The organism is Pseudomonas sp. ADAK21, from assembly GCF_012935735.1.
GTDB classification, from domain to species: Bacteria; Pseudomonadota; Gammaproteobacteria; order Pseudomonadales; family Pseudomonadaceae; genus Aquipseudomonas; species Aquipseudomonas proteolytica.
In genome coordinates this window covers 632135-687741 of record NZ_CP052857.1, presented here as the reverse complement: position 1 = coordinate 687741, position 55607 = coordinate 632135, and the positions used below count along the sequence as shown (strand labels likewise).

Genomic DNA, 55607 nt, shown 5'->3' with positions numbered 1-55607 from the left:
GCCGGCATGTAGCTGCGGTTGAACAGGTTGTCGACGGTGAAGTTGACTTCGGTCCCCTTGAGGTACGGCTGTTGCGGTGTCCATTTGGCGAACAGGCCCTGGGTGTCGTAGCTGGCGTTGGGGTACTGGTCGTAGAAGCTGTCGCCGAAGCCGCTGTTCAGGCCGCTTGAATATTTGTCGCTGGGCAGGCGGTCGGTCTTGCGCACGAACTGACCTTGCCAACCCACTTGTGCGTCCCAGGCAGGAATCTTGGTGCCCAGCATCGCGACCCATTTGGCCGGTGGAATGTCACGGGCCCACACGTGGATGTCGGTCGCCCACGGGTTGGTGTAGGGGTTTTCGCGTTTGCCGGTGGTCCACGAGTAGCTCAGGGAGCCGAACAGGTAGGTCGAGTCGTAGTAGCCTTCGAGCTCGAAACCTTTGATGGTCATGCTGCCAACGTTGCGGTAATTGGTCTTCGACGCTGCGTCGGTGCAGACCTTGGCGATGGAGCCTTCCATGTAGTTCTGTTGCTGGCAGCCGAGGCCGGTGGCCTTGAAAATTTCGTCTTCGATCTTGTTGTGGAACAGCGTGCTGCGCAGTTGCAGGCTGTCGCCGCTGGCAATCACGTTGGCGAAGTTGGTGATGTTGCCCAAGGTGATGGCGGTGATGCGTTCCGGGTCGAGGTTGCGGCTGGTGGAGGTGCGGCTGCCCAGGCCCTGGACTTCGTATTGTTCGTCGATCACCGGCGCGCGCCAGGTCTTGCTCCAGTTGGCGAACATCACCACGTCCGGGGTGACCTTCCAGAACGCTGCCAGGCGCGGCGACCAGCCGGCATAGGTGCGGTCGCTGTAGTCGTGGCCGAAGGCCGGGTCGGGGTTGCTGTAGTACGGCGCGTCGTTGGCTTTGCCACGGTTGACCACGTGGTCATACCGCAGGGATGGGGTGATGGTCACGTCGCCCAGGGTTACGGCGTCCTGGATATAGAACGCATGGGTGTCGACCTTGCCGTGGGGCATGAACGCCGGTTGGAAATGCCCGTAGTTGTACTCAGGCGTGTCGTACTTTTCACCGGGCATCCAGCTTTCGGTATCGCGGATGTGCTTGCGGATCTGCACGCCGGTGGTCAAGGCATGGTCCAGCGGGCCCGTGTTGAAGAGGCTGATGTTGCGCAGTTCGAGAATCTTGTCGGTGTAGGCGGTGTCCATCTTGCGCCCGCCCGTGGATAAGCTCGTCACGGCCGTGGCATCGCGTGTGTCGGTCTGGTCGGTGTTGGACTCCGAATAGCTGAGCTTCATGTCGATCAGCGGGTTACCCAGGGGCTGGTATTCGTACTTGCCCGACCAAGTAGTATCGACGGTGTGGCGGTTGGCCAGGAACCGTCTGACGGCAGCGTCATAGCCATAGCGGTCGATATCGGCCTTGCGCGGTGGCGATGGGTAACTCCTGGCCGAAAACGGCGTCCAGCGTTCGCTGTTGGCCCGGGAGTAGGAGAAACCGAGACTGTGCTCATCGGTGAGGTACATGTTCAGTTTGAACAGTCGACCGTCCACATCTTGTGCGCTGTTGGGCAAGCGCTGCGGGTTGATCGGGTAGTCCTTGCTGTCGTAGTCGCGCTTGTCGGCCAGCTTCATGTCGCCGCCGTCGCGCTTGGTCAGGTAGGCCAGGGCGTCGATGCGACCGTCGTCGGTGCGGCCATACACGGCACCGCTGTAGACCTGTTCGTGGTCGTTGCTGGCATACCCATACTTGAGCATCGCACCGCTGTTGCGTCCGTCCTTGAGCAGGTCCGGCGCATCCTTGGTGACCATGTTGACCGTACCACCGAAGCCACCGTTGCCGGTGAAGGCCGAGTGCGGGCCTTTTTCCACCTCGACGCTCTTGATCATCTCGGGCTCGATAAACACGGTGCCTTGCTGATAGCGCTCGAAACCGCTTTTGGCCGCGCCATCGACGGTCATCGGCACGTCTTCGGCCTCGCCCATCCCGCGAATGTTGATGATCTGTCCGCCAGGCTTCATCGAGCCGCCCATGGTCACGCCCGGCAGCGTCTGTACCAGGCTGGCGATGTTGTTGGGCTGCAGGCGGTCGATATCGGCCTGGGACAGGGTCGAGCGGCCGACGGTGCTGGCATCGACTTGGTTGCCGGTGCCGATCACGCTCAAGGCGTCCAACTGCACGCTGGTGCTGTTGGTGGTGCGGCTTTCTTCGGGGCGCACGACATAGGTGCTGCCGACTTTGATCAGGGTGAATTCGCCGGTCTTGAGCAGGGTGCGGATCGCTACTTCGGGGGTGTAATCACCGTTGATCGCGGGCGCCTGGACATTTTTCAGCAGGTCCTCATCGAACAGCAGCTGGATTTTCGCCTGTTGCGCCACCTGGCTCAGGGATGTGGCCAGCGGTTGGGCCGGCAGTTGCAGTTTGAGCGACTCGGCCTGGGCCGTGAGGCTGACGGCCAGGCAGGCGGCGATGAGTGTCGGTCGAAGAGACAGGTGCAGGGCAAGGCAAGGCGCGCGAAACATGAAATCCCCCAAGGCGGCTAAATAGCCAAAAAAGGCATGCGTATCAAACGCAGACCGGAGGAAGACGCGGCAGGAAAAAAAATCCTCACATGCGAATGCAAAATATTCTCAAATGGAGCTACTTACGTGCTTCGATACGAACCCTGCCGTCGGCCAGGGGCACGGTTTTCACCGGCAGCAAGGCAGGCAGTGCATTGAGCAGCGCGTCCGGGTCGTTGACATCGAGATTGCCGGAAACCTTCAGTTGCGCCACTGGGCCATCGGCCAACACCACGGCCTTGGGCCGATACAGGCTCAGCTCATCCAGCAGGCTGGCCAGCTCGCGGTTGCGAAAGGACAAGTGGCCGCTGCGCCAGTCGGCGACTTCGCCAGCGGCCAGGGTTTGCTGCTGCATGGAGCCCTTGGCGTAGCTGTAGGTCGCCCGTTGTTGAGCGCTAAGCAGCACGGCGCTGGCGTTCTGGTCGGGGGCGAAGGCGACGGTCCCGTGGGCCACGCTGACCACCAGTTGCTGCTGGCTGCGACGCACGTCAAACGCGGTGCCCACCACCCGCACGTCGGCCTCGCCCGCGCGCACGAACAGAGGCCGCTCCTTGTCGGGCGCCACCTCCACGTACAACTGGCCTTGGTCCAGGTGAATCACGCGGCGATGGGCATCGAAGTCCACCCGTAAGCGGGTGCTGGCGTTGACGTACAAGGTGCTGCCATCCGGCAGGTCCAGGGTGCGCATGCCTTTGGCCTGCGCCGCGACCTCGGTGTGATAGAGCCCACGCGGGGCCCCCAGGTTGCTGGCGAGTAAAGCGCAGATCAGCGCGGCAGCCACCGCCAGCGCCGGGCGCCAAGGCGCGGGTTTGCGCGTGGGCAGGGGCAGGGGTTTGTTCAGTTGCTGCAGTTCGCCAAGGTCGGCCCACAGCTGTTCGAATTCGGCGTAGGCGCGCGCATGGGCCGGCACGGCGTGCCAGGCGGCGAAGGCCTTGCGGTCCTGCGTGCCAACTTCGTTGCGATTGCGTGCAAACCAACTGGCTGCCTGGGCATCGATGGTGTCGTGCTCATCAATTCCGTGGCCGTCGCGGGTGCTCAAGCGGGTCATTCTGGCTGCTCCTTGCCCGGGTCTTTTTGAAGTCGCTGCTTGCAGTGCAGCAGGGCAAAGGCGATGTGCTTTTCCACCATGCTGATCGAAACGCCCATGCGCTCGGCGATCTGCGCCTGGCTCAGGCCTTCGAAGCGGTGCAGCATAAGGGCTTCTCGCCTGCGGGGCGAGAGTTCGGCGAGGACTTCTTTCAACTGTTCCAGGCGTTGGATGCGTTGAGCGGCGGCCATGGGATCGTTTTGCTCGTCGGTGACAGGCTCGGCGTCCCATTCGGCCTGTTGATGGTGGACGCTGTGCCGCACCTTCTGTTTGCGCCAATGGTCACGCAACAGGTTGCGTGCCATCTGAAACAGAAAGGCCCGTGGCTGCTCGACCTTGGTCCGGTCGTTGTAGTCCAGCCATTGGGTAAAGACATCCTGGGTCATGTCCGCCGCGTCGCTGGCGTTGTCCGTGCGTTTGCGCAGGTAATGCAGGATGTCTGCATAAAACCCGCGACAGGCGTCGGCCGACAACGGGTCGGGCTTGAAACGAGACATGGATATCCTTCTTGACGCAGCACGCTGCAGAAAAGTCGCGAATGATATCGAGAACTATTGCTATTTGTCTCCGTAAATTTAAAGACCCATGCGATCCAATGTGGGAGCGGGCTTGCTCGCGAAAGCGGTGTATCAGTCGATAAATGTATTGGCTGATCGACCGCATTCGCGGGCAAGCCCGCTCCCACAGGGTTGTGGTTTAGCTCAACGAGGTCAGCAGTTTCTGCAACTGCGCCTGGCCCGCCATGTCCAGCGGGAACACCGGCAGTCGCGGATCACCCACCTCCAGCCCGGTCATGCGCAAACCTGCCTTGATTGTCGCCGGCAAGCCACCCTTGAGGATAAAGTCCAGCACCGGCAACTGACGATAGAACAGCTCCCGCGCCCGGTTGAGGTCATTGGCCAGTACCGCCTGGTACAGGTCCAGGTTGAGCTGTGGGATCAGGTTCGGCGCAGCGGTGCACCAACCCTTGGCCCCGGCGGCGAAGGCTTCCAGGGCCAGGGGGTTGCAGCCGTTGTAGAACGGCACCTGGCCTTCGCCCTGGCGGTACAGCTGGTGCATGCGCTGGATATCGCCGGTGCTCTCCTTGACCATCGTCACGTTATCAACGCTGTTGACGATCCGCAGGATCAGCTCCACGGACATATCCGTGCCGCTGGTGGCCGGGTTGTTGTAGAGCATGATCGGCACGCCGACGCTATCGCCAATGGCCGCGTAGTGCGCAAGGATCTGCGCTTCACTGAGCTTCCAGTAGGACGTCGGCAGCACCATCACCACATCAGCGCCCTCGGCTTCGGCAAAGCGTGCGCGGCGCACGGCCTTGGCGGTGGTCAGGTCGGACACGCTGACAATGGTCGGCACGCGCTTGGCGACCTTGCGGATACTGTAGGCGCTGACTTCATCCCACTCGGCATCGCTCAGGTAGGCGCCTTCACCGGTGCTGCCCAGCGGGGCGATGGCGTGCACGCCGCTGTCGATCAGACGGTCGATGGAGCGGCCCAGGGCGTCGAGGTCAAGGGTGCTGCCGTCGGCGCTGAACGGGGTGATGGTGTAGCCGATAATGCCGTGAATAGTTGGGGTGGACATGGAATGTCTCCGGTCGAAAAAGGCTTCAGTTCAGGCAATCGGCGTGTTGGCGCAGGTTCTGCCGAGCGTAGTAGTTGAACGCGGCGCCGTGGCGCTTGGGCTTGGAGATCCAGTCATGGGCCTCGCGTCCCAACTGCGGCAGGATCGGCTTGACGGTACCGGCGGCCATGGCCAGCAATTGCAGTTTGGCCGCCCGTTCGATCAATTGCGCGATCACACAGGCTTCTTCGATGGTGCTTCCAGTGGACAACTGGCCGTGGTGAGACAGCAGGATGGCGCGCTTGTCGCCCAGGGCCTCGGTGATGATTTCGCCTTCTTCATTACCCACCGGCACACCCGGCCAGGCTTCGAGGAATGCGCAGTCTTCATACAGCGGGCACAGGTCCATGTGCGACACCTGCAGCGGCACTTCGAGCATCGACAGTGCGGCGATGTGGGTCGGATGGGTGTGGATGATGCAGTTCACATCCGGCCGGCCACGATAGACCCAGCTGTGAAAACGGTTGGCCGGGTTGGGCATGCCGTGGCCTTCCAACACCTCCAGGTCTTCGTTGACCAGCAGCAGGTTGCTGGCAGTGATTTCATCGAAACCCAGGCCCAGTTGCTGGGTGTAGTAGGTGCCAGGCTGCGGGCCACGGGCGGTAATCTGCCCGGCCAGGCCCGAGTCGTGGCCGTTTTCGAACAGAATACGGCAGGTCAGGGCCAGCTTTTGCCGGTCGGTCCACGTATTATCCGCCAGGGTACTTTGCATCTGGGTCAGCGCTTGCTTGACCAGTTGGTCTTTGGGGAGTGCTAATGTCTTGGCCATATCGGTGTCCTTTGGGTGGTTCAATGGACGTCGATTTGCGGGTTCCCGCTGCTCGCAAGGTCGTTGGGTTCTGCAAATGACACTAAAGAGGCTATATGACACTTTGTGTCATTGGCAAGAAATAATCATCGCATCCTGCTTGGATTAAACGCTGCGCATGTCTATCCGTTTGAAATTATTGAGAAAAAAACTCGGGGTCACCTTGGAGGCATTGGCCGAAAAATCCGGGATGACCAAGAGTTACCTGTCCAAAGTCGAACGCGGCCTGAACACCCCGTCGATTGCCGCCGCGCTGAAACTGGCCAAGGCGTTGAACGTCAAGGTCGAAGAATTGTTCAGCGAAGACAGCGTCAGCCTCGACAGCTACAGCCTGGTGCGCAGCCATGAGCGGCCTGATACCTCGCCGGGTTATGCGGTACTGGCCCATCAGGTCAGCGAGCGCAGCCTGCTGCCGTTCATCATCTACCCGCCGTCGGAGTTCAGCGACAAGACCTTCAAGGAGCATGTGGGGGAGGAGTTTTTGTTTGTGCATGAAGGCCGGGTGGAAGTGGACTTCATGAGCGAGCGGGTGCTGCTGGAGCGCGGCGATGCGCTGCACTTCAATGCGCAAAAGCCCCACCGGATCCGTTCAGTGGGTGAGGTGCAGGCGCAGTTGCTGGTGGTGGTACACAGCGCCGAAGAATAGGCCTGGAACGCGGTCAATGTAGGAGCTGGCTTGCCTGCGATAGCTGAGTGTCAGTCAACACATTCGGTGCTGACACACCGCGATCGCAGGCAAGCCAGCTCCCACATTTGATCGCTTTTGGTAATGGGATCAGTGCTCGACCGGCACCGACAATGCCGGCTTGCCCAACGCATGGCTGCGCGCCGCAAAGAACCTGAGCTCCACCTCCATCCCTTCGAACAGCGCGGCATACCGCCGCTTCTGCTGTTGGATAAACCCGTCGCTGCGGCCAAACACCGAGATCGCCAGGGTCTTGATCCGCGACCGACGAATGGCCTCCACCAAGTGCCCGTCCTGTTCGCTCAGGTGATGGCCAAAGATGCACAGCGCGCCTGCCTGCCCCAGCAACTGTTCATAGCAGAACGACAGGTAATCCGAACTGCGAATGCTCTTGAGCTTCTCGCTGCTGGGGCCTTCGTTGATAAACAGCGGCACATCGTCGAGGGTCTTGATGGTGTTGTTGATGGCAAAACTGCTGAGCAACGTGCTGTCGGTGGACGGCAGTTTACGCGCCGAGCCATCCAGGTTACGCACCAGATGCAGGCCACCGTGCAGGTACAGAATGCGCGTCGCGGCGGTGGCGGTGTCGCGCAGGTCAAAGCGTGAATCGGCGCCGCGAAACAGGTCGTCGATGCCCGGTGTGTGCAGGATCGACCAGTAGTTGAGCAGGTCGTAATTGCTGGTGAATACCGTCTTGTAGCTCGCCAGTTCCTGATTGATCGTGGCCAGGGTCGAGGGCTGCACCAGGCGCCAGGGGATATGCACGGCGTGGATGCTATTGATCAGCGCTTCCTTGATCGCGTAGTAGCGATTACGTGGCGCGGCGGAGCTGACGGCCAGGGCCTTGTTGACGCGGCTGGTGGTTTTCAGGGCGCCCAGCACCTGCTCGAAGCTACGGGTCTGCATCGCGTCAAACACGCTCAATTCGGAAGCGCTCAAGGGCTTCTCTTCGACGGTGCGCGCGTTTTCAAACAGCGAGTCGTAGGCAAAATCTTCCCATACCGCACGACTGGCACCGTTGCCGATCAGGATCGCGGAAAAGGCGGTGCTGCTGCGCAGTGCGGTCCAGTCTTCAAGGGCGGCGTCGATATCCTGGAAATCCTTCATTGCGGCGGGTCTACTCAAAAACGGCTGGGCGGTGACTTTATCACGGGCGGGCGTTGATCTTGGTCAAGATGCCGCAGGCGGGTGGGGTTGATGCTGTAGGCATCAACGTATCCCCGAGGGTTCACCATGAGCAGCACGTTCTTCATTCCCGCCGTCAACATCATGGGCATCGATTGCCTCGACGAAGCCATGAGCGCGATCCGCAACTACGGTTTTCGCAAGGCGCTGATCGTCACCGACGCCGGCCTGGCCAAGGCGGGCGTGGCCCGCATGATTGCCGAGAAACTGGCGATGCAGGACATCGATTCGGTGCTCTACGACGGCGCCAAACCCAACCCCAACGTGGAGAACGTCGAGAACGGTCTGGCGTTGTTGCAGGCCAGTGGCTGCGATTTCGTGGTGTCGTTGGGCGGCGGTTCGCCCCATGACTGCGCCAAGGGTATCGCCCTGTGTGCCACCAATGGCGGGCATATCGGCGACTACGAAGGTGTCGACCAATCGAGCAAGCCGCAACTGCCGCTGGTGGCCATCAACACCACCGCCGGTACTGCCAGCGAAATGACCCGTTTTTGCATCATCACCGACGAAACCCGCCACGTGAAAATGGCCATCGTCGACCGTAACGTCACGCCATTGCTGTCGGTCAACGACCCGGCGCTGATGGTCGCCATGCCCAAGGGCCTGACCGCCGCCACCGGTATGGACGCGCTGACCCACGCCATCGAAGCCTATGTATCTACTGCCGCCAACCCGATCACCGATGCGTGCGCGATCAAGGCGATCGAACTGATCAGCGCCAACCTGCGCCTGGCGGTGCGTGACGGCAGCGACATGGCGGCCCGGGAAAACATGGCCTACGCGCAATTTCTGGCGGGCATGGCCTTCAACAACGCCTCCCTGGGTTTTGTCCACGCTATGGCCCACCAGTTGGGCGGCCTTTACGACTTGCCCCATGGCGTGTGCAACGCGGTGTTGCTGCCCCACGTGCAAAGCTTCAATGCCAGCGTCAGCGCGGCGCGCCTGAGCGACGTCGGCCGCGCCCTGGGTGTGACCGACAAACACGCCAGCCCCGAAGAAGGCGCGCAGGCGGCCATCGCAGCGATCCGCTGCCTGTCCCAGGACGTTGAAATCCCGGCCGGCCTGCGTGAGCTGGGCGCCAAGCTGCAAGACATTCCGTTGCTGGCGACCAACGCCCTCAAGGACGCCTGCGGCCTGACCAACCCACGGCGCGCTGACCAGCGGCAGATCGAGGAGATTTTCCGCAGCGCGTTTTGAGTCGAGCAGTGGCAAGCTTCAAGCGACAAGCTGTTAATCTGAGCAGCTTGTACTGCTCTTAACTTGAAGCTTGCCACCGAGGCCCACCCTTATGAGAGTTTTGCTATTCGGCGCCACCGGCATGGTCGGCCAGGGCGTGTTGCGTGAGTGTCTGCTGGCCGCTGATGTGCAGGAAGTGGTGGCGGTGGGGCGCACGGCGTTGACCCAGGAGCATGGCAAGCTGCATCAGGTGCTACACGCCGATATGTTCGACTTCCAACCCTTGGAGCATTTGCTGCAAGGCTTTGATGCCTGCCTGTTTTGCCTGGGGGTGTCGTCGGTGGGCATGGATGAAGCCACCTACACCCGCCAGACCTACGACCTGACCCTGGTCGCCGCCAGCACCCTGGCGCGGCTTAATCCGCAGATGACTTTTGTGTATGTGTCCGGTACGGGCACCGACAGCTCCGAGCAGGGCAAGGTGATGTGGGCGCGGGTCAAGGGTAAGACCGAGAATGCCTTGCTGCGCCTGCCGTTCAAGGCGGTTTACCTGTTCCGTCCGGGGATCATCCAGCCGTTGCATGGCGTGCGTTCTAAAACCCCGCTTTACCAGACAATCTACAACCTGATCGGGCCGCTGCTGTCGTTGGTGCGTCGTGTGCGGCCGGCGTGGGTCGTGAGTACTGAGACCGTCGGACGGGCGATGCTGGCGGTGGTCCGGCATGGCGCGCCGCAAGCGGTGATCGAGCCCGCCGAGATCCACCGTCTGGCCGCTGAGCGTGTGTGATGTTGTCCAAAAGCCTGATCCGTCGCCTGGATCTGATCACCTTGCAGCTGTTCGTCGCCGTGTACGAGGAGGGCACGCTGACCCGCGCTGCAGCGCGTGAATCCATTGCCGTATCGGCCGCCAGCAAGCGTCTGGTGGATCTGGAAAAAATGCTAGGCCTGACACTGTTTGTGCGCCAGGCCAAGGGCATGAGCCTCACTGCGGCGGGTGAAACCTTGTTGCATCACGGCCGGCAGATGCTGTTCAACGTGCAGAAGATGGGCCTGGAATTGGGCGAACACAGCCATGGCGTGCGCGGGTATGTGCGGATGCTGGCCAACCTGTCGGCGATCATCCAGTTCCTGCCGGAAGATTTGCGCGACTTCACCGCGCTGCATCCGCAGCTCAAGACCGACCTTGAAGAACGCCCCAGCACGGGTGTGGTTCAGGGTGTGCTCGACGGTGTGGCGGACTTGGGGATCTGCTCCAGCGATACCGATACCAAGGGCTTGTTCAGCGTGACGTATCGCCGCGACAACCTGATGGTGCTGATGCCGATGGATCACCCGTTGGCCGACCGCGAGGGGTTGTCGTTCAGCGAAACCCTGGGCTGCGATTATGTCGGCCTGCATGTCGCCAGTTCGATCAATATGCGTACCCACGCAGCGGCGCGGGAGGCCGGCAAAATGCTGCACCTGCGCATCCATGTGCCGGGCTTCGATGCGATGTGCCGCATGGTCCAGGCCCATATGGGCATCGGCATCCTGCCGCAGAAAGCCTATGAATTGTTCGGGCGCTCGCTGGGCCTGCAGGCGGTCCCGCTGACGGATGAATGGGCGGTACGCCGTTTGGTCCTGGTGGTGCGCGATGAAGCCGCGCTGTCGCCGGTCAGCCGTTTATTGTTTGAATATCTACACGCCTCTGAGGGTGCGGTCTGACGGAATAGTCTGTCGGCTCGTTCCCTGGTCGTTCGCGTTTTGCGAACGCTCGTTGCCAATTGAAGGTTGGATTTACCCCTTCACCGTCCTCTAGCCTGGGTTCACATTCCAAGCACAAGAGGTACGCCCTATGACGGCTCCCCTGAGCGGTATCAAGGTAATCGAGATCGGCACGTTGATTGCTGCGCCATTCGCCGCCCGGTTGATGGCCGAGTTTGGTGCCGAGGTGATCAAGATCGAATCCATGGGCCAAGGCGACCCGCTTCGCAAATGGCGAAAGCTGCATCAGGGCACCTCGCTGTGGTGGTATCTGCAATCGCGCAACAAGAAATCCCTGGCCCTGGACCTCAAGTCAGCCGAAGGCCTGGCGCTGGTCAAGCAGTTGCTTGGCGATACCGATGTGCTGATCGAGAACCTGCGCCCTGGCGGCCTGGAGAAACTCGGCCTGGGCTGGGACGTGTTGCATGCCCTCAACCCCAGGCTGACCCTGGTACGCATCTCCGGCTACGGCCAGACCGGGCCTTATCGCGACCGCCCGGGTTTTGGTGCAATAGGCGAAGCCATGGGCGGGATTCGCTATACCACTGGCAACCCCGATTCACCGCCGGCCCGGGTCGGGGTCAGCCTCGGCGACTCCCTGGCTTCGTTGCACGGGGTGATCGGCGCCTTGATGTCGCTGCTGCGGGTCAAGACCGGGCAGGGCGATGGGCAGGTGGTGGACGTGTCTTTGGCTGAGAGTGTGTTCAACCTGATGGAAAGCCTGGTGCCGGAATACGACATGCTCGGCCATGTTCGTGAACGCAGCGGTGGCGCCTTGCCGGGTATTGCACCGTCCAATACTTACCTGACTGCCGACGGCGCCTACGTGGTGATCGCCGGTAACAGTGACCCCATCTACAAACGGCTGATGACTGCCATTGGCCGCATCGATCTGGCCGAGGACGGGGCGTTCGCCCATAACGACGGCCGTGCGGCGCAAAGCGGCCTTCTGGATGCGGCCATCACCCATTGGACCAGCAGCCTGCCCATCGAACAGGTGCTCGATGCCTTGTAGGCGGCCGAGGTGCCCGCCGGACGTATTTATTCGGTGGCTGATATCGTCGCCGATCCGCACTATCAGGCCCGGGGCATGCTGCTCAACGCCGAATTGCCTGGCGGGTTGACGGTGAAGATGCCGGGCATTGTGCCCAAACTCTCGCAAACCCCCGGCGCCGTGAACTGGCAAGGCCCCAGTCTGGGCCAGCACACCGATGAAATTCTCGGCGGCATGGGCCTGGCCGAGGCTGATATTCAGCGCCTGAAAAACGCGGGAGTAGTGCAATGATCGTTGATTATTCCGACCCACTGATTGTGCAGGAAGTCTCGCCCAGGGACGGCTTGCAAATCGAGCCGGGCTGGGTCGAGACCGCCGATAAAATCAGCCTGATCGACCAATTGTCCCAGGCCGGTTTTTCGCGCATCGAGGCCGGCTCCTTTGTCTCGCCCAAGGCTATTCCCGCACTGCGGGATGGCGAACAGGTATTCCAGGGGATTCGCCGTCGCACCGGGGTGATCTATGTGGCACTGATCCCCAACCTCAAGGGCGCCCAGCGTGCAGTTACCTCTGGCGCGGATGAGTTGAACCTGGTGCTGTCCGCCAGCCAGACCCACAACCTGGCCAACATGCGCATGCGCTGCGAAGCCTCGCTGGCGGCCTTCGGCGAGGTGGTGAGTTTTGCCAGCGATTACCCGGTAAGCCTCAATGGCAGTATCGCCACCACCTTCGGTTGCCCGTTCGAAGGCAAGATCGACGAGGACCGTGTGCTGCACCTGGTGGACGCCTATCTCGAACTGGGCGTCCAGGGCATCACCCTGGCCGATACCACCGGCATGGCCAACCCGCGTCAGGTCCGGGGCCTGGTCAATCGGGTGTTGCAGCGTGTGCGCGCCAGCGATTTGACCCTGCATTTTCACAACACCCGTGGCCTGGGGTTGTGCAATGTACTGGCGGCCTACGAAGCCGGAGCCCGGCGTTTTGATGCGGCCCTCGGCGGGCTCGGCGGTTGCCCGTTTGCACCGGGGGCGTCGGGCAATATCTGCACCGAAGATTTGGTCAACCTGTGTGAAGAAGTTGGCATCCCCACCGGTATCGACTTGCCACATCTGTTGCAGATGTCCAGGCAATTACCGGCGCTGCTCGGCCATGAACTGCCTGGCCAGGTGGTCAAGGCCGGCCGCAACAGTGACCTGCATCCGCCCCCGGCGTATATCGCCACCCTGTGAGCCTCACCCAGACAACAAAAACAATTCGGACGCCTGTGGGCAGTCCCCCTGGAGAAACACATGAAGCCAAAGACTATGGAGGCCGGCGTACGCCCGGCCGTTGAGCCCGATGAAATGAAAGCCCTGGTCAATAAGGTCGCTTGGCGCCTGATGCCATTGATCATGGTGTGTTATCTGTTCGCGTTTTTTGACCGTATCAATATCAGCTTCGCCAAGTTCCAGTTGCAGGCCGATCTGGGGTTGAGCAACACCGCCTACGGCTTGGGCGCGGGGTTGTTTGTGATGGGCTATGTGATCTTCGAAGTGCCGAGCAACATGATGTTGTACCGGGTCGGTGCCCGACGTTGGATCGCCCGGATCATGGTGTCATGGGGCCTTGCCACGGCGGCCATGGTATTTGTGACGGCCGAGTGGCAGTTCTACACATTGCGCTTTCTGATCGGCGCCATGGAAGCCGGTTTTGCGCCGGGGGTGCTGTATTACCTGACCTTGTGGTTCCCCCAGGATTTCCGCGGGCGGATTACCTCAATGCTGTTCCTCGCCTCGGCGTTTGCCGGGTTGGTGGGCGCGCCGTTTTCTGGCCTGGTGCTGGAACACATGGATGGCGTGCTGCAACTGCGCGGCTGGCACTGGTTGTTCCTGCTCGGTGGCTTGCCTTGCGTGGTGCTGGCATGGATGGTTTTGACCCAGCTCAAGGACCGCATTGAAGATGCGCCATGGCTGAGCGCTGAAGAGAAAGCCCTGTTGTCGAGTCGCATCGCGGTGCATGAAGTTCACAAGAAAGGCTCATTGCTCCAGGCCCTGAAAATTCCCGGGTTCCTCACCCTGGGGTTGATCTACTTCCTGATCCAGGTGGCATCCTATGGCCTGAACTTCTGGGCGCCGCAACTGATCCGCAGCACTGGCGTCCAGAGTTCGGTCACCATCGGTTTTCTGACGGCGATTCCGTACGTCTGCGGGGCGATCAGCATGGTGGTGATCGGACGTTGGTCGGATGCAACCGGTGAGCGGCGCAAGTTTGTCAGCGGCCTGGTGGCGCTGGGTGCCGTGGGCTTCTTCTGCGCCGGGATCTTTGATGACCACACGACATTCCTGATCATCGCCCTGGGCCTGTTGGGCGCCGGTATTATCGCCTCGATCCCGACCTTCTGGACCTTGCCTCCCAAGCTACTGGCCGGTGCCGGCGCAGGTGCAGCGGGCGGGATTGCCTTGATCAATACCCTGGGCCAACTGGGCGGCATTGTCAGCCCGGTAATGGTCGGGCGCATCAAGGACATCACAGGCAGCACCACCCCGGCGCTGTATGTGATTGGTGTGTGCGCGTTGATTGCGGCGGCGCTGTTGCTCTGGGGCCTGCCACACCTATTGCGCACCTCCGACAAGCGCTGAACCCTCATCCCACGGCGGTCAACGCCCTGGTCGGTGCGGCACTGAACTGAATCAACGCTACCCCCCCGATCAACATCAGCACCCCGAGCAAACGGGGTGCTGTCAGTTGCCGCTCCACCAAGCCAAACAAGCCAAAGTGATCAAGTAACAACGAGGCGAGGACCTGCCCGCTCAGGGCCAGGGCGATAAATCCGGAGGCGCCGAGCTTGGGCAGCAGGACCAGGGCCAGGGAGATAAAACACACGCCGAATGCGCCGCCGGTCCACATCCACAGCGGGGCCTTGCTGATAAAACCCAGGCTTGGCAGCGGCAACCTTAACGCCAGAATTACCGGCAGCAACACCAGGATACTCACCAGCAGCGAGGCCAGGGTCGCCCACAGCGGATGCCCAAGGCCGCGCCCGAGGTTAGCGTTGATCGCGCTTTGAAACGGCACCACCGCCCCGGCAATCACCGCCAACAGTAACAAGCCCAGCCAATGCAACGTGGTCATGATCAATCTCCCAAAGGTTTTACTGGACTCTACGGTATTCGTCGCGCAGATTTAAATTCCAAGTTCTTATGCTGAATATGCACCATATGAATGATCTGCGCCGTATCGACCTCAACCTGCTGGTGATCCTCGACGCGTTGCTCAGCGAGCAGCACGTCACCCGCGCCGCCGAGCGCCTGCACCTGAGCCAGCCGGCGGTGAGCCATGCACTGGCGCGCTTGCGGGACCTGCTGGGCGACCCGTTGCTGGTGCGCCAGGGCAGTGGCCTGGTCGCCACCGCTCGTGCGCTGGAACTGGCGGCGCCCTTGGCCGATGCGCTGGCCCAGGTGCAGTCGCTGCTGGCGCCGAACCGTTTCGAACCGGCGTCGGCCAGGCGCACTTTTCGTTTGGCCATGTCCGATTATGGCGCGGCGCTATTGTTGCCTGGGCTGGCAAGGGCGCTGCGCGAGCAGGCGCCGGGGATTGACCTGGCCATCACCCACGCCAGTCGTGAGGGCATGCAAGAAGGGGTGCTCAGTGGCGAAATCGACCTGGCCGCCGGGGTCTTTCCCGACCTGCCAGCCGAGTTGCGCAGCACGCCATTGTTCCAAGAGCATTACGCCTGCCTGGTGGACCGCGATAGTTTGCCCGCCGATGGTGTGCTCGACTTACCCACCTACCTGGCGCGGCCCCATGTGTTGCTGGAAATGCGTGGCAGTGGCACCCCGGAAATCGAACGGGCGCTGACCGCGATCCGTGAGCGGCGGCATGTGGCGATCAGCCTGCCGCATTGGAGCGTCGCGCCGCAGTTGATCCAGGGCACCGACCTGATCCTTACCGTGTCCTCACAGGGGCTGCTGAATATCGATCCGCGGCATCTGCTGGTGGTACCGCCACCGTTTCATATTCCGTCCTTCGGTTTTGTACTGGCCTGGCATAAACGCCGCGGCGGGGACGGCGCGTTACAGTGGTTGATCGCGCAAGTGCAGGACGTGCTGGCCAGGCGTGGAACCTAGCATTGCAGTGTGGGGTGGATTGTGCACAATCGACGCGCCCCTACTATTTTCTGAGCGTGTTACCCATGACCTCATCATTGTTGTTTGCCGTCATTGCCTCGGGCTTTATCTACGGCATCACGCCGGGTCCAGGGGTGCTGGCGGTATTTGGCATTGGCGCCGCGCGCGGCCGGCGGGCCGGGGCCGGTTTTCTGTGCGGGCACCTGTTGGGCGATGTGGTGTGGTGCAGCACCGCGCTGGTGGCGATTGTCGGCGCGCGGGAAATCGGCAGCAGCGCGTTTGATGTGCTGGGTGTGCTCAGCGCCCTGTATCTGTTTTGGCTGGGCATTCGTGCGATTCGCACCCGCAACCGCAGCGACGAGTCGCCCCAGGGTGCAGCGCGCCAACCGTTCTGGCACGGCATCCTGTTTGGCCTGACCAACCCCAAGGCATATCCCGTGGCCGTGGCTACATTCACTGCGTTGCTGTCGAGCCGGGCCGAGTTGCTGACCTGGGGCATGTTGCCGTGGTTGATCGTCCTGAGCTTTTTTGGCGGCCTGCTGGCCTATGGGATCCTGATCGCAGTTGTCGGCGCGCGGCAGGTGCGTGCGGTGTATCAGCGCCATGAAGTGTTGATCACCAAGCTGTGTGGCGTGATGTTTATCGGCTTTGCGCTCAATGCCCTGGCCCATGCGTTGCCGGGCTTGCTGGGTAGTAAAACTGCCTGACGCCACACGACCGTTCGTCGCACCAACAAGTTTTTTCTAAACCTTTGCCGCCCTGAAAATTCAGATTCAGGGCGGGGCTCGTTCCCCGGCATGTATTTATTACCTGGAGGAACCCATCATGAGCCGCACGGCTATCCGGTTACGCACCGCCACTTTCGCGATGCTGCTGGGCCTCGGCGCCAGCAATGCGCTCGCCCAAGGGCCTGCCGAATTCATCGAACAAGCCTCGGCCAAAGGCATGGCTGATATCGAAACCAGCCGCATGGCCCACGCCAAGACCTCGTCCCAGGAAATCAAGGACTACACCATCGAGGTCATCAACGAACGCACCCTGGCCAACCAACATTTGGCGGCCATTGCGAAAAAACTCGACTTGCCGGTGGCGCCTCGCGACCAGATCGCCGACAAGGCCGAAACCCTGATGCCTGAACTGACCGATGGCGATTCGTTTGACGCCGCCTACACGGCCCAGCAGGTCAAGGCCAACGAAGATGCAATCGCCTTGTTCAAGCAGGAAGGCGCTGCGTCGGAGATCCCCGAAATCAAGGCATTGGTCGATGAGACCTTGCCCAAGCTGGAAACCCGCCTGGAAAAAGCCCGGGCGCTGGCATCGTCCTACGGCAAGAGTCGTCGCGGCGACGGTTGAGGGAGGTTGCGCTCCCGAGAACGGTGGTTGGATTGAACTCCAACCGCCGTTTTTTTATGCCGCTTGACCGTTCGGCGGGCCAACCGTGGGGGTATCGAACCCAGGCCCGGGCCGATGGGTCACTGTCTTATCACCCCGTTGAATGGACGCACGACCATGAACCTTACCCGTACCCTTTGCCTGGCCTGCTGCCTGGTACTCCTGCAGGGCTGCTTCGACAGCTCGAACAACGAAACCCAGGACAATACCGATGGCAGCAAATCATCGGTGCAAATGAAGGATTCCAAGGCCGACCAGCCATAGCGTCATCAAAACAGCGACCGGGTCGGCTCGCCGTCCTCCAGCGTGAGCAGGTACTGCTTGGCCTCCAGGCCACCGGCAAACCCGGTGAGCCGGCCCGACGCACCAATCACCCGATGGCAGGGCGCGACGATTGAAATCGGATTGCGCCCATTGGCGGCCCCCACCGCACGCACCGCTTTCGGGCTGCCAATCTGCGTGGCTATCTGGCTGTAGCTGCGGGTTTCGCCGAAGGGAATGGTCAACAGCGCGGCCCAGACTTTTTTCTGGAATTCGGTGCCTTCGAAGTCCAGTTCCAGATCGAAGCGGTCGCGGGTGCCGGCAAAATATTCATTCAACTGGCGTTCCGCTTGCAGCAGCGCTGGGCTGTCATCGACCTCCACCAACTCGCCCAGGCGCACCCGGTTGGCGCGCTCGGTTTCCCACAAGATGGCGGCGAGCTTGCCGTTGCGTGCGACCAGGGTCAATTGGCCGACGGGGGAGGGCATGAGTTTGTATTCACACGGCATGAGCGGGCTCCTTGTTGGGCGGACCATTTAGTGGACAGGTTGGCACTTTAGCGCTCATCGCAGCTGCGTGAACTACGTTTCTTGCGGTCAAATTCGGTAGTGTCACCGCTCTTGTTGCAGCACTTTCAGCGCTGCCGAAGCCAGGAACCCGGAGCGGCTTTTTTCTTCCGGGTGATGCAGCACGTATTCATCAATGCGGTTGAGCAGATAACCCGGCAAGGTGATGTTGAGTTTTTGCGCCTTGCCCAGGTACTTGGTCACATCAATGTCCACTACCGCCCAGATGCAGCCGGCGTACAGAGGGTTGGCCGCGTGGTGGGTGACTTTTTGCGCGCTGGGAATGGGCGCGCCATCCTCCGCCAGCAGCTCGAAGTGACCCTCTATGGCCTCCCGTGCCATGGCCATGGCGTCATCCAGGTCATCTCCGGCAGAGAAACACCCAGGGATGTCGGGGACTTCCACTCCCCAGGCGTGGTCGTCGTCACCCGTTGAAATTGCAATCGGATACAGCATGTTCGTGGTTCTCCCTGGAACGCTCAACCGAGCAGAGCTTGTTTCAAAATGCTCTTGGCGGTCTTGTCCAACAGCTCTTTCCTGGGATGGGGAATGGTCACCAGCCCAGGCTTGGTTGGATGTTTGAAATGATGATGGCTGCCCCTGACGCGTGCCAGATACCAGCCGTCTGCAACGATATGGCCTATCAAATATCGGCTATCCACATCACCTCCTTGTGGTGTGTTGGTAGTGACTATAACCACTGAGAAAAAATTATCAACACTCTACCTACCAAACGGCAGCGGCAGGTCGTTCAAGAAGTGTATGGGGGAACGCCAGGGCTGCCGGCTGGAGGTATTACACGGTTTTGCGGGTGGGGGCGGCTGAGCAGGCGGGGATTGATGGGTAAAATCCGGGCGTAAAAAAACCGGCTCCATGAGCCGGTTTTTTTATCATTCCCCGCTAAAAATAATTTGGCGTGGGAACACAATGATGTGGAGCGGGTAGAGGGAATCGAACCCTCAACTAAAGCTTGGGAAGCTTTCGTTTTGCCACTAAACTATACCCGCTCAAAGCGGCTGACTTTGTACCAGATGTGCGCGGCGATTTGAAGTTTTTCTTTGAAAAATGTGCAAGTTGCGAGCGTCCGTCCAAACTTTCAGCCAACCCTGGGCAGCGACACAGCGTCATACCCGCCCAGGGTCCAGCCTTTAAATCGCCAGTGCATGCACAGCCTGCCCCTGGTGATACCGCAGTCGACTCACCGACTGTTGCGGTTTCAAAAAGCCCATCAATGCCTTCCGGCTGTCGTTGCACGCGGCCTTGTGCTCCATGTCCAGGAAGTGCCCGGTGGCCTGGATGGTGCCAAAGCTGCTGTTGGCCACATGTTGGCCAAACAGTCGGGCATCCTCGGCGCTGGTGTATTCGTCCCATTCGCCATTCAAGAACAACACCGGAATGTCGATCTGCCCCGCAGCCTTGAGGTAGCACTGGCGGTCGCTGTTGAGGACCTGGCTGATGTGGAAGTGCATCTGCCCATACTCGTGCTCGGCCAGGGTGCTGACGTGCCGATAGTTGAAGCGCTTGAACAGCGGCGGCAGGTGTTTGCCGATGGTGCTGTTGACCAGGTGCCCGACGCTGTGGCGGTCGAGGCGGCCGAGGTAGTCGACGCCGCGCTCCAGGTAGTCGCGCATCGGCGCGTTGATCACCGGAGAGAACGAGCTGATGACGGCCTTTTCCACTCGCCGAGGCCGCTGGGCAAGGGCGACGAGGGTGGCGACACCGCCCCAGGAGAAGGACAGCACATGTTCGGCGGCGAAGTGCTCGATGAGTTCCAGGAGGATCTGCCCTTCACTGTCCTTCGTCAGCATTTGCTCATGACGGTTGTGGGCTTTGGAGCGACCGGCGTAGGGCTGATCGTACAAAACCACGTTGAACTGCGGATACAGGCTTTTCACGGTCTGGGCAAAAGACGCGGTGGTGGCCATGGAGCCGTTGACCAGGATGATGGTCTTTTGAGCAGCCTCCGCGCGATAGAACTCCGTGTAAACCCGATACTGACCCTGTATATCCAGCACAGCGATTTCTGGCCTCATGTCGTAAGACTCCTGGCAAGCGGGTGGTGCGCGCAGATCACTCTGCACGAGCTTTGTGACAGGTAGGCATACGCCTGGAAGGGAGGCCCATGTCGGTCCGATGAAACTGGCCGACGGGTGTTGTTATGGCGGGCAGCTTGCCTGCAACGCCGGCAATCAAGGGAGTGCGGGCAGGCAATGTGTTTCTTGGAAGAGGCTGTGACTAGCCAGTCAGATTGCGGCTGGCGATTTGATTCAAGCAGGAGGCGGGCCAGGTCGCCAGTTTCCCCCTGGGATTTTGGCGATCACCGGTCCAACGGTCATATCTGGCGGATTTCAGCCTCGGTCAGCGGCCGATACTGGCCGGGGGCGAGCTGTTCATCCAGCGCCAGCGGCCCCATGCACTCGCGATGCAGGCGCGTGACCTTGTTGTTGAAGTGCCCGAACATGCGCTTGACCTGGTGATAACGCCCTTCAATGATGCTCAGGCGCGCACTTTTGGGGCCCAGCACCTGCAGATCGGCCGGTTGGGTGGTCAGGTCCTCGAAGGCGAAGTACAGGCCGGCGCTGAACGTTGCCGCATAGTCCGGGCCAATCTCCTGTTCGGTCTCGACGTAGTAGACCTTGGGCAGCTTGGTCTGGGGCTGGGTCAGGCGTCGCGACCATTGGCCGTCATTGGTGAGCAGCAGCAGGCCAGTGGTGTTGAAGTCCAGGCGGCCGGCGATATGCAGGTCGCCCTTGTCGGGTTCATCCAGCAGGTCGAGGACGGTGGCGTGTTGCGGGTCGACGGTGGCACTCACGCAGCCAGGCGGCTTGTGCAGCATGAAGTACCGTGCGGGTTTGCCGGCTTGCAGGAGTTGGCCATCACATTCCACCCGGCTGAACTCGCGAACGTCATGCCGTGGATCGTTTACCGGCTGTCCATCCACCTGGATCCGCCGCTCCGCCAGCAGCAGGCGCACCTGCTGGCGATTGAAGCGCGGCAGGTTGCTGAGAAATCGGTCGATACGCATTACTGGGGCTCGACCCCGCGCAATTGGGCATCGACCTGGGCACAGCGCGGGCACAGGCAAGCCTTGTTGCGAAGCGCCATCGGTAGGGCTTCGAGCACCTTGGGGTCGATGGTGACGCTGTAGCACCAGCAGGCGCGGTCAGCGGTGCGTGGGTCGGCCAGGGTGCAGTCGTTGCGGGCGCCGCAGGCCGGGCAAAGTGTGGGAGTGGTCATCGGTCGGTTCAGGCGTGATTCAGTCGAGATTGCGGTGAAACCCGGTATACCTGGCACGATACAGCCCTGGGCGGTTTATTGCGCCACAGATGTTTCAATCTATGTCCAGGTCGCACCAGATTCCGTTTTTGATGTCAGATATTTCGTCATTCAGCGAAGGCTGTGTGTCGCCCTCCAGCGTCGCTGGTGTGGGCTCTTCCGCGGTCCAGGAGGCCGCCATGTATCGTCGATTGCTCCTCACCGCTGTGCTCGGCTTGACCCTTTCTGCCTGTGTGCCCTATTACGATGGAGGCTCCAGCTACTACCGATCCGAAGTCTACACCGCGCCGGCGCCGGTCTATTACTACGGCGGCGGGCCGTCTTACCAGTATCGGCGTGGGTATTACGCACCGCCCCCGCGCTACTATTCCGCGCCTCGTTATTACCAGCCGGCACCCCGTTACTACCCAGCGGGGCCAAGAGCGGGCTACCGGCCCTACCCGAGCCAGGGTTGGGGCGATCACCGAGGCTACAGTGGTCATGGGCGAGGAGACGGCCGTGGCGGCGATCATGGCCGGGGCCGCGGCGGGCACCGGTAATCATCTATTCCTTAAACGGCGCGCAATGCGCCGTTTTTTGTGGGCGACCGTTTGTCTCCACTGTCATATTTCACAGCTATCTTGCGCGCCCTTCTCGGACTTAACTAAGTGGCAATACCTCAGCAGCGCACTGGGATGACACATGATCAGCCGGGTAGTCATTCTATGTTTACTAGGCGTTTTTCCGATCGCTGATGCCAGCGCAGAGTTCGGCTGCCCCTATCCCTCGTCGATCAAGCGCACGGGTGGTTATTTGCAAAGTGACAACGGCGTCTGGAAAAGCCCCAAGGTTGAGTTTCCGGGCTTTGTGGACACGTTTGTCGGCGCCGTTTTTACGCCGACCGAGGCCGGGGAGCGCAGGCGAGGGCATCTGGAATACTGCACCTACAAGGCGGCCAACAACCAGTGGGTCAACCTCAGGTTCCAGGCGCCCGAGCCACGCCCCAGTATGTCACTGAGTGATTCCACCCACTGGGTGCCGGCCCGTGGGCCGTTTGACCAGCAAATCTACATATGTACGGACAGCCAGCCCGACAACTGTTCGTTCACCCTCGATAACCCCCAAAACTAGCCAATTGCCTGACGCCGCTCTGTCATAAGTCAGACAGGTCCGCCAGCGGATGGCGTCCTTCCCAGGCCTTGTGAAAGTGCGCCTCGACCACCGCCTCGGGAACGCGCTTTATATCCGGCCAATGCCAATGGGGCTGCTGATCCTTGTCGATCAGACGTGCCCGTACCCCTTCACTGAACTCCGGGTGCCGACAGCAATTGAGGCTCAAGGTGTACTCCATCTGGAAAACCTCTGACAGGGACAGGTGGCGCGCCCGTCGGATCTGCTCCCACACCAGATGGGCGGTCAGTGGGCAGCCCTCGCTCAATGTCTTGCCGGCCCGGCTGAACAGCGGGTCGGCATGCTCGCGCAACTGGCTCAACGCGCGCCAGGCGCCGCACACGTCGCCCACATCCAGCCATTCGTCGATTTGCTGGCGTCGTGGCAACCACTGCGGCGCGGGCTGCTGGCTGACGGCTTCCTGGGCCAGGGCCTTGAACAGGCTGTTGAGTTGCATCGCCGTCTGCTCCTGCCAATTCAACTGCAGCAGGCCTTCGAGCATCTCGTCCTGTTGTTCATCCAGCAGGAAACGGTCGGCCAGGCCCAGGTCCAGGGCGTCGCGACCATTCATATGGGCCCCAGTGAGACCGAGAAACAGACCGAGCTTGCCCGGCAGGCGTGAGAGGAACCAACTGGCGCCCACGTCCGGGTACAGGCCGATGCTGATTTCCGGCATGGCCAGGCGGCTGCTCGGTGTGACCACGCGGATGGCTGCGCTTTGCAGCAAGCCCATGCCGCCGCCCAGCACATAGCCATGGCCCCAGCAGATCAGTGGCTTGGGGTAGGTATGCAAGCGATAGTCGAGACGATATTCCGCAGCAAAAAACTGTGCAGCCAACGCCGGCACTTCACCCGGCTGCTCACGACAGGCCTGGGCCAGGCTGCGCACTTCACCGCCGGCGCAGAACGCCTTGGCCCCATTGCCGCGCAGCAGCACGCAGACGATTTGCGGATCCCTGGCCCACTGGTCCAGGCGTTCGCCCAGGGCCAGGATCATCGGGAGGGAGAGGGCATTGAGGGATTTTTCCGCGTCCAGGCTGGCGATGCCGATACGGGCCCCATCGGTGCCAGTGAGCTCTTCGAAGTGCAGATTCATCATGACCTCAATCGGTAAATTGAACGTTGAGTATGATCCCTTCGTGGGAATGTGCCGGTTATGCGTCAGATCAATTGACAAGTGGGGTGGGCTTTCCTAGGGTTCGCCCACTCTTTTTACATGATGTGTTTCTGATGACTTCCGACGACCGTATCAAACTCGAACCGAGCTGGAAACACGCCCTGCGCGAGGAGTTCGAGCAGCCGTACATGAACGAGTTGCGCGAGTTCCTGCGCCAGGAGCATGCGGCAGGCAAAGAGATCTACCCGCCGGGCCCGTTGATTTTCAATGCGCTCAACTCCACGCCGCTGGACAAGGTCAAGGTGGTGATCCTCGGCCAGGACCCCTACCACGGCCCGGGCCAGGCCCATGGCCTGTGCTTCTCGGTGCAGCCGGGCGTGCCGACGCCGCCGTCGCTGCTCAACATCTATAAAGAGCTCAAGCGCGACCTCAATATCGACATTCCCAACCATGGTTGCCTGCAAAGCTGGGCCGACCAGGGCGTGTTGCTGCTCAACACCACCATGACCGTGGAGCGTGCGACAGCCAACGCCCATGCGGGCAAGGGCTGGCAGTTCTTCACTGACCGGGTGATTGAAGTGGTCAGCGAGCATCAGCCGCACCTGGTATTCCTGCTGTGGGGGGCGCATGCCCAGGGCAAGCAGAAGCTGATTGATGCCACCAAGCATTTGGTGCTGACTTCGGTGCATCCGTCGCCATTGTCGGCGTATCGCGGGTTTTTGGGCTGCGGGCATTTCAGCCGGACGAACAAGTTTCTTGAGCAGAATGGCGAGACGCCGATCGAGTGGCGGTTGCCGCCCATCTAAGGCCCAACACCAAAGGATGTGAGGCGCAAGTGTGTGGGAGCGAGCAAGCCCGTTCCCACATTAGGGTTATGCCAGGTTTTAGACGGTGTCCGGCTGGCGATTCCAGTGGCGGAATAATGGTTCCGCGAGGAACAGCACAAACAACAACCGCATCACCTGCATCGCCGTCACCAACGGCACCGACAGTTGTAAGGTCTCCGCCGTCAAACTCATTTCGGCAATCCCACCGGGCATCATGCCCAGCGTCAGCGAGCGCAGATCCAACTGCGTCAGCGCACTCAAACCTACCGCCGCCAGGGTGGCGATCAACATGGTCAGCACTGTGCCGATCAAGGTGCGGCCCATGAAGGCGGGCGCCCGACGAAAGAACTGCCGGTTGAAGTGGCAACCCAGGCCGCTGCCGATCAACCATTGGCCGACCTGACTGCCGCCATCGGGCAGGCCAATGTGCAGATCCCAGGTGATGCTGGCAATGGCGCTGACCAGCAACGGCCCGAACAACCACGGGTTGGGCTGGTGCAGACGCTGCCAGCCCCAGGCGACCAGGGCGCCGATGGGAAACAGCACGGCCAGCCAGGCCCAGTCCACGGGTGCCGGGTGAAATTGTGGTGCGCCGCCGCCGAGCAAATATTTGAAGATCGCCGGTACGCACAGCACCACCAACAACACCCGCAGACTCTGGCCTGCTGCCACGCGGCTGAGCACCGCGCCGTTACGCGCACCGAGGTTGACCATCTCGCCGGAGCCGCCCGGCATACTCGAGAAAAACGCCGTGGCACGGTCTTCACCGCTGCGGCGCATCAACCACACACCGACAATGCTCGACAGGCTGGTGACCAGCGCGCCGAAGAAGATCAGGCCAAAGTGGCTCATCACCTGCTCGATCACCATCGGGGTGAAGTGCAGGCCGATACCGATGCCCACCACCCATTGCCCACATTTGCGCCCGCCGGGAATCTCGCCCAACTGCCAGGGCGTGAGGCAGCGCACCAGGATGATCGCCAGCAACGAACCGACCATATACGGCAAAGGCCAGCCGACCAGGCTGGCCAGGTAACCGCCGGCCAGACCGACCAGCGGTGTTGCCCACCATTGTTTAAAGGTGACTTCAGACATCGGCCACGGCGCGACGCTGCAGGGCCCGTTTGCGGTAGATGCGGATCAGCGGGAAGGCCAGCATCAATGCCGTCAGTACCCAGACGCCAAAGGTGATCGGGCTCGACCAGAGAATCTGCAAATCGCCGTTGGAGATCGACAGCGCCCGGCGCAGGTTCTGCTCCATCAGGCCGCCGAGGATAAAGCCCAGCAACACTGGTGACAGCGGGAAGTCCAGCTTGCGCAGGATGTAGCCGAAGATACCGATACCCACCATCAGGAACAGGTCGAAGGTGGTGGCGTGGACCGCGTACACACCAATCGCGGTGATGATGGCGATCACCGGCACCAGTGCCCAGTTCGGCACGGCGAGGATGCGGGTGAAGATGCGGATCATCGGGATGTTGAGGATCACCAGCATGATGTTGGCGATAAACAACGAAGCGATCAGGCCCCAGACAATATCCGGCTGCTGTTGGAACAACAGCGGGCCGGGGGTGATGTTGTACAGCGACAACGCGCCGATCATCACCGCAGTGGTACCCGAGCCCGGTACGCCGAGGGTCAACATCGGTACCAGCGCACCGCAGGCGGAGGCGCCGATGGCGGTTTCTGGCGCGGCCAGGCCACGCATGTCGCCTTGCCCGAATTTACCACTGGCACCGGCCAGGCGTTTCTCGGTCATGTAGGCCACGGCTGACGCCAGGGTGGCACCCGCCCCGGGCAGTACGCCCATGATGAAGCCCAGCAGGCCACAGCGGATGTTAACTACAAATACCGCAGAAGCTTCCTTCAGGTTGAACATCATCCGCCCAGTGGCTTTTACCGCCTCCTGCCCACGATGGGTTTTTTCCAGCAGCAGCAGGATCTCGCTGATGGAGAACAGGCCCAGTACCAGCACCACAAACTGGATGCCGTCGGTCAGGTGAATATTGTCGCCGGTAAAGCGGTAAACGCCGCTGTTGGCGTCAATACCCACCGCCGACAGGAACAGGCCGATCAGCGCCGCCACAAAGGTCTTCAGCGGTTTGTCACCGGCCATGCCACCGAGGCAGACGATGGCAAATACCATCAGCACGAAGTATTCCGCCGGCCCAAAGGCGATCGCCCATTTGGCCAGCAGCGGGGCAAACAGCACCATGCCGCAGGTGGCGATAAACGCGCCGATAAACGAACTCCATGCCGACAACGACAGGGCCACGCCGGCCAGGCCTTTGCGGGCCATTGGGTAGCCGTCCAGGGTGGTCATCACGGTGGAAGCTTCGCCTGGGATGTTCAGCAGGATCGAGCTGATACGCCCGCCGTATTCGCAACCCAGGTACACGGCTGCCAGCAGGATCAAGGCCGATTCTGGCGGCAGGCCCAGGGCAAAGGCGATGGGGATCAACAGTGCCACGCCATTGATCGGGCCCAGGCCCGGCAGCAGGCCGACCACGGTGCCGATCAGGGTGCCGCACAGCGCGGTCACCAGGTTGTAGGGGCTCAGTGCGACGCCGAAGCCCTGGCCCAAATAGCCAAAAGTATCCATATCAGTTCTCCAGAACGTCGAGCAGACCGAGGGGCAGCGGCACGTCCATGGCTTTATCAAAGAGCAGATAAAGACCAATGGCCATCAGGCTGACGATTACCACGCTGGGCATCCAGCGGCCGCCATACAGGCGCGCCATGGGGATGCCGATCAGCATGCTGCTGAGGATAAAACCCAAGGGTTCGAAGGTGCCGGCGAACACGATCAGCAGCGCGACGCAGATACCGATCTTGAACAGGGTCTGACGGTCGAGGGCGGGCTCTTCTTCGGTGTGCTTGGTCGGCTGCGGGCGAAACAGCATGTAGATCAGTGCCAGGCTCATCAGCCCGAGCATCAGCAGCGGGTAGGCCCGCGGCCCCACGGGTTCGTAGGAAAAGGATGCCTGGTACGGCCAGGCCATCAGCGCCAGGCCGGCGCAGGCCAGCAGCAGCACTGCGGCGAAAATGCGTTGTAAGAGCATAGGAAACTCCAAGGCCACCTTTGTAGGCGCGAGCTTGCTCGCGAAGAACGTGAAAGCGCCGCGTCAAACCAGTTGAACCGCGTTTTCGTTGACGTTTTTCGCGAGCAAGCTCGCTCCTACAGGGGCATTACATGACAGGGGCGATTACTGGATCAGGCCGAACTCTTTGGCCAGCACTTTGTAGTCAGCCACCTGTTTCTTCACGTAGGTGTCCAGCTCCTGGCCGGTCATGGCGAAGGGGAACAGCTCGCGCTGGTCACGCAGCTTGGCGAACTCTTCGGAGGCCAGCAGTTTGTCGAATGCATCTTTCCACCAGGCGTAGTCGGCATCGCTGACTTTTGGCCCGAGGTAGAAACCGCGTACCACCGGCCAGACGATGTCGTAGCCTTGCTCTTTGGCGGTCGGAATATTCTTCATTTCCGGCTCGTCCAGGCGCTCTTCGGAGAACACCGCGAGCAGGCGCATATCGCCGCTGAGGATGTGGGGCATGGAGTCGGAGATGTCGGTACTGCCCACCTGGATATGCCCGCCGAGCAGGGCCGTGGCGATTTCACCGCCGCCTTCGAGGGCCACATAACGCAGGTCGCGGGGGTTGATTCCGGCAGCCTTGGCGATCAGGGCGGTCTGCATCCAGTCCTGGCTGCCGACGGTGCCGCCGGAACCAATCACTACTTTGCTCGGATCTTTCTTCAGCGCCTGTACCAGGTCATCGAGGCTCTTGTAGGGCGAATCGGCTTTCACCGCAATCGCGCCATAGCTGGTGCCAACCGCAGCCAGCCATTTCACTGCGCTTTCATCGAACCGCCCGAATTTGCCCTGGGCCAGGTTCAGCAGTGAACCACTGGACCAGGCTACCAGCGTGCCAGCATCGGCGGGGCGCTGGGCCACGACGGCGTTATAGGCCACCGCACCCACGCCGCCAGGCATGTAGGTCACGCGCATCGGCTTGCTCAGCAGCTTCTCGTTGACCAGTGCGCTTTGCACCAGTTTGCACGTCAGGTCAAAACCGCCGCCGGGGGAGGCCGGTGCGATGCACTCCGGGCGCTTGGGTTCATCGGCGGCCAGCAGTTGGCCGGCGAACAACATGCAGCCGGCGGCCAGGGCAAATTTACGCAGGGATGAGGACATGGGGAACTCCGTCATTGTTGTTATTGGGGGATGACTTTCAGGGTTACCACAGTGCGACGCTGTAACTGACCAGCACGCGCACTTCGTCTGCGTCCCGGGCCGAGTAGTTGGAGCGGTAGGTGGCGTTACGCAGGCGTACGGCCACGTCCTTGAGCGCGCCGCTTTGCACCACGTATTTGATTTCGGTGTTGCGTTCCCACTCTTTGCCGGTGTCGCCGTTCTTGAGCTTGATATTGTCACCGGACAAGTAGCGGCTCATGAAGCTCAGGCCGGGGATCCCCAGCTTGGCAAAATCGTAGTCGTAACGGGCCTGCCAGGAGCGTTCTTCGGCGCCGGCAAAGTCGTTGATCTGCACAAAGTTGACCAGGTACGGGTCGCTGCCATCCACATACGGGAATGCGCTATCGCCGGACATGTGCTGGTAGCCGGCGCTCAGTTTATGGCCGTTGAGGGCGTAGCTGAAAATGCCGTTGAGGGATTTGTTGTCAATGCTGCCGCCGCGCGCGCTGCCGGTGTCATCGCTGATGGCCAGGCGCAGGTCGGTACCGAAGGTGCCCGGGCCCATGGGCGTTGAGGCGACCACGCCGAGGAAGTGTTGGCGGTACACGTCGTCCAGTTGGGCGAAGTGGTAGCTGCCGGTGATCTTCTCGGCAAACTTGTAGTCCACGCCACCGAAGTTGAAGTGCTTGCCGGTGGCTCCGCTGAGGAAGCGGCCGTTCTTGTTGTTGAGGGCAATGTCCTCGTAGTTGGTGTCGTCGCGGTCCTTGGCCTTGTCCAGGCGCCCGCCAGTGAACGTCAGGTTCTTGAACTCCTTGGAGGTCAGCAGGCCACCGTTGAAGGTCTGCGGCAGGATGCGCCCGTCGTTGGCCTTGAGGATTGGCAACTCGGGGATCAGCGAACCGACCTTAAGCTCAGTGGCGGAGATTTTCACTTTGCCGGTCAGGCCCAGCTTGGAGTACTCGTCAGCGGCGCGGCCATCATCGTGGGTGGGCAGCAGGCCGCTGCCGGTGCGGTCGGGGCTGGAGTCGAGCTTGACCCCGAGCATGCCCAGCGCATCCACGCCAAAACCGACAGTGCCGTCGGTGTAGCCTGATTGCAGGTTGAGCATGAAGCCCTGGGCCCACTCGTCGCGCTTGGACTGCTGGGCGCTGGTACCGTCGCGAAAGTCGCGGTTGAAGTACATGTTGCGGGTTTCCAGGGTCGCGCTACTGTCTTCAAAGAAGGCAGCCTGGCTAAGCGGCGAAAAGCCGGCAAGGGCAGCGGCACTGGCGAGGGCGGTCTGGGTCAGGCGGGAAAAACGAACAGGCGGGCAAGCCTGGGGCTGTGTCGACAGCATCGTGATGCACTCCGTTATTGTTCTTATGAGGCGAAAACGCTTCGAGGCGTTTTTCGGGCGCTATGGGTGAAATAGCTCGGAAGGTGTAACCGTCCGTTTCCGGATGCTAATGGGCGAACCTTTCACTAACCTTTCAGCGTCCTTTCAATGTTTTCGGGCTTCACAGCACAGGCCGCGGCTGTAAACTGCGCCGCGAGTTGGTAAACAAAGGGTGGCACCGGCCACCCCTCAACGAGGTACAAACCCATGCGTGTCCTGCTCGTCGAAGACCATCTGCAACTGGCCGAAAGTGTGGCCCAGGCGCTCAAGAGCACGGGGTTGACGGTGGATGTGTTGCACGATGGCGTGGCGGCGGACCTGGCCTTGAGCAGCGAGGAATACGCCGTAGCGATTCTCGATGTGGGCTTGCCGCGCATGGATGGTTTCGAGGTGCTGGCGCGCCTGCGGGCCCGTGGCAAAAATCTTCCGGTGTTGATGCTGACTGCCCGCAGCGATGTAAAGGACCGGGTACACGGCCTTAACCTGGGCGCCGATGACTATCTGGCCAAACCCTTTGAACTGACTGAACTGGAAGCCAGGGTCAAGGCGCTGCTGCGTCGCAGCGTGCTGGGTGGCGAGCGGCAGCAGACCTGTGGCGTGCTGGTGTATGACGTGGAAACCCGGCGTTTCACCCTCGGTGGTGAGCTGCTGACGTTGACCTCCCGTGAGCAGGCGGTGCTCGAAGCGCTGATCGCCCGCCCTGGTCGGGTCATGAGCAAGGAGCAACTGGCGTCCCAGGTGTTTGGCCTGGATGAGGAAGCCAGCCCCGATGCCATCGAAATCTATGTGCACCGCTTGCGCAAGAAACTCGATGGGCAGCCGGTCGCCATCGTCACTTTCCGTGGTCTTGGATACTTGCTGGAAGCCCGTGATGCGTAAGCACAGCAGCCTGCGATGGCGCCTGCTGTGGAACCTGGCATTGCTGTTGGTGGTGTTGATGCTGGCCAGCGGCTTGAGCGCCTACTGGAACGGTCGCGAAGCGGCAGACACCGCCTACGACCGCACGTTGCTGGCCTCGGCGCGGACCATCGCCGCCGGCCTGTCCCAGCGCGACGGCACCCTCAGCGCCGATGTGCCCTACGTGGCACTGGACACATTCGCCTATGACAGCGCCGGGCGGATTTATTATCAGGTCAATGATATTCACCAGAAGCTGATTTCTGGCTACGAACACCTGCCAGGCCCGCCGCCGGGTACGCCGCGCACCGACGATTATCCGGCCTTGGCGCGTTTCTATAACGCCAAGTACCAGGGGCAGAATGTGCGGGTGGTGAGCCTGCTCAAGGCGGTGTCGGAACCGAACATGAATGGCATGGCCGAAATCCGCGTGGCAGAAACCGACGAAGCCCGCGTCAGCATGGCCCGCAGCCTGATGGCCGATACCTTGCTGCGCCTGGGGATGCTGGCCATTGGCGCCTTGCTGCTGGTGTGGTTTGCGGTAAGTGCGGCGCTGCGCCCGCTGGAGCGATTGCGCACGGCGGTGGAAGAACGCCAGCCGGATGATCTGCGGCCGCTGCCGCTGGTTGAAGTGCAGCACGAACTGGGGCCACTGGTGCGGGCCTTGAACCACTTTACCGAACGCCTGCGCGGGCAGTTCGAGCGCCAGGCCCAGTTTATTGCCGACGCTTCCCACGAGTTGCGCACCCCATTGGCCGCGCTCAAGGCCCGGCTGGAATTGGGCCTGCGCGCCGAGGAGCCGGCGATCTGGCGCAGCACCCTAGAGACGGCGGCGCAAGGTACGGATCGCTTGACCCACCTGGCCAATCAGTTGTTGTCCCTGGCACGCATCGAAAACGGTGCGCGGGCGATTGCTGAAGGGGGGGCGCAGTTGCTCGACCTCAGTCAACTGGCCCGTGAATTGGGCATGGCCATGGCGCCCCTGGCCCATGCTCGCGGCGTGGCATTGGCATTGGAGGCGGATCAGCCGGTGTGGTTGCGCGGCGAGCCGACCTTGCTGAACGAACTGTTGAGCAACCTGGTGGATAACGCCCTGGCGCACACACCATCAGGTGGCAACGTGATCCTGCGGGTCACGGCGCCGGCGGTGCTGGAAGTGGAAGATGATGGCCCGGGCATTCCGCTGGATGAGCGCGACCGGGTGTTCGAGCGCTTCTATCGGCGCAACCAGCAGGGCGCGGGGTCAGGCCTGGGGTTGGCGATTGTCGGGGAAATCTGCCGCGCGCACCTGGCCCAGATCAGCCTGCATGATGGCGAGCTGAAAGGGCTCAAGGTGCGGGTAAGTTTTATCGCGGGCTGACAGCGAGGGCCGAGCTGCTTACCTGTGGGAGCTGGCTTGCCTGCGATAGCGGGCGACAGACCGCCGCAGAGTGCCAGGCGCCCAGCGTCATCGTTGGCGAACATCGCGGGCAAGCCCGCTCCTACAGGGGTCAGTAGAACATTGAGCGTGCTTCATCCAGCTCGGTGCGCACCACTTCATTGAGCGGGTCGATGCGCAGCTTCTTGAATGCCGGCAAGTTCGACAACGCAGTGTGGGCCAACGGGTGGTTGGTGTTCTTGTGGCAATACAACACGGCCACTTGCACCAGGTCGACATAGTCCAAGCTGGCCGAGTCGCGCTCAAGGTCCTGGTAGTGCGCGGGTACATTCACCAGCATTTCCGGGAAGTCCCAGCCCCGCAGCAGTTTGTCCCCCAGCAGCGGGTGGATGCTATCGATCACATGGTTGAGGCTGACCGGGTCGGAGAGCAGTTCGTAGTGATCTTCGGCGTAGGTCAGGATCGGCAGTACGCCGATCTGGTGCACCAGCCCGCCGAGCGCCGCCTGGTCCGGCTTGAGCTGGCTGTGGTTGCGGCACAAGGCGTAGCAGACGCCCGCCACTTCCAGGCTGCGGCGCCAGACTTCACGCATCTTCTGTTCGACGGCTTCTGAGCGGGCATGGAAGATTTGCTCCATCACCAGGCCGATCGCCAGGTTGCTGCTGTAGTTGGTGCCCAGGCGCGTGATGGCGGTGTGCAGGTCGGTGACTTCCTGGGAGGCACGCAACAGCGGGCTATTGACCACCTTGATCAGCCGCGCCGTGAGGGCGGTATCGCGGCTGATGACTTTGCTTAAATGACTGATGCTGACTTCGGGGTCTTCGGCGGCCTGACGAATTTTCAGGGCCACTTCCGGTAACGTGGGCAGAACCAGGTCATCGTTATCGATGGCCATCACCAACGCCTGTTGGACTTTTTCCGCCAGTTTGTTCATTCATGCTCTCTAGGGTGCTGCAAAAGGGTGTGGCGATTAACGCTGGATCTCGCGATCACGGTCCAGTGGGTAGGGCAGGTCGAGCAACTTGAGACCCGGGCCTTCCAGCGTACCTAAATGCACATCGCCACTGTCGGCTGCTTCGGCTTGCAGCACCGCCAGAAGTTCAATCCCTTCGTCGGCCCGGGCGGCAATCACCACCTCGCCGATGGCACTGTTATGGCTGGGGGCAAACAGTGGGGTACCTGGTTCGGGCAATGCGTCGCCATCCAGGCTCAGGCGGTACAGGCGCCGCTTGAGTTTGCCCAGGTATTGCATGCGGGCGACGATTTCCTGGCCGGTGTAGCAGCCTTTCTTGAAACTTACGCCACCAACCGCCTGAAGGTTGAGCATCTGCGGGATGAACAGCTCGCGGGTCTGGGCCATGACCTGGCCGATGCCAGCGCGCACCTGCCCCAGCAGCCAGGCATTGAGATCGCCTTCGGCAAGTGTTGCGGCCAGTTGGTTGCGCAGCGGCTCGGCTTGCGCGGCGGGCGCCCAGAGTTCGGCGCGGCCGGGGGAGACGCGAATGGCCAGCAGCTCTTCATGGCGCGCCACGCTGTCGGTCTCGGCTGGCAAATCCAGGCCCAGGCTGGCGATTGCCTGGTCAGCGTCGGCCAGGCCGAAGCGGACCCAGGCGGCGCTTTCGTCCGTGAGCTTGGACTTGGAAAACACGGCGTATTTTTTCAGGTCCGCCAGTTGTGGCTCCAGCAGTTCGCTGGCCATGGCCAGCAACACGCCGTCACCTTGCAGCACGATACGGAAGCTCGACTGCATACGGCCCTTTTGGGTGCAGCGCGCGCCGAGGCTGGCGTGGGTGTCGTTGAGGTAGTTGAGGTTGCAGGTCAGTTGTCCCTGGAGGAACTTGGCCGCGTCAGCGCCGCGAACGGCCAGGACGCCTTCGTGGGACAGGGGGCAGAAGAAAGCAGAGTCAGCCATGGGTCATCGCAGTTGGAAAGTCATGGGTGCATCATAGAGGGGCGCCCGGTAAATGGGTAGTTTCATAAGCCCGACCAAAGCCGACTGTTCCAAGGGGCGTGGGCCTGTATACTTGCGCCCTATTTGAGGAGCGCTCCATGGTCGAAGATGTAGAAATCAATCGCCTGTACTGGCACAGCCGTCGCGGCATGCTGGAGTTGGATGTGTTGCTGGTGCCTTTCACCAAAGAGGTTTACGCGACTCTCGATAAGGTGGATCGCGACCTCTACGTCAGGCTGCTGACCTGCGAAGATCAGGATATGTTCGGCTGGTTCATGGAACGTGCCGAATCGGAAGATCCGGAGCTGCAACGCATGGTCCGGATGATCCTGGATCGTGTCCAGCCCAAGTAATAGCTTTGAATGCCGCTGGCAGGCCTGCGGGCGGTTGCTGGCGGCGTATCTCCTTGCCCAGGTGCTGGCACTCGGTGCGCTGTACCTGCTGGCCGTACCTCTCTGGATTACCGTACTGGGTGTACTGGCGTGCCTGGCCCATGCCTTGTGGACCCTGCCGCGTCATATTCGCTTGACCCACCGTTCGTCGGTTCGTGGCCTGCGCCGCAATGCCGACGGCTGGCAATTGTGGAGCGCGGCGCGAGGTTGGCACGCCGTACAGTTGTGCCCTGACAGCCTGGCGTTGCCGCTGATCGTGGTGCTGCGCTACCGGTTGCCGGGGGAGTGGCGGGTGCGCTCGGTGTGCGTACCCCATGCTTCGCAGGCCGCCGATGTCCATCGGCGCCTGCGGGTACGCTTGAAGTTCAGTCGCCGTAGGTGGTTGGCACCAGGATAGTGTCGAGGGCCTCTGGCAGCATCTGCGGGTAGTCGAGCGTGTAATGCAGGCCTCGGCTTTCCTTGCGCTCCATGGCCGAGCGGATCATCAGCTCGGCGACCTGGGCCAGGTTGCGCAACTCGATCAGGTCACGGCTGACCTTGTAGTTGCTGTAGAACTCGTCGATCTCATCCAGCAACAACCGCACACGATGCTGCGCCCGCGCCAAGCGCTTGTTGGTGCGCACGATCCCCACGTAGTCCCACATGAAGCGCCGCAGCTCGTCCCAGTTGTGGGCGATGATCACGTCCTCGTCCGAGTCGGTGACCTGGCTGGCGTCCCAGCGGGGCAGGGCGGCCGGGACCGGGATGCGCGGCAGTTGTTCGAGGATGTCGGCGGCTGCGGAGCGGGCATAGACGAAGCATTCGAGCAGCGAGTTGCTGGCCATGCGGTTGGCGCCGTGCAGGCCGGTGAAACTGGTTTCGCCAATCGCATACAGGCCAGGGACGTCGGTGCGGCCTTGCTGGTCGACCATCACCCCGCCACAGGTGTAGTGCGCCGCCGGGACCACCGGGATCGGCCCTTTGGTGATATCGATATTGAAGGCCAGGCAGCGTTCGTAGACCGTCGGGAAGTGAGTCTTGATAAAGTCGGCTGGCTTGTGGCTGATGTCCAGGTAGACGCAATCGATGCCCAGGCGCTTCATCTCGTGGTCGATGGCGCGGGCCACGATATCCCTTGGTGCCAGTTCGGCACGCGGGTCGAAGCGCTGCATGAAGCGCTCGCCGTTGGGTAGCTTGAGGTGGGCGCCTTCGCCCCGCAGGGCTTCGGTGATCAGGAAACTCTTGGCCTGGGGGTGATACAGGCAGGTGGGGTGAAACTGGTTGAACTCCAGGTTCGCCACCCGGCAACCCGACCGCCAGGCCATGGCGATGCCATCCCCGCAGGCGCCGTCGGGGTTGCTGGTGTAGAGGTAGACTTTGGCGGCGCCACCTGATGCCAGGATGGTGAAACGCGCGCCGTAGGTATCGACTTCACCGCTGGCGCGGTTGAGGACATAGGCCCCCAGGCAGCGCTCGCCGGCCAGGCCCAGGCGTTTTTCGGTGATCAGGTCGACGGCGACCCGTTGCTCCAGCAGTTCGATATTCGGCCGTTGCCGGGCCTGGGCCAGCAGGGTCTTGAAGATCGCGGCGCCGGTGGCATCGGCGGCATGGATGATGCGTCGGTGGCTGTGGCCGCCTTCACGGGTCAGGTGGAACTCGAAACCACCGTCATCACTGCCCGCATGTTCATCACGGGTAAACGGCACGCCCTGGTCGATCAGCCACTGGATGGCTTCGCGGCTGTGCTCGACGGTGAAACGCACCGCTTGTTCGTTACACAGGCCGCCGCCGGCGTTGAGGGTGTCTTCAACGTGGGATTGCACCGTGTCGGTGTCATCCAGCACCGCAGCAACTCCGCCCTGGGCCCAGAACGTCGAACCGTTGGCCAGGTCGCCCTTGCTCAATACAGCTACGCGCAGATGGCTCGGCAGGGTCAGTGCAAGGCTCAAGCCTGCGGCGCCGCTACCAATCACCAGGACATCGTGTTGAAACTGTTGGCTCATTTATGGGATTCCGCAAAAAGCGATCCGAAGGGGTGGCGCAAACAGGACGCCTGGATCGGCGAATCAAAGGGTCACACGGCCCACTAGTATATAGAGGGGGCTATCGGCACAATAGCCGGGCATTCGTGGCATTGTGAGACTACGGTGAACGAACTGCACGGCTTTGATGAGGCGGTCCGGTAGGGAGATGGGAACTTTTGTATCCCTCCCGACTCCATTACAGGATGCCCGAAAGCTGGGAAAACGTTGGTTTTACTGATTGGCCTGGAGCATGGGAGCGTCAGAAAACCGGCGACAAGATTATTCGCGCAGCCGGCTATGCCCGCGCTGCGTTTTTCGTGTGTGCCAAAACAGAGCCCACCGGAAACTTGCTTGAAGGGGGAGAACTTTTGCGAAAAGTCCTAGTCTATGTTTGCAAGCCTGATCGTTTAGTTATGCAAGCCTCCTTCAAGTACAACGAGGAGTGTTCATGCTAACCCAGGAAGAGGATCAGCAGCTTGTTGAGCGCGTTCAACGCGGCGACAAGCGAGCATTTGATCTGCTAGTGCTGAAATACCAGCACAAAATTCTCGGGTTGATCGTGCGGTTTGTGCACGACACCCATGAAGCGCAGGACGTTGCACAGGAAGCCTTTATCAAGGCTTACCGTGCACTCGGTAATTTCCGCGGTGACAGTGCGTTTTACACGTGGCTTTACCGCATCGCCATTAACACGGCGAAGAACTATCTGGTTTCTCGCGGTCGCCGCCCGCCAGATAGTGATGTGAGTTCGGAAGATGCTGAATTTTACGATGGTGATCACGGCCTCAAGGATCTCGAGTCGCCGGAGCGTGCATTGCTGCGCGACGAGATCGAAGGCACTGTCCATCGCACTATTCAACAACTGCCAGAAGATTTGCGTACGGCGTTAACTTTACGTGAATTCGATGGTCTGAGTTACGAGGACATTGCGAGCGTCATGCAATGTCCGGTGGGGACCGTACGCTCCCGGATTTTCCGGGCTCGGGAAGCCATCGATAAAGCCCTGCAACCGTTGTTGCAGGAAAACTAAAGACAGCGGCGACAGCCAAGAGAGGAACCGCCATGAGTCGTGATGCCCTGCAGGAATCGCTGTCCGCAGTGATGGATAACGAAGCGGATGAACTGGAACTTCGTCGAGTGCTCAATGCATTTGATGACGCCGAAACCCGTGATACCTGGTCTCGTTACCAAGTCGCTCGGGCGGTGATGCACAAGGATCTACTAGTCCCTCGTCTGGATATTGCTGCGGCCGTTTCTGCTGCGCTGGCCGATGAAGCCGTTCCGGCAAAAGCTGCACGTGGTCCGTGGCGTAGCCTGGGTCGCTTGGCAGTTGCTGCCTCGGTTACTGTGGCCGTACTGGCTGGTGTGCGCCTGTACAACCAGGACGAGATCGCCGGTGCCGAACTGGCCCAGCAAACCCAGCAACCGGTCATGGCCGGTCCGCAGGTCAAGGGTCCAGCTGTACTGGCCGGTTACAAGGAAAGCTCTGAAGCACCAGGCCCGATGGCCAATGGCGTGCTGCAAGGGCAATCCGGCTGGCAGGACCAGCGTCTGCCAGGCTACCTGCGTCAACACGCTCAGGAGTCGGCGGTAAAAGGCACCGAGAGCGCCTTGCCTTACGCTCGCGCTGCAAACCTGGAAAACCGCTAAACCGCTAAACCGCTAAGGAGCTTTATGCGTGCCATACCGCTCCTTGCGCTTTTGCTCAGTGGCTGGTTTGCAGTTCCTGCCCAAGCCGACGAAGGCCAGGATTGGCTGAAACGTCTTGGGCGGGCAGGGCAGCAAAGCTACCAAGGCACGTTTATCTACGAGCGTAACGGTAGTTTTTCTACCCATGAGATCTGGCATCGCGTCCAGAACGGGCAGGTTCATGAGCGCTTGTTGCAGCTCGATGGATCGGCTCAGGAGCTTGTGCGTATCGATGGGCGCATCCAATGCGTTTCCGGCAGTCTGGTGGCCGGCGTCGATAACTCCCCGGGCGCTTCCACCCACGAATTCGACCCACAAAAACTCAACCCTTTCTACGAGATTGTCGTCAGCGGAAAGTCGCTAGTGGCCGGCCGTAAAGCGGTGATCGTGTCGCTGACCCCGCGTGACCAGTACCGCTACGGATTTGAGTTGCACCTGGATCGTGAAACCGCGCTGCCTCTCAAGTCGTTGCTGATTAACGATAAGGGGCAATTGCTGGAGCGATTCCAGTTCACCCAACTGAAGACAACAACCCCCGATGCGCGTGATTTGCAGCCAGGCAGCGACTGCAAGCCGTTGACCCCGTCGAGCAATAAGGCGTCAGCGCCGACGGGCCAGGCCCAGGCTTGGCATCCGCAATGGTTGCCGCCAGGGTTCGAGTTGACCCGCAGTGACGCGCGCAAGGATCCCAAGACCCAGGTGGTTGTAAACAGTTTGATGTATGACGATGGGCTCGCGCGTTTTTCATTGTTCCTTGAGCCTGTGACGGGCGAGGCTGCTACCGAAAGTCGCGTTCAGCTTGGTCCTACGGTTGCGGTATCCCGTCGCATGAGTACGCCTGAGGGCGACATCGTTGCCACGGTTGTCGGGGAGATTCCGATGGGGACCGCCGAACGGATAATCCTGTCTGTTCGCAGTGGCCCGGCGCCCGAAAAGCCTTGAACCGTTAATCCTATGCTCATCCAGATCGTTCACAGTGCTGCAGGAGACGGGCGAAGGTTGCCTTGTTCTTCTGCCGAGAACATGAAACTTCTGGAGAGTATTTTCACTTGCAAAATCTCCTTATGTTTTTTATAGGTCAGAACTCCTCGGCCCTGGCCTTGTGTTGTTCACGCAATGTTGACGTCGCTAGTAGTAGTCTTCGGCGTTTATTGAACCCTGTCGCCCAACCCTGCTCGTCGTAACGGGAGCTGTATGTCGATACCACGTTTGAAATCTTACCTATCCATAGTCGCCACGGTGCTGGTGCTGGGTCAGGCCGTTTCCGCGCAAGCGGCGGAGTTGCCTGACTTCACCCAACTGGTGGAGCAGGCTTCGCCTGCCGTGGTGAACATCAGTACCACCCAGAAGCTGCCGGATCGTAAAGTCTCGAACCAGCAGATGCCCGACCTTGAAGGCCTGCCGCCCATGCTGCGGGAGTTCTTCGAGCGTGGCATGCCCCAGCCGCGCTCGCCCCGTGGTGGCGGTGGTCAGCGCGAAGCGCAATCCCTGGGCTCGGGCTTTATCATTTCGCCTGACGGCTACATCCTGACCAACAATCATGTGATCGCCGACGCCGACGAAATTCTCGTACGCCTGGCTGACCGCAGTGAGCTCAAGGCCAAGCTGGTCGGCACCGATCCACGTTCCGACGTCGCCTTGCTGAAGATCGAAGGCAAGGACCTGCCGGTGTTGAAGCTGGGTAAATCCCAGGACCTCAAGGCCGGGCAATGGGTGGTGGCCATTGGTTCGCCGTTTGGCTTTGACCATACGGTGACCCAAGGCATCGTCAGCGCTATCGGCCGCAGCCTGCCGAACGAGAACTATGTACCGTTCATCCAGACCGACGTGCCGATCAACCCGGGCAACTCCGGTGGCCCGCTGTTCAACCTGGCGGGCGAAGTGGTGGGGATCAACTCGCAGATCTACACCCGTTCCGGTGGATTCATGGGCGTCTCCTTCGCTATCCCGATTGATGTGGCCCTGGACGTTTCCAACCAACTCAAGGACGGTGGCAAGGTCAGCCGTGGCTGGTTGGGCGTGGTTATCCAGGAAGTGAACAAAGACCTGGCTGAATCCTTTGGCCTGGACAAGCCGGCTGGTGCCCTGGTCGCGCAGATTCAGGATGATGGCCCGGCTGCCAAAGGCGGCTTGAAGGTTGGCGATGTGATTCTCAGCATGAATGGCCAGCCGATTGTCATGTCTGCTGACCTGCCGCATCTGGTAGGCGCACTCAAGGCAGGTGGCAAGGCCAAGCTTGAAGTGATCCGCGAAGGCAAGCGTCAGAATGTTGAACTGACTGTCGGAGCCATTCCGGAAGAAGGCCAGGAACTCGCGCTGGGCGGCAAATCCGGCGCCGAGCGCAGCAGCAACCGCCTGGGCATCGCCGTGGTGGAGTTGACCGACGAACAGAAGAAGAGCTTCGACCTCAAGAGCGGTGTGGTGATCAAGGAAGTTCAGGACGGCCCGGCCGCCCTGATCGGCCTGCAACCCGGTGATGTGATTACCCACTTGAACAACCAGGCCATCAATTCCACCAAGGAGTTCACCGACATCGCCAAGGCGCTGCCGAAGAATCGCTCGGTGTCGATGCGGGTCCTGCGTCAAGGGCGCGCCAGCTTCATCACCTTCAAACTGGCGGAGTAATGCGCTAGTAGCGGGTCAATAAAAGCCCCGCTCTCGATAGTCGAGAGCGGGGCTTTTTTGTGGGCGCCGGGTTTAGCTCATCATGCCTTTGACGATGCGCTCCTGTTCGATCAACTCACGCTGGCGCGCATCGATGCGTGACGACAGCGGGAAATTGCTGCCGGCGCGGCGCTTGGCAAAGTCCAATTGCTGGATCGCTTGCTGGAAGTCGCCCACCAGCGCGAAGTACTCGGCGCGGGCTTGATGCAAGCCGATGATATTGCCGGACAGGCCACGAGTCTCGGCGACCTGATACCACACATCCGGATCATCGGAACGCGACTTGAGCAGGCCTTCCAGGGCCTTTTCCGCGTCGGCCGTACGGTTCTGCTTGAGCAGCAGGTCCACGCGCACCTGGTTCAACGGGTAGTTGCTGGGGTACTGGGCCAGCATGCGATCGGTACGTTGCTGCGCGTCGGGCATGCGATTGTTGGTGATATCCAGCTCGATCTGCGCCAGGTTGTAGGTGATGTCGTTGGGCGCCTTGGCCAGCAGCGGCTTGAGGGTTTCCCGCGCCTCATTGAGTTGGGTGCCCTTGATCTGGGCGATGGCGAGGCCGTAGCGCGCCACATCGCTTTTCGGGTTCTCATCCAGCTGGGCGCGGAAGCGCTTGGCGGCCAGCCCAGGTGTGTCTTCGTAATACAGCTGGACCCGGGCGCGTATCAATTGATAGCGCAGGCTGTCTTCGGTGCCGCCGGTCTTGGCTTGCTCGGCACGGTTACGGGTGTCGGCGATCCGCGATTCGGTGACCGGGTGCGTCAGCAGGAATTCCGGTGGCTTGGCATCGAAGCGGTATTGGCGCATCAAGCGCTCGAACATGGTTGGCATCGAGCGCGGATCGTAGCCGGCCTTGACCATGTTGAGGATGCCGATGCGGTCGGCTTCCTGTTCATTTTGCCGGGAGAAGCGTCGTTGCTCCTGGATGGCCGCGGCCTGGCTGCCGGCAATCGCAGCGATCCCGGCATCCCCGGCGCCGGCGGCTGCCGCGATAATCCCGCCGAGCAGCGCGGCCATCATCGGGATCTGCATGCGTTGCTGGGCTTCCACGCCACGGGCGAAGTGGCGTTGCGACAAGTGCGCCAGTTCGTGAGCCATGACCGAGGCGTATTCGCCTTCGGTCTGGGCATTGAGGAACAGGCCACCGTTGACCCCGACAATCCCGCCCGGTGCGGCAAACGCGTTAAGTTGCGGGCTATTGATCAGGATGAACTCCAGCCGCCGGTCATTGACCTGGCTGGTCTCCACCAGCTTGTAAACGCTGGTTTCGACGTAATCCTTGAGTTGCGGGTCATTGAGGACCGAGACCTGCCCGCGCAGGAATGCCAGCCAGGCCCGGCCCAGTTGGTGTTCCTGTTGTGGCGAGACAATGGCAGAACTGGCGTCGCCAAGTGACGGCAGATCGTCGGCGAAGCCTGGAGAGGCAAGCAGGCAAGCTAGCGTCAGCAGGGTAGGGCGCAAAAAAGTCATGCACAAAGCCTTTCGACAAAGACCTTACTGTAGCCGGACACTGAGCCTGGGACCAGATATTCTAAGCACCCCCTTGATGCCGCCAGGAGCAAAACCATGACCGATGCTGTAAACCACGACGCCGAGCTCGATGCCAGCGGCCTGAACTGCCCGTTGCCATTGCTCAAGGCCAAGATGGAGCTCAATCGGCTGGCCAGCGGTGCGGTACTCAAGGTGATTGCCACGGATGCGGGTTCCCAGCGCGACTTCCGCACGTTTGCCAAGCTGGCGGGGCATGCACTGTTGCACGAAGAGGCCGATAACGGTGTGTATCGTTATTGGTTGCGCAAGGCCTGATGGCCCCCTCGCGGCATAGGTATCTACACAACTTTGCCGCAACGCCTAAATCCAGGCAGATAGCGCAGTTGTGGCGAGCGGGCTTGTCGGAACGACGCATCGCCCGCGCTGGGCTGCGAAGCAGCCCAAAAAGCCCTCCACGTTTCTTCAGATAAACCGCGATGGCTGGGTTTAGGGTTGCTTCGCAGCCCAGCGCGGGCGATGCGTCGTTCCGACAAGCCCGCTCGCCACAGGAGAGTTCGTCAGTTTCTGAAAGTTGTGTAGATACCTATACCCATCGCGGGCAAGCCCGGCTCCCACACTCACGAGTTGTCTGGTCGAGCACCGATCCAACGTAGGAACTGGCCTGCCAGCGATAGCTATCTAACGGCCACCCACAACATCAAGCCTTGTCCAGCGCCTGCGCCGCCGCCAAGACGGCATCCACATGCCCCGGCACCTTCACGCCGCGCCATTCCTGGCGCAGCACGCCATTTTTGTCGATCAGGAAGGTGCTGCGATCCACCCCCATGTATTCCTTGCCATACAGTTTCTTCAGCTTGATTACATCAAACAGCTGGCAAACCGCTTCGTCCTTGTCGCTGATCAGCTCGAAGGGGAAGGCCTGCTTGGCCTTGAAGTTCTCATGGGACTTCACGCTGTCCCGGGACACGCCAAACACCTCGGTGTTGGCGGCCTGGAAGGCAGCGTACTGGTCACGAAAACCCTGGCCTTCAGTGGTGCAGCCTGGCGTGCTGTCTTTGGGGTAGAAGTAGATCACCACTTGCTTGCCCTTGAGTCCCGCGAGGCTGAACGTCTGCCCGCTGGTCGCCGGGGCTTGGAAATCGGCGACCGGTGTGTCGATGATTACCGCCATGGAAAACTTCCTTACATTGGGTTCTGTGGGCGCCAGGGTTCGATCAGTGCATCCAGGTTCAGCGCATCGGCGAAATCCAGGAACTGGTCACGCAACCAACTGATCTGCACGCCTGCCGGCAAGGTCACCGTAAAGGTGGCGTTGAGCATGGTGCCGCCGGTCTGGGGGGCCTGATAGGTATCAAACGTCAGGTTTTCCAGTTCGACGTTATGGTCGATGAAGAACTGGCACAGTTCATTGACGATGTCCGAACGGTAGGCCGAACTGACGTAGGCCACATACGGTAGCGCCTGGGGACGGTTCTCCAGGGCCGCACTGCGCACCACATTGACGGTGAAGTCGTGCTTCTTGGCCAGGGTCGGCAAGCCGGCTTCCAGGCGCGCCAGGGCGTCCCAGCTTCCGGAAATCTGCAGGACCAGCGCACTGCATTCGCCATGGCGAGTCAGGCGTGAGGTCACGACGGCGCAGCGGTTTTCATGGCTGGCGCGGCACAGGACGTTAGTCAGCTCCATGGGGTTGGCGCCAAGGGCACTGATAACAAGGAATTGTTCGCGGACTGTGGGGGTGGACATGCAGCATTCCTAAAGCGATGAGCGGTCGATACGAACGTGCGGTACCGATCAAAGGATCAAGGGTAGCGAAAAGCGCCGCCAAGGGCTAGGACGTGGCGTTTTCATTGCATATTCAGTGGCAGTTGGCCGTGCTTTGGCCCAATGATGGCATTGCCGGCAACTAAGTTGATCCAGAACGCATCCTCAGAGGGTACTTCGCTTGTGCAAGCATCTTGGCGCCAGTACCATTACGGCTCTCTTTTTCCGGCAGGAGCGGTTGCATGATTGCGGGCAGTATGGTGGCACTGGTCACACCCATGGATGCACAAGGTAATCTCGACTGGGACAGCCTGGGCAAACTGGTGGACTTTCACCTGCAAGAAGGCACCAACGCCATTGTGGCCGTCGGCACCACGGGTGAATCGGCCACGCTTGATGTGGAAGAACACATCGAGGTGATCGAGTTTGTGGTCAAGCGCGTTGCAGGGCGTATCGCGGTCATTGCCGGTACGGGCGCCAACTCGACTCGCGAAGCGATCGAGCTGACCAAGAACGCCAAGAAAGCCGGTGCCGATGCCTGCCTGCTGGTGACGCCGTACTACAACAAGCCGACCCAGGAAGGCTTGTACCAGCACTTCAAGACCATCGCCGAAGCCGTCGACATCCCGCAGATCCTCTACAACGTGCCAGGGCGCACGGCGTGCGACATGCAGGCCGCGACCGTGATCCGACTGTCGACCGTGCCGAACATCATCGGTATCAAGGAAGCCACGGGCGACCTGCAGCGCGCCAAGGACATCCTGGCCGGCGTGAGCAGCGACTTCCTGCTGTACTCCGGTGACGACGCCACGGCTGTGGAGCTGATCCTGCTGGGCGGTAAGGGCAATATCTCGGTAACCGCCAACGTTGCCCCGCGTGCCATGAGCCAGATGTGCGCCGCTGCCATCGCCGGCGATGCCGTGACCGCCCGCGCGATTCACGAAAAGCTGATGCCGCTCAACAAAACACTGTTCATCGAATCCAACCCTATTCCCGTGAAATGGGCGCTGCATGAAATGGGCCTGATGCCGGACGGTATCCGTCTGCCGCTCACCCAACTCAGCCCAGCCTGTCACGAACCGCTGCGACAGGCCCTGCGCCAGTCCGGCGTCCTGGTTTAATTGAGGAAGCACTACGCATGAAGCGATTGGCCGGACTTTCCGCACTTGCCTTGATTATCTCCAGCACCAGTGGCTGCGGTTGGATCTGGGGCCCGGAAGGCTACTTCCGTGACCGCGGCAGCGATTACCTGGAAGCACAACAAACCGCACCGATGCAATTGCCGCCGGACGTCAACGTCGCCAAGCGCCTTGACCCGTTGCTGCCGATCCCGCGCAACGTGGCCGACGACACCGTCAAGGGCGAGTACGAAGTACCGCGCCCACAGCCGATTTCGGCCCTGGCCGATGCCAGCGACTACAGTCTGCAGAAAAGCGGCGATTCGCGCTGGATCATGGCCCAGCGCCCACCTGCCGAAGTCTGGCCGGTGGCGGTGCAGTTCTTCCAGGACAATGGCTTCCGTATCGACGAGCAACGCCCGCAGACCGGTGAATTCACCACGGCGTGGCAGCAGCCAAGTGAGCTGTCGGCCAACATGGCCAAGCGCTTGCAGGCAGGTGGCGTCGCCGCTGATGGCGAAAGCCGCATCCGCGTGCGCATCGAGCCAGGCGTGCAGCGCAATACAAGTGAAGTCTACGTGGTCAGCGCCGAGCGTCCTGCGGGCAGCACCGCCAACGTCGACTTCACCAACCGTTCGGTCAACAGCGGTGTCGATGCCGCGCTGGTCGACGAGATGCTTGCCAGCATGAGCCGCATCTCCGAGAAGGGCGGTTCCGTCTCCCTGCTCGCCGCCCGTGACTACGACACCCCTAGCCGTGTCAGCCTCACCGAAGACGGCAGCGGCAACGTTGTGCTTAACCTGGGTGAAGACCTGGACCGTGCCTGGGCCAGCGTCGGCCGTGCCCTGGAGCAAGGGCCATGGCGCGTCGAAGACATCAACCGCAGCCTGGGCCTGTACTACATCAACGTGGCAGAAAAGGCCGAGAAGAAAGACGAAGAACGTGGTTTCTTCAGCAAGTTGTTCGGCAGCGAGCCGACCAAGGAAGAGATCGAGACCCGCGCCGAGCGTTATCAAGTGCGCTTGAGCAAGGTCGGCGACAACGTGCAAGTCACCGTCGAGAAAAACATCAACACCGTGGCGCCAGCAGAAACGGCGCGCAAAGTGTTGGGCGTGATTCAGGACAACCTGGGCTGATCCGATGCGTTTTGCTGTTCTCGGCAGCGGTAGCCAAGGGAACGGCACGCTTGTAGCCCACGACGACACGTACGTCCTGGTGGATTGTGGTTTCTCCTTGCGGGAGACCGAGCGACGCCTGCTGCGCCTGGGGGTTCACCCCGCGCAGTTGAGCGCGATTCTAGTGACCCACGAACATGCCGACCACGTGCATGGCGTGGGTTTGCTGTCTCGGCGCTACAATCTTCCGGTGTACCTGAGTCGCGGCACCTTGCGCGGGATGCGCAAACCCATTGAACCCGCGGGTTTCCTGGCCGGTGGCGAGCAGCTGCAGATTGGTGCCTTGAGCGTCGACGTGATTGCCGTGGCGCATGATGCCCACGAGCCCACGCAATATGTATTCAGTGATGGCGAGCGCCGCTTTGGCCTGCTTACCGACCTGGGTTCCTACTGTGCCAAGGTGCTGGAAGGCTATCGTGACCTCGATGCGTTGATGATCGAGTCCAACCATTGCCGTGACCTGCTGGCGCGCGGTCACTACCCGTACTTTCTCAAGCAACGGGTGGGTGGCGAGCTGGGACATTTGAACAACCACCAGGCGGCGTACCTGGTGTATGAGTTGGGCTGGCAAGACCTGCAACACCTGGTCCTGGCCCACCTGAGCAGCAAGAACAACCTGCCGCAGCTTGCCCGGCAATGTTTTGTCGACACCCTCGGGTGCGACCCGGACTGGCTGCAACTGGCCGATCAAGATTCAGGGCTCGACTGGCGACATATCGCCTAGCCCATCTACTTACCAAGCGGAGCCCATCATGGAAAAACGTGAAGAACTCTACCGCGGCAAAGCCAAGTCGGTTTACAAGACCGACGACGCCAACCGCTTGATCCTGCTGTTTCGCAACGACACCTCGGCGTTCGATGGCAAGCGCATCGAACAGCTCGACCGCAAGGGCATGGTGAACAACAAGTTCAATGCCTTCATCATGCAGAAACTCGAAGCGGCCGGCATTCCGACCCAATTCGACAAGCTGCTGGGCGACAACGAATGCCTGGTGAAAAAACTCGACATGATCCCGGTCGAGTGCGTCGTGCGTAACTACGCAGCCGGCAGCCTGGTCAAGCGTCTGGGCGTGGAAGAGGGCCTCAAGCTCAACCCTTACACGTTCGAACTGTTCCTCAAGGACGACGCCAAGGGCGACCCGTTCATCAACGAATCCCACGTCGTGGCATTCGGCTGGGGCACTGCTGAACAGCTGGCACGCATGAAAGAACTGTCGCTCAAGGTCAACGACGTCCTGAGCAAACTGTTTGACGATGCTGGCCTGCTGCTGGTGGACTTCAAACTGGAATTCGGCGTATTCCACGACGGCTCCATCGTCCTGGGCGACGAATTCAGCCCAGACGGCTGCCGCCTGTGGGACAAGGACACTCGCAAGAAGATGGACAAAGACCGCTTCCGCCAGGGCCTCGGTGACGTTATCGAAGCCTACGAAGAAGTCGCCAACCGTCTCGGCGTACCGCTGTAATCGACGCAAGCATCTGATAGCACGGAAAAAAATCCACTGAGAGCTTTGCTTCCCAGTAACAGGCTGTTATGATGCGCGCCGTTGGAGAGATGCCAGAGTGGCCGAATGGGACGGATTCGAAATCCGTTGTACCTTCACCGGTACCTAGGGTTCGAATCCCTATCTCTCCGCCATACAAATGAAAGCCCCGTAGATTAAGATCTGCGGGGCTTTTTTGTTTTCGGATTGTGCTACTCCGTTGTACTACTTAAATTACGTATTTTCACGGTGTTAGGGGTCTGATTTCTTCGCATGTCTGTCAGCCAGTCGCTGTGCAGCATCTAACGCGAGTTGATAGACAGTCTCCGCCTGGAGGAGGTGACACAGAAACTCGCTATGATCTCCATTGGTGAGAGCGAATCTAACCGAAAGGCGTGTTATCTCCTGAGACTGAGCAAGGCTTGTTCTAGTGTCCCGATGCCTGCCTCGACTTGAGCGACTGACTCCTTGAGCTGGTCGAAGGACACGTGCGGGTCAAGGCACGCTGCTTCTAGACTGCAACAGCATTGAACCAGATGCTCGCCCTTGACCACCCGCGCCGCGCCTTTGATACGATGCGCCAGTTCCGCAAGCTTATCGATCTCGCCCTCCAGCAGTAACGCAGACATCAGCTGAGCGTCATTGCGATTGCTCCTGATCAGTTCATCAAGGATCTGTCGAATCTTCATGGGTTCGCTGCTGATCAAATGTTCCAGCGGCCCAAGATCAACCAATTGCATCGAGTCGGAGACCACGACCAATTGTTTCGCTAAGGGTTGTTCGGCGTCGTCGACCTGGTGATGTCCCAACAGGTGCGCGTCCAGTTCATCGACGCTGATAGGCTTGATCAAACAATCGTTCATACCCGCGAGAATGCACAGCTCAAGTTCTTCAGGCTGGGCGTCGGCAGTCAGGCCAATGATAACGGTCGGTTCGAGCGAGTTTTCCCGTTCTCCTCGTCGAATGGCGCGCGTCAGTTCGGTGCCGTTCATGACGGGCATATGGTAATCGGTGATGATCACGTCGAACGCATGGGTGCTCCAGCACTCATAGGCCTGCTGGCCATTTTCGGCCTCGATGACATCATGGCCCAAGTACTTCAACTGTTGAGAGAGCACCTGGCGATTGACCTGATGATCGTCCACTACCAGTACCTGTAAGCGATAACGCTGCCTGGTCTGTGGTGGGGCTGGTAGTGGGGCCAAGCTGATGCGCTCAAGCACCTGAACGCGTAGCTCAATGTTGACCTCCGTGCCCCGGCCCAGCACGCTGCTCATGCTCAACTGGCCGCCCATCATTTCGCAGAGTGAGCGGCTTATCACCAGGCCCAGGCCGGTTCCTTCGGTGTGCTGCACATTGCGCTGTACTTGGGCGAAGGGGCGAAACAGCCGTTGCTGATCAATTGAACTAATTCCGACGCCGGTGTCTTCAACACTGAGGCTTACATGGAGTTGGTTATTGTCGAGCAGAGCACCTACGATGCTGAGTTTGACTGTGCCTTCTTCAGTGAACTTGATCGCGTTGCTGATCAGGTTGGAGAGGATCTGTTTAAAGCGCAGGGCATCGACCAGCACATCACAGTTGATGCTGGAATCGATTTCCAGCATCAAGCGTAAGCGTTTCTGTCGAGCCAATCCTTCAAAGACCCGAGCCACCGACTCGACTAGTTCGCGCAGGTTGGCGCGATTGGGCGTCAGACTCAAACGCCCGGACTCGATACGGGCGATGTCGAGGATATCGCCAATCAGCTCCAGCAGACTTTTCGCTGAGGTATGGGCAATTTCAATGCTGGCGCGGTCAATGGGTTCGTGTGTGGCGCGCTTGAGTGCTAATTCCAGAATGCCGATCACGGCGTTCATGGGTGTGCGGATTTCATGACTCATCGTGGCCAGGAAACTGGTCTTGGCCCGACTAGCGCTGTCTGCCTGACTCTTGGCTTCTTGCAGTTGATGCACCAGCTGGCGGTGTTCGCTGATGTCCAACCAGCCGCAGATAACGCCCTTGATGATGCCCTGGTAGTCGTGGAACGGTTGCATCCAATGGCTGATGGACACGGCTTCGCCTTGCAACTCAATGATCTGCACCGACTCGTGGATCTGACCGTCGCTCAAAGCCTGGCGGTAATTTTGGTCAAGCTCGGGCGGGCTCTTGAAGTGCTCTGCGGGTAAATCATGCACGGTCTTGTTCAGCACCTGCTCTTTGTTCAACCCAACGCTTGCAAGGAAGCGACGATTGCACGACAGAATGAGCCCGTTGACATCGCACACGTACAGTGGGGGAGGCATGCAGTCAGTCAAGGTTTCGACAAATTTCAGTTGATCGTTGAGCATGCGCTCGGCCTTGAGCCGGGCCTTGATCTGTCGGCGCAGATAGAGCACCCAGGTAAGCACCAGCAACAATAACAACCCCGCAATGATGACAATCTGGCGGATCACGCGCTCGTAGTCGACCCACGTTTGTCCACTCATGCCTGGGGGGGAGCGCCAGCGGTTGGCAATCGCGCTGAGCTCATCCGGCCCCAGGGTCTGTAGTACCTTATCGATGATGGACTGCAGCTCTGCGTCACTGCGGCGCAAGGCAAAATTGACCGTGCTGGGGCCCAGATCCAGTACATGGTTAATGACCAATTTGTCGCGAAACAGACGCTCGGTGTAATACCGCGCCGCAGGCAGCGCAATCATTGCGGCATCGGCCTTGCCTTCATAGAGCAGGTTCATTGAATCCAGTGTTCCGCCGGCTTCGATCACTATGGCTTCGGGGTAACGTTTGCGTAGTTGCTGTAACGCCACGTGGCCACTGGGAATGGCTATGCGCTTTCCGACCAGACCGTCCAGGTTTCCTCGCTGATCAGCGTTGCTGAGTAATACGAAGGGCCCGTCGATGACAGGCCTGGAGAAGCGTAAGTACTCTTCACGTTCAAGGCTGGGGGTCATCAGTGCCAGGTCGGCTTCGTCCTTGAGCAAGGTGTCGATGATTTGCGGGTAACCGCCGCTTCGCGAGATCACCTGAAAATGCAGCCCGGTGCTTAGGGTGATGACCTCAAGAAGGTCGGCGATGCCACCGGAAAAAATCCCGTTGGCATCGAAAAATGCACCGGGGGCCATGTCGTCATTGATCACCAGTCGAGCTACTGGATGGTTCTCGATCCAGCGCAACTGTTGCGAGGTGAGGTCGATGGGCTCTTCGTCGGGAATGTAGCCGCTGCCGACCCAGCGCTTGGCCATGTTGATCAGTTGGTTGTCGCCGATGGTCGCAATGGCGACGTTGACCAGTTGCTGCAAGCGCGTGTTGTCTGCGCGTAAGGCGTAGCTAAAACCGCTGATGGGCAGATCACTGAAGCGTTCGAAGCGCATGTAGCCGTAGAACGAGCGGTTAATTTGATAGTAGGCGCTATACAGGTTATCGACGTACACATCTGCCTGACCAAAGGCGGCCGCCGCGATGGCCTGCTCGTGGCTGCCATAGACCTTTAGGTCCGCCCGTGGGTAGCGTTGTTGCAACTCCTGCAGGTGCTCGCCGGTGACTGCTACCCGCAAGCCCGCCAGGTTGGTGGGCGAGTGGCGCGGTTCGGCGCTGCGTTTGAACACCGCGAACCGGTCACGCGCGTAGGGGATGCTGGAAATCAGGCCCTGGCTCGCCTCGTAACTGCCATGGCGGGTGATGACATCGATGTTGCCCGCTTGCAGGGCCTGCTCAGCAGCCAGGGAGGTGGCAAATGGCACGATTTTGATCTTTAGGACCAGCATTTGAGCAACGAGCGCCGTTACATCGGCGCTGATACCTTCGTACTGGTTACTCTGGGCGTTGACCGAGAACGGTGCAGACTCCTCAGGTGATACGCCAACCCTGAGTTCGGCCTTGTGGCGCAGCCACTGCCAGTCCTCTTCAGAAATCCCGATGTCCTGTCGCTGGATGTGTAGCTGGCTGGAAAGCGTCTGCGGCGCCAAAGACGGCGTTGCAGCCTCCGCCAGAGAATTGAATGACAGCGTGCACAAGGCCAGCCAGAAAAAGCGTAAGTACATCGGGAAGAGGCCGAATGAGTCAGAGAGGGCTGGAGCCAGTCCCCTGCAGGAGGGGAATTCGGGGAGGCGAGGGGATGACGCCGAGTCGTCGTGGCTGGCGCGATTATAGTTCAAAGCCATTGCCTTTGGTCATCGGTCCTACTCATGAGAGCAGCTTGGTCCTACAGTAGTCTATAAAATGGCTTTGCGGCATAGGTCGGGCATACAGGTAGCCTTGGGCAATCGTGCAGCCCAGTTCGATAAGGCGGGTTTGTTGTTCGGCGGTTTCTACCCCCTCAATGACCAACGAGATATTCAGCGCCTGCGCCAGTGCCACCGTACAACTAATGATCGCAGCACTTCTGGGTTGACTTTGCATCTTGTAGACAAACGCCCGATCCAGTTTGATCTCGCTGAACGGCAATTCGCTGAGCCGATCCAACGAGGAGTAACCGGCGCCAAAATCATCCATGGCCAGGCCGCAACCGAGAATGCGCAGACGCACTAGATTCTCAAGACTATTGGCCGGTGCACTGAGTAGCCCCGATTCGGTGATCTCAAAAATCACGCAGGTCGCAGGTACGTGTGCGCGCTTGAGCATCACCGGAATGCGTTCAGTCAATGCGCTGCAAGCCAGCTGAGCTGGGTGCAGGTTGAACGCAAGGTTGATCGTCAAGCCCTGTGCGGCCAATCGCCGGTGCAGGGCCAGTCCCTGTTCAAACAGATGCCAGAACATTCTGTCGATCAGGTTGTATTGCTCCATCACGGGCAAAAAATGGGCGGGGGCCAGGACTCCCCACTGCGGGTGAACCCAGCGTGCGAGGACTTCGGCGCCTACCAGTGCTTGCCCTTGCAGGTTGATTTTGGGTTGGTAGTATGCCTCGAACGCGCCGTTGTCCAAGCCTTGCAGCACGTCGTTCAACGTTGGCATCTCAGCCGGTAACAACGACCTGGATGCAGCGTTACATTGCGTCTTATAACGGTTGACCAGTTGGTTGAACCCCTCGATGTTGAATGGTTTACCCAAATCACCGAGAAAGGTCAGGCCAAGGCAGTGGATCATTAATACAGTGGCTTGACGCAGGACGGGGTCCAGTCCGCTGCATAGCACCACTGCACGCACTTTGCCGCTGCTGGTGGCATGACGCAGAAAGGCTAGACCATCCATGCCGGCCATTTTCAGGTCACACAGAAGAATATCCACATGCTCACAGCCTGCCAGGGCTACGACGGCTTCATTACCGTCGGCTGCTTGCAGAACTGTTCCGAGCATCAACTTTTCGAGCGCGGCCACAGTGACCAGTCGCTGGAAAGGCTCATCCTCCAGCACCAAAACTGTCAAGGTTTGCATCGCTCGGCTACACCAAAAGGAGGGCGGTCAGTGTGGGAGTGGGGTTTTAGTAGCTAAATGGGAAATATCCGACATTGCCTAGGAATTTTCCGAAGCTATGATTCATTAAGTCCTACGCACCGTCCGGCTTGGTTAATAGTGTTAGCCTTTACCGCCTCAAGCTGTACCGTTCAGTAGCAAGTGCGTTCAAGAGGTTAAAGACACCATGCATAGCGTTCTCATTGTTGATGATCACCCGGTGATCGTCCTTGCGGTCGGCGTTCTACTGGAAAAGCACGGCATGCGCGTGGTGGGTGAAGCGAACAATGGCATTGATGCTGTTCGGTTGGTGCGTGAGCTGACCCCGCAGGTGGTGGTGCTCGACATTGGTATTCCGAAACTCGATGGATTCAGTGTCATTACCCGTATCAAGGCTCTGAATGTACGCACTGAAATTTTGATCCTGACGTCACAGCCTGCAGACTCGGTATGTCGACGTTGTATCCAGTTGGGTGCCCGCGGTTTTATCAATAAAGATGAAGGTCTGGATAAGCTCATTACTGCTATCAAAGCCGTAGACGCGGGTTATACCTTTTTTCCTTCGCTAGCCTCGGACAGTGTCAATTCGGCAGATCAACTGACCGAACTCAAACAAATTCAATCGTTGACAGATCGAGAGTTGACGGTATTGCAGCATCTGGCCCAGGGTTACTCTAATAAGCAGATCAGTCAAAAATTATTTCTCAGCAACAAAACCATCAGTACCTATAAAACCCGCCTGTTACATAAGCTAAGTGTCCACTCATTAGTAGATTTGGCCGAGTTTGCCAAGCGTAATTCTTTGACGGGCTGACAGGTGTCTATTGAGAATGTAGGAAATTTCCTAGCAGCGAGTAGGCATCGTCCTACTCACATTTTCATCCCTATCTCCTAAAGTTGTCTCAGCTCAACGGTGTATCGAAATCTGAGCTTCGAGAGAGTTCTGATGAACCCTCTCAAGGACAATATCAATATTAGGAGTGTGAAATGAAAGTTAATGTTTTAGCTGGCACCATTATGGCAGTTGCCTTGGCGGCGACTTCTGTTAGTGTTATGGCGGCTGATAAAGAGCAGGGGAAGGGCGTCATTACCTTCAAGGGCACAATTATTGATGCGCCGTGCTCTATTGCTCAAGAGTCGCAGTTTCAAACCATTGAAATGGGGCAGATTGCCAACGCTACGTTGAAGAACGGTGGCAAGTCCAGCCCTACAAACTTCAAAATTGAACTGCTCGGCTGTGACACCTCTACTTTGAAGAAGGCCACTGCTACCTTCACTGGCACTCCCGCAACCAACCCTGATCTGTTTGCACTTCGTGGCGAAGCCAGGGGTGCCAGCCTGGCTATCGCTGACCAAAACGGTGAGCTGATCAAGATGGGTAGTGAATCGACTGCGCAAGTGCTGTTAGACGGCGGTAATTTCCTGTCGTACAGCGCCTACCTGCAAGGTGACACGACTCCCGGTGTAGGCGGAGCGGAAGGTACTTCGGCTGAAATCACCCCTGGCGAATTCGAGACGTTCGCCAACTTCAAACTCGCTTATCAATAACCCGCTCCGTTACTGAGGTGCCCTGCAGTACGCGCTCTGTGTGTGCTGTGGGGAAGCTTACGGAGGTGTTGATGATTCGTTCAATTGTGTTCTTGCTGTTACTCCTGCTTCTGGTTTTTTACCTGTTTGGCAGCCCCGTGCGTGCCGACGATCCGCTGGCCGGAAGTTCCCTCAGGGGGCGGATGCAAGTAGCTGGAAGCATCGTGGATGCTGGCTGTGCCATGCGCGTGGGCAATGAAGGCCAGACAGTGAGCTTTCAGCCCATAGCGCTGCATGGGTTGGTACGCGGCGTCGAGTCGTTTCGACGGCCTTTGAATATTTATCTCAGTGATTGCGGCACCTTGAGTGCGCGCACTAATGGCAGTGTGTCACGGGGCATGAAGCTGACATTCGAAGGTGAAAACAATGGCCAGTACTTCGGCGTCCAAGGGGCGGCCCAAGGCGTTGCACTGCAGATTAAAGACTCTCATGGAAAGTTGATTGCCCCTGGCATGCTACTTGACGACAGTGTTCGTGCTACCGATACCGTGGCACTTAATTACTTTCTGGAACTTGTGGGTACCGGAAGCTCACTACGGGCGGGTAACTA

The 55607-nt window shown here is 60.1% G+C and carries 56 protein-coding genes, 2 tRNA genes and 1 pseudogene (2 of these 59 running past the window's edge); 31 read left to right on the top strand and 28 right to left on the bottom strand.

Annotated features, from left to right (window positions below; translation table 11 throughout):
* The 5 genes from HKK57_RS03215 to HKK57_RS03195 all read right to left on the bottom strand — a co-directional run.
* Window positions 1-2501, bottom strand: partial view of a TonB-dependent receptor gene (locus HKK57_RS03215; protein ID WP_169389774.1) — the 5' portion only. It extends 67 nt beyond the left edge of the window; the window shows 2501 of its 2568 coding nt (coding positions 1-2501); its start codon is at window positions 2499-2501; its stop codon lies beyond the left edge, outside the window.
* A 118-nt stretch (window positions 2502-2619) separates the two neighbouring features.
* Complete coding sequence (locus tag HKK57_RS03210; protein ID WP_169389773.1) at window positions 2620-3588, bottom strand: FecR family protein; 969 nt, start codon at window positions 3586-3588, stop codon at window positions 2620-2622.
* Window positions 3585-4124: an RNA polymerase sigma factor gene (locus HKK57_RS03205; protein ID WP_029299119.1), complete on the bottom strand. Its 540-nt coding sequence runs from the start codon at window positions 4122-4124 to the stop codon at window positions 3585-3587. The genes HKK57_RS03210 and HKK57_RS03205 overlap by 4 nt, the downstream gene beginning before the upstream one ends.
* 199 nt (window positions 4125-4323) lie before the next feature.
* Complete coding sequence (locus HKK57_RS03200) at window positions 4324-5211, bottom strand: dihydrodipicolinate synthase family protein (protein ID WP_092234173.1); 888 nt, start codon at window positions 5209-5211, stop codon at window positions 4324-4326.
* A gap of 25 nt (window positions 5212-5236) precedes the next feature.
* Entirely contained in the window at window positions 5237-6019 is a 783-nt protein-coding gene (locus HKK57_RS03195) for an aldolase (protein ID WP_029299117.1), read from the bottom strand.
* Between the two features lie 157 nt (window positions 6020-6176).
* Between HKK57_RS03195 and HKK57_RS03190 the strand changes: the two genes are divergently transcribed.
* Complete coding sequence (locus tag HKK57_RS03190; RefSeq protein ID WP_029299116.1) at window positions 6177-6704, top strand: helix-turn-helix domain-containing protein; 528 nt, start codon at window positions 6177-6179, stop codon at window positions 6702-6704.
* Between the two features lie 129 nt (window positions 6705-6833).
* Here the strand turns inward: HKK57_RS03190 and HKK57_RS03185 are convergent, their stop codons facing one another.
* Window positions 6834-7850 carry a DUF4917 family protein gene (locus tag HKK57_RS03185; RefSeq protein WP_169389772.1) on the bottom strand — a complete coding sequence of 339 codons (1017 nt, stop codon included), beginning with the start codon at window positions 7848-7850 and terminating at the stop codon, window positions 6834-6836.
* Between the two features lie 126 nt (window positions 7851-7976).
* On the opposite strand from HKK57_RS03185, the gene yiaY reads away from it, so the two are divergent.
* From yiaY to HKK57_RS03155, 6 genes and pseudogenes are all read left to right on the top strand, one after another.
* Entirely contained in the window at window positions 7977-9125 is a 1149-nt protein-coding gene (yiaY, locus tag HKK57_RS03180; protein WP_029299114.1) for an L-threonine dehydrogenase, read from the top strand.
* A gap of 91 nt (window positions 9126-9216) precedes the next feature.
* Window positions 9217-9891: an NAD-dependent epimerase/dehydratase family protein gene (locus HKK57_RS03175; protein ID WP_070995797.1), complete on the top strand. Its 675-nt coding sequence runs from the start codon at window positions 9217-9219 to the stop codon at window positions 9889-9891.
* Window positions 9891-10808 (top strand): LysR family transcriptional regulator, encoded by a 918-nt coding sequence (locus tag HKK57_RS03170; protein WP_029299111.1) that lies wholly within the window; start codon window positions 9891-9893, stop codon window positions 10806-10808. The genes HKK57_RS03175 and HKK57_RS03170 overlap by 1 nt, the downstream gene beginning before the upstream one ends.
* A 130-nt stretch (window positions 10809-10938) precedes the next feature.
* A pseudogene (locus tag HKK57_RS03165) lies at window positions 10939-12132 on the top strand (CaiB/BaiF CoA transferase family protein).
* Window positions 12129-13070 carry a hydroxymethylglutaryl-CoA lyase gene (locus HKK57_RS03160; RefSeq protein ID WP_029299109.1) on the top strand — a complete coding sequence of 314 codons (942 nt, stop codon included), beginning with the start codon at window positions 12129-12131 and terminating at the stop codon, window positions 13068-13070. The pseudogene HKK57_RS03165 and the gene HKK57_RS03160 overlap by 4 nt, the downstream one beginning before the upstream one ends.
* A 60-nt stretch (window positions 13071-13130) precedes the next feature.
* Window positions 13131-14459: an MFS transporter gene (locus HKK57_RS03155; protein ID WP_029299108.1), complete on the top strand. Its 1329-nt coding sequence runs from the start codon at window positions 13131-13133 to the stop codon at window positions 14457-14459.
* Between the two features lie 4 nt (window positions 14460-14463).
* Here the strand turns inward: HKK57_RS03155 and HKK57_RS03150 are convergent, their stop codons facing one another.
* The gene (locus HKK57_RS03150) at window positions 14464-14952 is read right to left on the bottom strand and encodes a DMT family transporter (protein ID WP_029299107.1); all 489 of its coding nucleotides are present in this window, start codon (window positions 14950-14952) and stop codon (window positions 14464-14466) included.
* Window positions 14953-15029: 77 nt separating this feature from the next.
* Here HKK57_RS03150 and HKK57_RS03145 point away from each other — a divergent pair, with 77 nt between their 5' ends.
* The 4 genes from HKK57_RS03145 (at window position 15030) to HKK57_RS03130 (ending at window position 17603) form a co-directional block, all read left to right on the top strand.
* Window positions 15030-15947 (top strand): LysR family transcriptional regulator, encoded by a 918-nt coding sequence (locus HKK57_RS03145; RefSeq protein WP_237150445.1) that lies wholly within the window; start codon window positions 15030-15032, stop codon window positions 15945-15947.
* Between the two features lie 65 nt (window positions 15948-16012).
* Window positions 16013-16654 carry a LysE family translocator gene (locus HKK57_RS03140; RefSeq protein WP_029299105.1) on the top strand — a complete coding sequence of 214 codons (642 nt, stop codon included), beginning with the start codon at window positions 16013-16015 and terminating at the stop codon, window positions 16652-16654.
* Between the two features lie 118 nt (window positions 16655-16772).
* Entirely contained in the window at window positions 16773-17300 is a 528-nt protein-coding gene (locus HKK57_RS03135; RefSeq protein WP_029299104.1) for a DUF4142 domain-containing protein, read from the top strand.
* Between the two features lie 156 nt (window positions 17301-17456).
* Window positions 17457-17603: a hypothetical protein gene (locus tag HKK57_RS03130; RefSeq protein WP_166647832.1), complete on the top strand. Its 147-nt coding sequence runs from the start codon at window positions 17457-17459 to the stop codon at window positions 17601-17603.
* Window positions 17604-17608: 5 nt separating this feature from the next.
* Here the strand turns inward: HKK57_RS03130 and HKK57_RS03125 are convergent, their stop codons facing one another.
* From HKK57_RS03125 to HKK57_RS03095, 7 genes are all read right to left on the bottom strand, one after another.
* Window positions 17609-18109, bottom strand: coding sequence for a methylated-DNA--[protein]-cysteine S-methyltransferase (locus HKK57_RS03125; RefSeq protein ID WP_029299103.1), 501 nt, complete (start codon window positions 18107-18109; stop codon window positions 17609-17611).
* A gap of 102 nt (window positions 18110-18211) precedes the next feature.
* Window positions 18212-18622 carry a type II toxin-antitoxin system HicB family antitoxin gene (locus tag HKK57_RS03120; protein ID WP_070995801.1) on the bottom strand — a complete coding sequence of 137 codons (411 nt, stop codon included), beginning with the start codon at window positions 18620-18622 and terminating at the stop codon, window positions 18212-18214.
* A 23-nt stretch (window positions 18623-18645) separates the two neighbouring features.
* On the bottom strand, window positions 18646-18828 hold the full coding sequence (locus HKK57_RS03115) for a type II toxin-antitoxin system HicA family toxin (RefSeq protein WP_029299101.1): 183 nt from the start codon (window positions 18826-18828) through the stop codon (window positions 18646-18648).
* Window positions 18829-19099: 271 nt separating this feature from the next.
* A tRNA-Gly gene (locus tag HKK57_RS03110) sits at window positions 19100-19173 on the bottom strand.
* Between the two features lie 141 nt (window positions 19174-19314).
* Window positions 19315-20199 carry an alpha/beta fold hydrolase gene (locus HKK57_RS03105; RefSeq protein WP_169389771.1) on the bottom strand — a complete coding sequence of 295 codons (885 nt, stop codon included), beginning with the start codon at window positions 20197-20199 and terminating at the stop codon, window positions 19315-19317.
* Window positions 20200-20498: 299 nt separating this feature from the next.
* On the bottom strand, window positions 20499-21191 hold the full coding sequence (locus HKK57_RS03100; RefSeq protein WP_133714153.1) for a pseudouridine synthase: 693 nt from the start codon (window positions 21189-21191) through the stop codon (window positions 20499-20501).
* Entirely contained in the window at window positions 21191-21403 is a 213-nt protein-coding gene (locus HKK57_RS03095) for a cysteine-rich CWC family protein (RefSeq protein WP_169389770.1), read from the bottom strand. The genes HKK57_RS03100 and HKK57_RS03095 overlap by 1 nt, the downstream gene beginning before the upstream one ends.
* 218 nt (window positions 21404-21621) lie before the next feature.
* On the opposite strand from HKK57_RS03095, the gene HKK57_RS03090 reads away from it, so the two are divergent.
* Both HKK57_RS03090 and HKK57_RS03085 read left to right on the top strand, forming a co-directional pair.
* Window positions 21622-21981, top strand: a complete 360-nt coding sequence (locus HKK57_RS03090; protein WP_029299096.1) for a hypothetical protein — start codon at window positions 21622-21624, stop codon at window positions 21979-21981.
* Window positions 21982-22123: 142 nt separating this feature from the next.
* Window positions 22124-22552, top strand: coding sequence for a DUF3757 domain-containing protein (locus HKK57_RS03085; RefSeq protein ID WP_029299095.1), 429 nt, complete (start codon window positions 22124-22126; stop codon window positions 22550-22552).
* 22 nt (window positions 22553-22574) lie between these two features.
* Here the strand turns inward: HKK57_RS03085 and HKK57_RS03080 are convergent, their stop codons facing one another.
* Complete coding sequence (locus HKK57_RS03080) at window positions 22575-23687, bottom strand: enoyl-CoA hydratase/isomerase family protein (RefSeq protein WP_029299094.1); 1113 nt, start codon at window positions 23685-23687, stop codon at window positions 22575-22577.
* 131 nt (window positions 23688-23818) lie between these two features.
* On the opposite strand from HKK57_RS03080, the gene ung reads away from it, so the two are divergent.
* Window positions 23819-24514, top strand: a complete 696-nt coding sequence (ung, locus tag HKK57_RS03075; protein ID WP_166647838.1) for a uracil-DNA glycosylase — start codon at window positions 23819-23821, stop codon at window positions 24512-24514.
* A gap of 78 nt (window positions 24515-24592) precedes the next feature.
* Here ung and HKK57_RS03070 read toward each other — a convergent pair whose 3' ends face one another.
* From HKK57_RS03070 to HKK57_RS03050, 5 genes are all read right to left on the bottom strand, one after another.
* A complete protein-coding gene (locus tag HKK57_RS03070; RefSeq protein WP_029299092.1) occupies window positions 24593-25630 on the bottom strand; it encodes an AbrB family transcriptional regulator in 1038 nt (345 codons plus the stop codon).
* Window positions 25623-27137 carry a tripartite tricarboxylate transporter permease gene (locus tag HKK57_RS03065; RefSeq protein ID WP_029299091.1) on the bottom strand — a complete coding sequence of 505 codons (1515 nt, stop codon included), beginning with the start codon at window positions 27135-27137 and terminating at the stop codon, window positions 25623-25625. The genes HKK57_RS03070 and HKK57_RS03065 overlap by 8 nt, the downstream gene beginning before the upstream one ends.
* A gap of 1 nt (window position 27138) precedes the next feature.
* On the bottom strand, window positions 27139-27597 hold the full coding sequence (locus HKK57_RS03060; RefSeq protein WP_029299090.1) for a tripartite tricarboxylate transporter TctB family protein: 459 nt from the start codon (window positions 27595-27597) through the stop codon (window positions 27139-27141).
* 144 nt (window positions 27598-27741) lie between these two features.
* Complete coding sequence (locus tag HKK57_RS03055; RefSeq protein WP_029299089.1) at window positions 27742-28725, bottom strand: Bug family tripartite tricarboxylate transporter substrate binding protein; 984 nt, start codon at window positions 28723-28725, stop codon at window positions 27742-27744.
* A gap of 43 nt (window positions 28726-28768) precedes the next feature.
* Window positions 28769-30061, bottom strand: a complete 1293-nt coding sequence (locus HKK57_RS03050) for an OprD family porin (RefSeq protein ID WP_169389769.1) — start codon at window positions 30059-30061, stop codon at window positions 28769-28771.
* Window positions 30062-30307: 246 nt separating this feature from the next.
* Between HKK57_RS03050 and HKK57_RS03045 the strand changes: the two genes are divergently transcribed.
* Both HKK57_RS03045 and HKK57_RS03040 read left to right on the top strand, forming a co-directional pair.
* The gene (locus HKK57_RS03045; protein WP_029299087.1) at window positions 30308-30979 is read left to right on the top strand and encodes a response regulator; all 672 of its coding nucleotides are present in this window, start codon (window positions 30308-30310) and stop codon (window positions 30977-30979) included.
* Window positions 30972-32357, top strand: a complete 1386-nt coding sequence (locus HKK57_RS03040; RefSeq protein WP_065943869.1) for a sensor histidine kinase — start codon at window positions 30972-30974, stop codon at window positions 32355-32357. The genes HKK57_RS03045 and HKK57_RS03040 overlap by 8 nt, the downstream gene beginning before the upstream one ends.
* Window positions 32358-32487: 130 nt before the next feature.
* On the opposite strand, the gene HKK57_RS03035 is transcribed toward HKK57_RS03040, so the two are convergent.
* Together HKK57_RS03035 and ygfZ are read right to left on the bottom strand one after the other, a co-directional pair.
* On the bottom strand, window positions 32488-33309 hold the full coding sequence (locus tag HKK57_RS03035) for an HDOD domain-containing protein (protein ID WP_029299085.1): 822 nt from the start codon (window positions 33307-33309) through the stop codon (window positions 32488-32490).
* Window positions 33310-33345: 36 nt separating this feature from the next.
* Window positions 33346-34287 carry a CAF17-like 4Fe-4S cluster assembly/insertion protein YgfZ gene (ygfZ, locus tag HKK57_RS03030; RefSeq protein WP_029299084.1) on the bottom strand — a complete coding sequence of 314 codons (942 nt, stop codon included), beginning with the start codon at window positions 34285-34287 and terminating at the stop codon, window positions 33346-33348.
* A 137-nt stretch (window positions 34288-34424) separates the two neighbouring features.
* On the opposite strand from ygfZ, the gene HKK57_RS03025 reads away from it, so the two are divergent.
* The gene (locus tag HKK57_RS03025; protein WP_017736358.1) at window positions 34425-34679 is read left to right on the top strand and encodes an FAD assembly factor SdhE; all 255 of its coding nucleotides are present in this window, start codon (window positions 34425-34427) and stop codon (window positions 34677-34679) included.
* Window positions 34663-35115 carry a hypothetical protein gene (locus HKK57_RS03020; protein WP_070995809.1) on the top strand — a complete coding sequence of 151 codons (453 nt, stop codon included), beginning with the start codon at window positions 34663-34665 and terminating at the stop codon, window positions 35113-35115. Before HKK57_RS03025 ends, HKK57_RS03020 begins: the two co-directional genes overlap by 17 nt.
* On the opposite strand, the gene nadB is transcribed toward HKK57_RS03020, so the two are convergent.
* Complete coding sequence (nadB, locus tag HKK57_RS03015) at window positions 35084-36700, bottom strand: L-aspartate oxidase (protein ID WP_029299082.1); 1617 nt, start codon at window positions 36698-36700, stop codon at window positions 35084-35086. The two genes, HKK57_RS03020 and nadB, sit on opposite strands and share 32 nt — an antisense overlap.
* Before the next feature lie 469 nt (window positions 36701-37169).
* Here nadB and rpoE point away from each other — a divergent pair, with 469 nt between their 5' ends.
* From rpoE to HKK57_RS02995, 4 genes are all read left to right on the top strand, one after another.
* Entirely contained in the window at window positions 37170-37751 is a 582-nt protein-coding gene (rpoE, locus tag HKK57_RS03010; protein WP_003172477.1) for an RNA polymerase sigma factor RpoE, read from the top strand.
* A 32-nt stretch (window positions 37752-37783) separates the two neighbouring features.
* On the top strand, window positions 37784-38371 hold the full coding sequence (locus HKK57_RS03005) for a sigma-E factor negative regulatory protein (protein ID WP_029299081.1): 588 nt from the start codon (window positions 37784-37786) through the stop codon (window positions 38369-38371).
* Between the two features lie 24 nt (window positions 38372-38395).
* Window positions 38396-39352, top strand: coding sequence for a MucB/RseB C-terminal domain-containing protein (locus HKK57_RS03000; protein ID WP_154906417.1), 957 nt, complete (start codon window positions 38396-38398; stop codon window positions 39350-39352).
* 252 nt (window positions 39353-39604) lie between these two features.
* Window positions 39605-41035: a DegQ family serine endoprotease gene (locus tag HKK57_RS02995; protein ID WP_092234285.1), complete on the top strand. Its 1431-nt coding sequence runs from the start codon at window positions 39605-39607 to the stop codon at window positions 41033-41035.
* Between the two features lie 72 nt (window positions 41036-41107).
* Here HKK57_RS02995 and HKK57_RS02990 read toward each other — a convergent pair whose 3' ends face one another.
* A complete protein-coding gene (locus tag HKK57_RS02990) occupies window positions 41108-42541 on the bottom strand; it encodes a M48 family metalloprotease (RefSeq protein ID WP_029299078.1) in 1434 nt (477 codons plus the stop codon).
* A 96-nt stretch (window positions 42542-42637) separates the two neighbouring features.
* Between HKK57_RS02990 and HKK57_RS02985 the strand changes: the two genes are divergently transcribed.
* On the top strand, window positions 42638-42877 hold the full coding sequence (locus tag HKK57_RS02985) for a sulfurtransferase TusA family protein (protein ID WP_029299077.1): 240 nt from the start codon (window positions 42638-42640) through the stop codon (window positions 42875-42877).
* A gap of 382 nt (window positions 42878-43259) precedes the next feature.
* Here the strand turns inward: HKK57_RS02985 and HKK57_RS02980 are convergent, their stop codons facing one another.
* Window positions 43260-43733: a peroxiredoxin gene (locus HKK57_RS02980; protein ID WP_169389768.1), complete on the bottom strand. Its 474-nt coding sequence runs from the start codon at window positions 43731-43733 to the stop codon at window positions 43260-43262.
* Window positions 43734-43744: 11 nt separating this feature from the next.
* Window positions 43745-44305, bottom strand: coding sequence for a glycine cleavage system protein R (locus HKK57_RS02975; RefSeq protein ID WP_029299075.1), 561 nt, complete (start codon window positions 44303-44305; stop codon window positions 43745-43747).
* Between the two features lie 260 nt (window positions 44306-44565).
* On the opposite strand from HKK57_RS02975, the gene dapA reads away from it, so the two are divergent.
* From dapA to HKK57_RS02950, 5 genes are all read left to right on the top strand, one after another.
* Entirely contained in the window at window positions 44566-45444 is an 879-nt protein-coding gene (dapA, locus tag HKK57_RS02970) for a 4-hydroxy-tetrahydrodipicolinate synthase (protein ID WP_070995812.1), read from the top strand.
* Between the two features lie 17 nt (window positions 45445-45461).
* The gene (gene bamC, locus HKK57_RS02965) at window positions 45462-46577 is read left to right on the top strand and encodes an outer membrane protein assembly factor BamC (protein WP_029299073.1); all 1116 of its coding nucleotides are present in this window, start codon (window positions 45462-45464) and stop codon (window positions 46575-46577) included.
* A gap of 4 nt (window positions 46578-46581) precedes the next feature.
* Window positions 46582-47340, top strand: a complete 759-nt coding sequence (locus HKK57_RS02960) for an MBL fold metallo-hydrolase (protein WP_029299072.1) — start codon at window positions 46582-46584, stop codon at window positions 47338-47340.
* A gap of 28 nt (window positions 47341-47368) precedes the next feature.
* Window positions 47369-48082, top strand: coding sequence for a phosphoribosylaminoimidazolesuccinocarboxamide synthase (gene purC, locus HKK57_RS02955; protein WP_003211975.1), 714 nt, complete (start codon window positions 47369-47371; stop codon window positions 48080-48082).
* 83 nt (window positions 48083-48165) lie between these two features.
* Window positions 48166-48255: transfer RNA gene (locus tag HKK57_RS02950), tRNA-Ser, on the top strand.
* A gap of 243 nt (window positions 48256-48498) precedes the next feature.
* Here HKK57_RS02950 and HKK57_RS02945 read toward each other — a convergent pair.
* Window positions 48499-52122 carry a response regulator gene (locus HKK57_RS02945; protein WP_169391174.1) on the bottom strand — a complete coding sequence of 1208 codons (3624 nt, stop codon included), beginning with the start codon at window positions 52120-52122 and terminating at the stop codon, window positions 48499-48501.
* Window positions 52123-52264: 142 nt separating this feature from the next.
* A complete protein-coding gene (locus tag HKK57_RS02940) occupies window positions 52265-53452 on the bottom strand; it encodes an EAL domain-containing response regulator (RefSeq protein WP_029299070.1) in 1188 nt (395 codons plus the stop codon).
* Window positions 53453-53657: 205 nt separating this feature from the next.
* Between HKK57_RS02940 and HKK57_RS02935 the strand changes: the two genes are divergently transcribed.
* The 3 genes from HKK57_RS02935 to HKK57_RS02925 form a co-directional block, all read left to right on the top strand.
* Complete coding sequence (locus HKK57_RS02935) at window positions 53658-54284, top strand: response regulator transcription factor (RefSeq protein ID WP_029299069.1); 627 nt, start codon at window positions 53658-53660, stop codon at window positions 54282-54284.
* Between the two features lie 173 nt (window positions 54285-54457).
* The gene (locus HKK57_RS02930; protein ID WP_029299068.1) at window positions 54458-55018 is read left to right on the top strand and encodes a fimbrial protein; all 561 of its coding nucleotides are present in this window, start codon (window positions 54458-54460) and stop codon (window positions 55016-55018) included.
* Window positions 55019-55089: 71 nt separating this feature from the next.
* Window positions 55090-55607 carry the 5' portion of a fimbrial protein gene (locus tag HKK57_RS02925; RefSeq protein ID WP_169389767.1) on the top strand. 37 nt of this gene lie beyond the right edge of the window, so the window shows 518 of its 555 coding nt (coding positions 1-518); the start codon lies at window positions 55090-55092; its stop codon lies off the right edge, out of view.

Coding starts and splice junctions, on each gene's coding strand:
- HKK57_RS03210 (WP_169389773.1), bottom strand. CDS start 3,588: ATGACCCGCTTGAGCACCCGCGACGGCCACGGAATTGATGAGCACGAC.
- HKK57_RS03205 (WP_029299119.1), bottom strand. CDS start 4,124: ATGTCTCGTTTCAAGCCCGACCCGTTGTCGGCCGACGCCTGTCGCGGG.
- HKK57_RS03200 (WP_092234173.1), bottom strand. CDS start 5,211: ATGTCCACCCCAACTATTCACGGCATTATCGGCTACACCATCACCCCG.
- HKK57_RS03195 (WP_029299117.1), bottom strand. CDS start 6,019: ATGGCCAAGACATTAGCACTCCCCAAAGACCAACTGGTCAAGCAAGCG.
- HKK57_RS03190 (WP_029299116.1), top strand. CDS start 6,177: ATGTCTATCCGTTTGAAATTATTGAGAAAAAAACTCGGGGTCACCTTG.
- HKK57_RS03185 (WP_169389772.1), bottom strand. CDS start 7,850: ATGAAGGATTTCCAGGATATCGACGCCGCCCTTGAAGACTGGACCGCA.
- yiaY (WP_029299114.1), top strand. CDS start 7,977: ATGAGCAGCACGTTCTTCATTCCCGCCGTCAACATCATGGGCATCGAT.
- HKK57_RS03175 (WP_070995797.1), top strand. CDS start 9,217: ATGAGAGTTTTGCTATTCGGCGCCACCGGCATGGTCGGCCAGGGCGTG.
- HKK57_RS03170 (WP_029299111.1), top strand. CDS start 9,891: ATGTTGTCCAAAAGCCTGATCCGTCGCCTGGATCTGATCACCTTGCAG.
- HKK57_RS03160 (WP_029299109.1), top strand. CDS start 12,129: ATGATCGTTGATTATTCCGACCCACTGATTGTGCAGGAAGTCTCGCCC.
- HKK57_RS03155 (WP_029299108.1), top strand. CDS start 13,131: ATGAAGCCAAAGACTATGGAGGCCGGCGTACGCCCGGCCGTTGAGCCC.
- HKK57_RS03150 (WP_029299107.1), bottom strand. CDS start 14,952: ATGACCACGTTGCATTGGCTGGGCTTGTTACTGTTGGCGGTGATTGCC.
- HKK57_RS03145 (WP_237150445.1), top strand. CDS start 15,030: ATGCACCATATGAATGATCTGCGCCGTATCGACCTCAACCTGCTGGTG.
- HKK57_RS03140 (WP_029299105.1), top strand. CDS start 16,013: ATGACCTCATCATTGTTGTTTGCCGTCATTGCCTCGGGCTTTATCTAC.
- HKK57_RS03135 (WP_029299104.1), top strand. CDS start 16,773: ATGAGCCGCACGGCTATCCGGTTACGCACCGCCACTTTCGCGATGCTG.
- HKK57_RS03130 (WP_166647832.1), top strand. CDS start 17,457: ATGAACCTTACCCGTACCCTTTGCCTGGCCTGCTGCCTGGTACTCCTG.
- HKK57_RS03125 (WP_029299103.1), bottom strand. CDS start 18,109: ATGCCGTGTGAATACAAACTCATGCCCTCCCCCGTCGGCCAATTGACC.
- HKK57_RS03120 (WP_070995801.1), bottom strand. CDS start 18,622: ATGCTGTATCCGATTGCAATTTCAACGGGTGACGACGACCACGCCTGG.
- HKK57_RS03105 (WP_169389771.1), bottom strand. CDS start 20,199: ATGAGGCCAGAAATCGCTGTGCTGGATATACAGGGTCAGTATCGGGTT.
- HKK57_RS03100 (WP_133714153.1), bottom strand. CDS start 21,191: ATGCGTATCGACCGATTTCTCAGCAACCTGCCGCGCTTCAATCGCCAG.
- HKK57_RS03095 (WP_169389770.1), bottom strand. CDS start 21,403: ATGACCACTCCCACACTTTGCCCGGCCTGCGGCGCCCGCAACGACTGC.
- HKK57_RS03090 (WP_029299096.1), top strand. CDS start 21,622: ATGTATCGTCGATTGCTCCTCACCGCTGTGCTCGGCTTGACCCTTTCT.
- HKK57_RS03085 (WP_029299095.1), top strand. CDS start 22,124: ATGATCAGCCGGGTAGTCATTCTATGTTTACTAGGCGTTTTTCCGATC.
- HKK57_RS03080 (WP_029299094.1), bottom strand. CDS start 23,687: ATGAATCTGCACTTCGAAGAGCTCACTGGCACCGATGGGGCCCGTATC.
- HKK57_RS03070 (WP_029299092.1), bottom strand. CDS start 25,630: ATGTCTGAAGTCACCTTTAAACAATGGTGGGCAACACCGCTGGTCGGT.
- HKK57_RS03065 (WP_029299091.1), bottom strand. CDS start 27,137: ATGGATACTTTTGGCTATTTGGGCCAGGGCTTCGGCGTCGCACTGAGC.
- HKK57_RS03060 (WP_029299090.1), bottom strand. CDS start 27,597: ATGCTCTTACAACGCATTTTCGCCGCAGTGCTGCTGCTGGCCTGCGCC.
- HKK57_RS03055 (WP_029299089.1), bottom strand. CDS start 28,725: ATGTCCTCATCCCTGCGTAAATTTGCCCTGGCCGCCGGCTGCATGTTG.
- HKK57_RS03050 (WP_169389769.1), bottom strand. CDS start 30,061: ATGCTGTCGACACAGCCCCAGGCTTGCCCGCCTGTTCGTTTTTCCCGC.
- HKK57_RS03045 (WP_029299087.1), top strand. CDS start 30,308: ATGCGTGTCCTGCTCGTCGAAGACCATCTGCAACTGGCCGAAAGTGTG.
- HKK57_RS03040 (WP_065943869.1), top strand. CDS start 30,972: ATGCGTAAGCACAGCAGCCTGCGATGGCGCCTGCTGTGGAACCTGGCA.
- HKK57_RS03035 (WP_029299085.1), bottom strand. CDS start 33,309: ATGAACAAACTGGCGGAAAAAGTCCAACAGGCGTTGGTGATGGCCATC.
- ygfZ (WP_029299084.1), bottom strand. CDS start 34,287: ATGGCTGACTCTGCTTTCTTCTGCCCCCTGTCCCACGAAGGCGTCCTG.
- HKK57_RS03025 (WP_017736358.1), top strand. CDS start 34,425: ATGGTCGAAGATGTAGAAATCAATCGCCTGTACTGGCACAGCCGTCGC.
- nadB (WP_029299082.1), bottom strand. CDS start 36,700: ATGAGCCAACAGTTTCAACACGATGTCCTGGTGATTGGTAGCGGCGCC.
- rpoE (WP_003172477.1), top strand. CDS start 37,170: ATGCTAACCCAGGAAGAGGATCAGCAGCTTGTTGAGCGCGTTCAACGC.
- HKK57_RS03005 (WP_029299081.1), top strand. CDS start 37,784: ATGAGTCGTGATGCCCTGCAGGAATCGCTGTCCGCAGTGATGGATAAC.
- HKK57_RS03000 (WP_154906417.1), top strand. CDS start 38,396: ATGCGTGCCATACCGCTCCTTGCGCTTTTGCTCAGTGGCTGGTTTGCA.
- HKK57_RS02995 (WP_092234285.1), top strand. CDS start 39,605: ATGTCGATACCACGTTTGAAATCTTACCTATCCATAGTCGCCACGGTG.
- HKK57_RS02990 (WP_029299078.1), bottom strand. CDS start 42,541: ATGACTTTTTTGCGCCCTACCCTGCTGACGCTAGCTTGCCTGCTTGCC.
- HKK57_RS02985 (WP_029299077.1), top strand. CDS start 42,638: ATGACCGATGCTGTAAACCACGACGCCGAGCTCGATGCCAGCGGCCTG.
- HKK57_RS02980 (WP_169389768.1), bottom strand. CDS start 43,733: ATGGCGGTAATCATCGACACACCGGTCGCCGATTTCCAAGCCCCGGCG.
- HKK57_RS02975 (WP_029299075.1), bottom strand. CDS start 44,305: ATGTCCACCCCCACAGTCCGCGAACAATTCCTTGTTATCAGTGCCCTT.
- dapA (WP_070995812.1), top strand. CDS start 44,566: ATGATTGCGGGCAGTATGGTGGCACTGGTCACACCCATGGATGCACAA.
- bamC (WP_029299073.1), top strand. CDS start 45,462: ATGAAGCGATTGGCCGGACTTTCCGCACTTGCCTTGATTATCTCCAGC.
- HKK57_RS02960 (WP_029299072.1), top strand. CDS start 46,582: ATGCGTTTTGCTGTTCTCGGCAGCGGTAGCCAAGGGAACGGCACGCTT.
- purC (WP_003211975.1), top strand. CDS start 47,369: ATGGAAAAACGTGAAGAACTCTACCGCGGCAAAGCCAAGTCGGTTTAC.
- HKK57_RS02945 (WP_169391174.1), bottom strand. CDS start 52,122: ATGTACTTACGCTTTTTCTGGCTGGCCTTGTGCACGCTGTCATTCAAT.
- HKK57_RS02940 (WP_029299070.1), bottom strand. CDS start 53,452: ATGCAAACCTTGACAGTTTTGGTGCTGGAGGATGAGCCTTTCCAGCGA.
- HKK57_RS02935 (WP_029299069.1), top strand. CDS start 53,658: ATGCATAGCGTTCTCATTGTTGATGATCACCCGGTGATCGTCCTTGCG.
- HKK57_RS02930 (WP_029299068.1), top strand. CDS start 54,458: ATGAAAGTTAATGTTTTAGCTGGCACCATTATGGCAGTTGCCTTGGCG.